At 59.6% G+C, this 57,671-nt stretch carries 50 protein-coding genes (2 of these 50 running past the window's edge); 33 read left to right on the top strand and 17 right to left on the bottom strand.

Translation table 11 applies throughout. The features are described from left to right. Positions 1-2,212, top strand: the 3' portion of a protein-coding gene (locus V5F23_RS16530) for a TonB-dependent receptor (protein WP_212802708.1). 278 nt of this gene lie to the left of the window's left edge; 2,212 of the gene's 2,490 nt are visible here — the last part of the coding sequence; its start codon lies off the left edge, out of view; its stop codon occupies positions 2,210-2,212. 110 nt (positions 2,213-2,322) lie between these two features. Next, entirely contained in the window at positions 2,323-3,300 is a 978-nt protein-coding gene (locus tag V5F23_RS16535; protein ID WP_338495648.1) for an aliphatic sulfonate ABC transporter substrate-binding protein, read from the top strand. Positions 3,301-3,389: 89 nt separating this feature from the next. Here V5F23_RS16535 and V5F23_RS16540 read toward each other — a convergent pair whose 3' ends face one another. Next, positions 3,390-4,070 (bottom strand): TetR/AcrR family transcriptional regulator, encoded by a 681-nt coding sequence (locus tag V5F23_RS16540; protein ID WP_123578889.1) that lies wholly within the window; start codon positions 4,068-4,070, stop codon positions 3,390-3,392. A gap of 146 nt (positions 4,071-4,216) precedes the next feature. Here V5F23_RS16540 and V5F23_RS16545 point away from each other — a divergent pair, with 146 nt between their 5' ends. Further along, complete coding sequence (locus tag V5F23_RS16545; RefSeq protein ID WP_123578888.1) at positions 4,217-5,098, top strand: 2,4-diacetylphloroglucinol hydrolase; 882 nt, start codon at positions 4,217-4,219, stop codon at positions 5,096-5,098. A gap of 36 nt (positions 5,099-5,134) precedes the next feature. Here the strand turns inward: V5F23_RS16545 and V5F23_RS16550 are convergent, their stop codons facing one another. Beyond that, positions 5,135-5,743 (bottom strand): TetR/AcrR family transcriptional regulator, encoded by a 609-nt coding sequence (locus V5F23_RS16550; RefSeq protein ID WP_042728416.1) that lies wholly within the window; start codon positions 5,741-5,743, stop codon positions 5,135-5,137. 434 nt (positions 5,744-6,177) lie between these two features. Here V5F23_RS16550 and V5F23_RS16555 point away from each other — a divergent pair, with 434 nt between their 5' ends. The 6 genes from V5F23_RS16555 to V5F23_RS16580 all read left to right on the top strand — a co-directional run bounded on the left by V5F23_RS16555 (position 6,178) and on the right by V5F23_RS16580 (position 12,450). Continuing rightward, the gene (locus V5F23_RS16555) at positions 6,178-7,242 is read left to right on the top strand and encodes a hydroxymethylglutaryl-CoA synthase (protein ID WP_338495650.1); all 1,065 of its coding nucleotides are present in this window, start codon (positions 6,178-6,180) and stop codon (positions 7,240-7,242) included. Positions 7,243-7,272: 30 nt separating this feature from the next. Beyond that, positions 7,273-8,469, top strand: coding sequence for a thiolase family protein (locus V5F23_RS16560; RefSeq protein ID WP_047738965.1), 1,197 nt, complete (start codon positions 7,273-7,275; stop codon positions 8,467-8,469). 10 nt (positions 8,470-8,479) lie between these two features. Further along, positions 8,480-8,920, top strand: coding sequence for a zinc ribbon domain-containing protein (locus V5F23_RS16565; RefSeq protein WP_042728413.1), 441 nt, complete (start codon positions 8,480-8,482; stop codon positions 8,918-8,920). Positions 8,921-9,078: 158 nt separating this feature from the next. Then, complete coding sequence (locus tag V5F23_RS16570; RefSeq protein WP_042728412.1) at positions 9,079-10,128, top strand: type III polyketide synthase; 1,050 nt, start codon at positions 9,079-9,081, stop codon at positions 10,126-10,128. Positions 10,129-10,255: 127 nt separating this feature from the next. Continuing rightward, the gene (locus V5F23_RS16575; RefSeq protein ID WP_338495654.1) at positions 10,256-11,530 is read left to right on the top strand and encodes an MFS transporter; all 1,275 of its coding nucleotides are present in this window, start codon (positions 10,256-10,258) and stop codon (positions 11,528-11,530) included. After that, entirely contained in the window at positions 11,527-12,450 is a 924-nt protein-coding gene (locus V5F23_RS16580) for a fumarylacetoacetate hydrolase (RefSeq protein WP_212802711.1), read from the top strand. The genes V5F23_RS16575 and V5F23_RS16580 overlap by 4 nt, the downstream gene beginning before the upstream one ends. A gap of 67 nt (positions 12,451-12,517) precedes the next feature. Here V5F23_RS16580 and V5F23_RS16585 read toward each other — a convergent pair whose 3' ends face one another. Beyond that, the gene (locus V5F23_RS16585) at positions 12,518-12,958 is read right to left on the bottom strand and encodes a TspO/MBR family protein (RefSeq protein WP_047738968.1); all 441 of its coding nucleotides are present in this window, start codon (positions 12,956-12,958) and stop codon (positions 12,518-12,520) included. A 267-nt stretch (positions 12,959-13,225) separates the two neighbouring features. On the opposite strand from V5F23_RS16585, the gene V5F23_RS16590 reads away from it, so the two are divergent. The 4 genes from V5F23_RS16590 to V5F23_RS16605 all read left to right on the top strand — a co-directional run bounded on the left by V5F23_RS16590 (position 13,226) and on the right by V5F23_RS16605 (position 17,453). Continuing rightward, the gene (locus V5F23_RS16590; RefSeq protein ID WP_338495656.1) at positions 13,226-14,758 is read left to right on the top strand and encodes a calcium-binding protein; all 1,533 of its coding nucleotides are present in this window, start codon (positions 13,226-13,228) and stop codon (positions 14,756-14,758) included. 89 nt (positions 14,759-14,847) lie between these two features. Next, positions 14,848-15,753 (top strand): transcriptional regulator GcvA, encoded by a 906-nt coding sequence (gene gcvA / locus V5F23_RS16595; protein WP_123578990.1) that lies wholly within the window; start codon positions 14,848-14,850, stop codon positions 15,751-15,753. 76 nt (positions 15,754-15,829) lie between these two features. Next, a complete protein-coding gene (locus V5F23_RS16600; RefSeq protein WP_042728428.1) occupies positions 15,830-16,657 on the top strand; it encodes a DMT family transporter in 828 nt (275 codons plus the stop codon). Between the two features lie 34 nt (positions 16,658-16,691). Continuing rightward, complete coding sequence (locus tag V5F23_RS16605) at positions 16,692-17,453, top strand: SDR family oxidoreductase (RefSeq protein ID WP_042728407.1); 762 nt, start codon at positions 16,692-16,694, stop codon at positions 17,451-17,453. Positions 17,454-17,457: 4 nt separating this feature from the next. On the opposite strand, the gene V5F23_RS16610 is transcribed toward V5F23_RS16605, so the two are convergent. Continuing rightward, positions 17,458-18,642: an aldo/keto reductase gene (locus tag V5F23_RS16610; protein WP_338495659.1), complete on the bottom strand. Its 1,185-nt coding sequence runs from the start codon at positions 18,640-18,642 to the stop codon at positions 17,458-17,460. A gap of 175 nt (positions 18,643-18,817) precedes the next feature. Here V5F23_RS16610 and V5F23_RS16615 point away from each other — a divergent pair, with 175 nt between their 5' ends. From V5F23_RS16615 to V5F23_RS16640, 6 genes are all read left to right on the top strand, one after another. Beyond that, positions 18,818-19,783 (top strand): AraC family transcriptional regulator, encoded by a 966-nt coding sequence (locus tag V5F23_RS16615; protein WP_047738972.1) that lies wholly within the window; start codon positions 18,818-18,820, stop codon positions 19,781-19,783. A 267-nt stretch (positions 19,784-20,050) separates the two neighbouring features. Beyond that, positions 20,051-21,043 (top strand): aliphatic sulfonate ABC transporter substrate-binding protein, encoded by a 993-nt coding sequence (locus tag V5F23_RS16620; RefSeq protein WP_042728404.1) that lies wholly within the window; start codon positions 20,051-20,053, stop codon positions 21,041-21,043. Positions 21,044-21,099: 56 nt separating this feature from the next. After that, on the top strand, positions 21,100-21,942 hold the full coding sequence (locus V5F23_RS16625) for an ABC transporter permease (protein WP_042728403.1): 843 nt from the start codon (positions 21,100-21,102) through the stop codon (positions 21,940-21,942). Positions 21,943-21,945: 3 nt separating this feature from the next. After that, positions 21,946-22,659, top strand: coding sequence for an ABC transporter ATP-binding protein (locus tag V5F23_RS16630; protein WP_338495660.1), 714 nt, complete (start codon positions 21,946-21,948; stop codon positions 22,657-22,659). A 120-nt stretch (positions 22,660-22,779) separates the two neighbouring features. Further along, positions 22,780-22,941, top strand: coding sequence for a hypothetical protein (locus V5F23_RS16635; protein ID WP_185057662.1), 162 nt, complete (start codon positions 22,780-22,782; stop codon positions 22,939-22,941). Between the two features lie 53 nt (positions 22,942-22,994). Beyond that, a complete protein-coding gene (locus V5F23_RS16640; RefSeq protein WP_338498940.1) occupies positions 22,995-23,585 on the top strand; it encodes an XRE family transcriptional regulator in 591 nt (196 codons plus the stop codon). A 58-nt stretch (positions 23,586-23,643) separates the two neighbouring features. On the opposite strand, the gene V5F23_RS16645 is transcribed toward V5F23_RS16640, so the two are convergent. From V5F23_RS16645 to V5F23_RS16665, 5 genes are all read right to left on the bottom strand, one after another. Next, the gene (locus V5F23_RS16645) at positions 23,644-24,144 is read right to left on the bottom strand and encodes a hypothetical protein (RefSeq protein WP_338495661.1); all 501 of its coding nucleotides are present in this window, start codon (positions 24,142-24,144) and stop codon (positions 23,644-23,646) included. 304 nt (positions 24,145-24,448) lie between these two features. After that, positions 24,449-26,824 carry a hypothetical protein gene (locus V5F23_RS16650; protein ID WP_338495662.1) on the bottom strand — a complete coding sequence of 792 codons (2,376 nt, stop codon included), beginning with the start codon at positions 26,822-26,824 and terminating at the stop codon, positions 24,449-24,451. A 60-nt stretch (positions 26,825-26,884) separates the two neighbouring features. Beyond that, entirely contained in the window at positions 26,885-27,634 is a 750-nt protein-coding gene (locus tag V5F23_RS16655) for an ABC transporter permease (protein ID WP_123578882.1), read from the bottom strand. Positions 27,635-27,641: 7 nt separating this feature from the next. Then, complete coding sequence (locus V5F23_RS16660) at positions 27,642-28,643, bottom strand: ABC transporter substrate-binding protein (protein ID WP_338495664.1); 1,002 nt, start codon at positions 28,641-28,643, stop codon at positions 27,642-27,644. Beyond that, the gene (locus V5F23_RS16665) at positions 28,640-29,479 is read right to left on the bottom strand and encodes an ABC transporter ATP-binding protein (RefSeq protein ID WP_338495665.1); all 840 of its coding nucleotides are present in this window, start codon (positions 29,477-29,479) and stop codon (positions 28,640-28,642) included. The genes V5F23_RS16660 and V5F23_RS16665 overlap by 4 nt, the downstream gene beginning before the upstream one ends. Positions 29,480-29,611: 132 nt before the next feature. On the opposite strand from V5F23_RS16665, the gene V5F23_RS16670 reads away from it, so the two are divergent. After that, entirely contained in the window at positions 29,612-30,355 is a 744-nt protein-coding gene (locus V5F23_RS16670; protein ID WP_047738979.1) for a GntR family transcriptional regulator, read from the top strand. Positions 30,356-30,450: 95 nt separating this feature from the next. On the opposite strand, the gene V5F23_RS16675 is transcribed toward V5F23_RS16670, so the two are convergent. Both V5F23_RS16675 and V5F23_RS16680 read right to left on the bottom strand, forming a co-directional pair. Then, positions 30,451-31,269 (bottom strand): helix-turn-helix domain-containing protein, encoded by an 819-nt coding sequence (locus tag V5F23_RS16675; RefSeq protein WP_338495666.1) that lies wholly within the window; start codon positions 31,267-31,269, stop codon positions 30,451-30,453. Between the two features lie 5 nt (positions 31,270-31,274). Then, on the bottom strand, positions 31,275-31,814 hold the full coding sequence (locus V5F23_RS16680; RefSeq protein ID WP_080922128.1) for a kinase inhibitor: 540 nt from the start codon (positions 31,812-31,814) through the stop codon (positions 31,275-31,277). 410 nt (positions 31,815-32,224) lie between these two features. Here V5F23_RS16680 and V5F23_RS16685 point away from each other — a divergent pair, with 410 nt between their 5' ends. The 6 genes from V5F23_RS16685 (at position 32,225) to V5F23_RS16710 (ending at position 43,595) form a co-directional block, all read left to right on the top strand. Continuing rightward, entirely contained in the window at positions 32,225-32,629 is a 405-nt protein-coding gene (locus tag V5F23_RS16685) for a hypothetical protein (RefSeq protein ID WP_042731466.1), read from the top strand. 249 nt (positions 32,630-32,878) lie between these two features. Continuing rightward, the gene (locus tag V5F23_RS16690) at positions 32,879-33,271 is read left to right on the top strand and encodes an ester cyclase (RefSeq protein ID WP_042731470.1); all 393 of its coding nucleotides are present in this window, start codon (positions 32,879-32,881) and stop codon (positions 33,269-33,271) included. 169 nt (positions 33,272-33,440) lie between these two features. Next, entirely contained in the window at positions 33,441-35,273 is a 1,833-nt protein-coding gene (locus V5F23_RS16695; RefSeq protein WP_042731467.1) for an AAA family ATPase, read from the top strand. A gap of 2 nt (positions 35,274-35,275) precedes the next feature. Next, positions 35,276-35,920, top strand: a complete 645-nt coding sequence (locus tag V5F23_RS16700; protein ID WP_042731468.1) for a 4Fe-4S single cluster domain-containing protein — start codon at positions 35,276-35,278, stop codon at positions 35,918-35,920. 11 nt (positions 35,921-35,931) lie between these two features. Next, entirely contained in the window at positions 35,932-42,240 is a 6,309-nt protein-coding gene (locus tag V5F23_RS16705; protein WP_338495668.1) for an AAA domain-containing protein, read from the top strand. Continuing rightward, on the top strand, positions 42,237-43,595 hold the full coding sequence (locus tag V5F23_RS16710; RefSeq protein WP_042727873.1) for a hypothetical protein: 1,359 nt from the start codon (positions 42,237-42,239) through the stop codon (positions 43,593-43,595). Before V5F23_RS16705 ends, V5F23_RS16710 begins: the two co-directional genes overlap by 4 nt. A 125-nt stretch (positions 43,596-43,720) precedes the next feature. Here the strand turns inward: V5F23_RS16710 and V5F23_RS16715 are convergent, their stop codons facing one another. Next, complete coding sequence (locus V5F23_RS16715) at positions 43,721-43,957, bottom strand: YceK/YidQ family lipoprotein (protein ID WP_234407908.1); 237 nt, start codon at positions 43,955-43,957, stop codon at positions 43,721-43,723. Positions 43,958-44,831: 874 nt separating this feature from the next. On the opposite strand from V5F23_RS16715, the gene V5F23_RS16720 reads away from it, so the two are divergent. From V5F23_RS16720 to V5F23_RS16740, 5 genes are all read left to right on the top strand, one after another. Then, a complete protein-coding gene (locus V5F23_RS16720) occupies positions 44,832-45,737 on the top strand; it encodes a LysR family transcriptional regulator (protein WP_338495670.1) in 906 nt (301 codons plus the stop codon). Between the two features lie 110 nt (positions 45,738-45,847). After that, positions 45,848-47,038 carry a CaiB/BaiF CoA-transferase family protein gene (locus tag V5F23_RS16725; protein WP_338495672.1) on the top strand — a complete coding sequence of 397 codons (1,191 nt, stop codon included), beginning with the start codon at positions 45,848-45,850 and terminating at the stop codon, positions 47,036-47,038. Next, positions 47,035-47,973 (top strand): hydroxymethylglutaryl-CoA lyase, encoded by a 939-nt coding sequence (locus V5F23_RS16730; RefSeq protein ID WP_123579867.1) that lies wholly within the window; start codon positions 47,035-47,037, stop codon positions 47,971-47,973. Before V5F23_RS16725 ends, V5F23_RS16730 begins: the two co-directional genes overlap by 4 nt. Before the next feature lie 102 nt (positions 47,974-48,075). Next, positions 48,076-49,407, top strand: a complete 1,332-nt coding sequence (locus V5F23_RS16735; protein ID WP_123579866.1) for an MFS transporter — start codon at positions 48,076-48,078, stop codon at positions 49,405-49,407. Positions 49,408-49,717: 310 nt separating this feature from the next. Beyond that, positions 49,718-50,347, top strand: coding sequence for a PAS domain-containing protein (locus V5F23_RS16740; RefSeq protein WP_123579865.1), 630 nt, complete (start codon positions 49,718-49,720; stop codon positions 50,345-50,347). 206 nt (positions 50,348-50,553) lie between these two features. Here V5F23_RS16740 and V5F23_RS16745 read toward each other — a convergent pair whose 3' ends face one another. From V5F23_RS16745 to V5F23_RS16765, 5 genes are all read right to left on the bottom strand, one after another. Next, entirely contained in the window at positions 50,554-50,943 is a 390-nt protein-coding gene (locus V5F23_RS16745) for a RidA family protein (RefSeq protein WP_123579864.1), read from the bottom strand. 62 nt (positions 50,944-51,005) lie between these two features. After that, on the bottom strand, positions 51,006-52,148 hold the full coding sequence (locus V5F23_RS16750) for an asparaginase (RefSeq protein ID WP_338495679.1): 1,143 nt from the start codon (positions 52,146-52,148) through the stop codon (positions 51,006-51,008). 38 nt (positions 52,149-52,186) lie between these two features. Beyond that, positions 52,187-53,458 (bottom strand): dicarboxylate/amino acid:cation symporter, encoded by a 1,272-nt coding sequence (locus tag V5F23_RS16755; protein WP_053143880.1) that lies wholly within the window; start codon positions 53,456-53,458, stop codon positions 52,187-52,189. 131 nt (positions 53,459-53,589) lie between these two features. Further along, on the bottom strand, positions 53,590-54,555 hold the full coding sequence (locus tag V5F23_RS16760) for a threo-3-hydroxy-L-aspartate ammonia-lyase (RefSeq protein WP_123579863.1): 966 nt from the start codon (positions 54,553-54,555) through the stop codon (positions 53,590-53,592). A 20-nt stretch (positions 54,556-54,575) separates the two neighbouring features. Continuing rightward, positions 54,576-55,547: an ornithine cyclodeaminase family protein gene (locus tag V5F23_RS16765; protein ID WP_338495683.1), complete on the bottom strand. Its 972-nt coding sequence runs from the start codon at positions 55,545-55,547 to the stop codon at positions 54,576-54,578. A gap of 372 nt (positions 55,548-55,919) precedes the next feature. On the opposite strand from V5F23_RS16765, the gene V5F23_RS16770 reads away from it, so the two are divergent. Continuing rightward, complete coding sequence (locus V5F23_RS16770; protein WP_123579861.1) at positions 55,920-56,897, top strand: helix-turn-helix transcriptional regulator; 978 nt, start codon at positions 55,920-55,922, stop codon at positions 56,895-56,897. 139 nt (positions 56,898-57,036) lie between these two features. Beyond that, positions 57,037-57,671, top strand: the 5' portion of a protein-coding gene (locus V5F23_RS16775) for a transporter (RefSeq protein ID WP_338498943.1). The gene runs 241 nt beyond the window's last position; 635 of the gene's 876 nt are visible here — the first part of the coding sequence; the start codon lies at positions 57,037-57,039; its stop codon lies beyond the right edge, outside the window.

Raw genomic sequence — 57,671 nt, forward strand, 5'->3', positions numbered from 1 at the left:
GCCCGACCGCGCCGGCTGGGATGCCAGCGGCGTGGTCCGCTCGGCCACCCTGCGCGGCCTGACGGCGTCCCACGTGTTGGTGCTGGTCAACGGCAAGCGCCGGCACACCAGCGCGACACTGAACATCAACGGTATCAACAGCGGTGCCGCGCCCAGCGACCTGGACCTGATCCCGGTGGCGTCCATCGACCATATCGAAGTGCTTCGCGACGGCGCGGCGGCGCAGTACGGCTCGGATGCCATTTCCGGGGTGATCAATATCATCCTCAAGCAGACCACCGGCGGCAGTTCCGACACCACCCTTGGCCAGGGCTACGACGGCAAGCGCGGGACCGCACAGCAAGCGCTCAACTATGGGTTCCAGGTGGGCGAAGCCGGCGTGCTCAACGTCTCATTCGACACACGCTACCAGGAGCGCGACAACAAGGCCGGCAGCAACGGCTACAGCAACCATTACTACCCGCAAGCCGACGACTCGCCCGACCCACGCGAGGCCGGCGCAAGCCACCACACCTACAAAGGCTACGGATTGCCCCGCAGCCAACTGGCCGATGTCGGCTACAACCTCGACCTGCCGCTGAACGACGACGTGACGCTCTATTCGTTCTCCACCCTGGCCACCCGGGAAAACAACGACGGACAAAACTTTCGCCTGCCCAACGGGCGCAACACCATTACCACCGGGCCCAATGGCTACCCCGGTGGCTACAGCCCCTATTGGCTGGTGAACGAAACCGACTTCCAGTCCGCGTTCGGTGCCAAGGGTGAAAGAGCCGCCGGCTGGGCATGGGACCTGAGCAGCACCTACGGACGCAACTACGCCAAGCAACGCACCTACAACAACCAGAACCCTTCGCTGGGGGAAAACACGCCGAACAAATTCACGTCGGGCATCTACATTGCCGACCAGTTGACCAGCAACCTGGACCTGAAGAACAGTTATGAAATCGGCCTGGCGAAACCGCTGGATGTGGCCTTCGGCTTCGAACACCGACGCGAAAGCTACGAGACACGCGCCGGCTCCGAAGCCTCCTACATCGACGGCGGCTACGTGTTCCCGGCCGGCCATCCACGCGCCGGGGAGCGGCCCGATCCGGGTGCCCAGGTCACCAACGGCATCACGCCCGAGGACGCGCAAAAAGTCAGCCGCAACAGCGTCGCCAGCTACATCGACCTGGGTTTTTATCCCACCGAACAGTGGTACCTGGGGCTTGCCGCACGCTACGAGCACTACAACGAAGGCATCGGCGCGACCCGCAGCGGCAAGCTGAGCACCCGCTACGAGTTCAACCCGGTGTTCTCAGTCCGCGGCACCATCAGTAACGGCTTTCGCGCCCCTTCGCTGGCCAACCAGATCTTCACCGCCCGCTCCACCGGCTTCGACACCATCAATGGCGTCTACCAGCCCTACAACTATGTGATCCTGCCTGTGGATTCGGCGGGTGCCCAGGCGCTGGGAGCCGAGGCGTTGAAACCCGAACGCTCGACCAATTTCAGCCTCGGTTTCGCCCTGACACCCAGCGAAGACCTGAGCCTGACGGTGGACGGCTACGTGATCAACCTGCGCGATCGCCTGGTCCTGAGCGAACGCTTCCAGGGCCCGGGAATCGCCGCCCTGCTCGACGGCATTGGCGTGCCGGCGACCGCGGGCGCGCAGTACTTCACCAACGGTGCCAACACCCGCACGTCCGGGGTCGATGTGGTCGGCAACTACCGACAGAACCTGGAGCGTTATGGCTCGGTGCGCTGGACCGCGGCGCTGAACTACAACCACACGAAGATCCTCAGCGTCGCCGAAACACCTTCGCAACTGACCGCCCTGGGCAGCAATTTCGAATTGATGGGGCGCCAGTCGCGGGCCCTCATCACCAAGACCTCCCCCAGCAGCAAGATGATTTTCTCCGCCGACTGGGCAATCAACGACTTCGATGTCAACTTGCGCCTGACCCGCTACGGCACGTACACCGAGGTCAACAGCTCAAGCGACCCGAGCCTGGACCGCCGCTATAGCGCCAAATGGATCACTGATCTGGACGTGGCTTATGCAATCAACAAGCAACTGACCGTCGCCCTCGGGGCACAGAACCTGTTCGACAAATACCCCGATCATATTGGCGTCAGTAACGCTTCGTTCGGCGACAACTGGGGCAGCTACTCCCCTTTCGGCTTCACCGGCGGCTATTACTACACCCGCCTCCAGTACGCTTTTTGAGGCCCGGCATCGCTGCTTAAGCTAATGCCCAAAAAGTATTTATAAATTAGTTTTTAGAACCATAGGATTCTCCAGCGCTTCTCCTTTTTTCCTTGAATATCGAGCACGCCATGTCAAAACCCCTCAGCAAATGCGCCGTGATACGGCGCCGCACCTCCCTGGCCAGCCTGGTCGTTGCGCTGGCCGTGTCCACTCTCGCGCTACCGGCCCAGGCTCAGGAAACCCTGCGCATCGGCTACCAGAAATCGTCGACCCTGATCACGCTGCTGAAAACCCAGGGCACGCTGGACAAAGCCCTCGCCGAAGCGAATATCGAAGTCAGCTGGCATGAGTTCCCCAGCGGCCTGCCCTTGTTGGAAGCTTTGAATGTCGGCAATGTCGACATCAGCGCTGACGTGGCCGATACCGTGCCTGTATTCGCCCAGGCGGCGCAGGCCAAGCTGACCTATTTTGCGCAGGAAGCCCCTTCGCCTTCGGCCCAGGCCATCGTTGTCGCCAAGGATTCGCCCTTGCAGCAACTGGCGGACCTGAAGGGCAAGAAAGTCGCCGTCACCAAGGCCGCTGGAGCCCACTACCTGTTGATCGCGGCTCTGGACAAGGCAGGCCTGAAATTCTCGGACATCCAACCGGCCTACCTGTCCCCCGCCGACGGTCGGGCAGCCTTCGAGAATCGAAAAGTCGATGCCTGGGTCACCTGGGAACCGTTCCTCAGTGGCGTGCAACGACAGTTGCCCACCCGAACCCTGACCGACGGCAGTGGGCTGGCCAGCTACAAGCGCTACTACCTGACCAGCACCCGCTATGCCCAGGCGCACCCGCAAGTGCTCAAGGTGGTCTACGGGCAATTGCAGGAGGCCGGCAACTGGATCAAGAATCACCCGCGCGACGCAGCGCAGGTCCTGAGCCCGTTGTGGGGCAATCTCGATGTGGAAACGGTCGAAGCGGCCAATGCTCATCGCAGCTATCAGGTTCAACCGGTGAAAGCCGACCAACTGGATGAGCAGCAGAAAATCGCCGATGCTTTTTTTGCCGCAGGGCTGTTGCCCCGATCGGTGGATGCTCGTGATGTGGGGATCTGGGCAGAGTAAGGCTGCGAGCCGATCCCGCATGCCGTAAACCGGTCCTGAAGTCGCGCCCTCAGGGCCTCATCGCCTTGAGGCGCAAGGTTATTTTCCCTTCATTCATTCGGTGCCTCGTGTGCCGTGGCCGCCACGGCCTGAAGCCCCCCGAGCGCATAGCTCACCATGTGCTCGATCAGCCCCTGCGGCTCGATGCTCAACCCTTGCAGCACATGCCGGGTCAAGGGCTGGTGTGCAATCAGCAAGAACAGGCACGGCGCGAAGACGCTGATCGCGCTGCGCAGCGTGGTGGGATGATCGGCCGGCAGGTTCATGATTTGCCCCAGCAGGCTGCGCAGTATGTGCGCCTTGGGAAAGGACTGCTCCCTGAGGACCGCCTCGAACTCGGGGGAAGGCGAAAGCAGTTCGCGCGTCAGCACTTTCAAGGCCCAACCATCCGGATGATTGTGGATGCGCTCGACGAGCAGGGTGATGAGTGCGCGCAACTTGTCCTGTGGCGAACCCGGTTGCTCGCTGAGCGAAACCAGCGTTTGCATCTGCAGGAATCGAGCATGGGCTTCGAGCAATACGGCCCGGTACAAGCCTTCCTTGTTGACGAAGTGATAATTCACGGCCGCGCTGTTGGCCTGCGAATGCTCGCAAATCTGTTTACTGGTGGTGTTGGCCAGGCCCTGTTCGGCGAACAACTCGCCGGCTTTCTCCAGAATCTGCAGCCGCGTTGCCCGCCCGTCGAGTCGCGAAGCGCGGGCGACGGAAGGCTTGCCAGAAGCATTGTCCATGAGCTCATCTCTCGATAGTTCTAATTCAAATTTGACTTTTTATTTTGGCGTACCTATTTTGGTCCTGTCACTGCCCCTTTACAACCCTGCGTGAAGGCCTGCCTGGATGTGCGCAGGCTTTCTCGCCTCATCAAGGAATCACCGTCATGGAAGCGCGCGTAATGACACCTTTCACCTACTTCTCATTGCCCATGCAGAAGCAGTTCCTGGTCAATCAGAAAGCCGTTCAGGGTAAGCCCTACGCCGACTTTTTCCGTTCGCAGATCAACGTACCGCTCAGTGCCGTCGAGAAAATCCAACAAGGCCCGATGCCTTTGTCCGACACGCTGACGCCCAGCATCGAAGACCTCAATCGCATGCTGGCGGCGGACTTTGTCAGCGAGGAGGCTGGATACGCCCTGTTGCCCGGCCCGATGGCCTACGTGCAAAGCCGCAAATTCTTCCCCGGTTGCACGGCGCAGATGCTCAAGTGGTGGTTCATGTGGCACCCGCTCGAAGCCGAGCGCTACACCTTGTGGTTTCCCTATGCGCATGTTGAAAATCCCTGCGTGCATCATGAGCGGCTGGTCGACGACAGCTTGAGCTTCGAAGACAGCCTGTATGGAAACACCTTCTGCGCCTGCGAATATGTCGGCGATCGCCTCATGCACCTGCATATTCATTTCAGAGATCCCTGTGAACTGGGTTTCTGCCCGGACATGTACCGTGAATCGAAAATCGATGGCAGCGTCAGCGCTCTGATGAGCCTGGCGGACCAGCCGCAAGTGCCTGTCTCGCTGATGGTCCACCTGTTCAAGGAATGCCCCGAAGGCCTGTACCTGACCAGCCGTTACTGGGTCGGCAGCCACCCAGCCATGCAACGTTTTCCAGGCGCCGAGCAGGCCGCGCAGTTGCTGAAAAAAAACGGCTTTGGCGAAGCCGAGCTGGAAACGCTGGCTTATGAATTTGCTGTGCATGATTTGTGTGAGTTCAACCACCTGGCCAGCATCCTGCCAAGCCTTCATGCACAGTTCAGTGGCGCCGCGTAACCCACTTCCCTCCCTTGACCAGGCTTCGGCGGCGCCTTAAACCGCCGCCGAAGTGGTCCGCAACACACCGTTCATCAGTAAAGTCGTGAACTCGTTGATATCCCCCTCTACTTCCAACTGCTCGGTCAACAACCTGTACCAGCAGAACCCGAAGATCATGTCCAACAGCAACTCACGGGACGTGTCCTTGGGCAGCTCCCCTTGTTGAATGGCGTTTTCCACCAGCTTGCGAGGCAATTCCCTACGCCGTTCCATGAATTCATCTTTAAGTTTGGGCAGCGTCGTGGGGTCGAGCTGGGCTTCAGCGATGACACATCGAAAGGCTTCCCCGCAAATCGTTTCCCGCCAGACCTTCCAGAGATTGAGCAACAGAAAATTAAGGTTTTCCTTGAAGGAACCTTTATCCGGCTCCTTGCGAATCTGCTCGCTTTCGCTCTCGTAGACCTCGGCTATCAACGCCGCCTTGTTGCCCCACCATCGATAGATTGTCGGCTTGCTCGCTCCGGCGCGCCGAGCCACAGCCTCGATGCTCAACCCTGAATAACCGCACTCCTTGAGGGTTTCTATGGCAGAGATGATGATCGCTTTGTGCGTGTGTGGGCTCCTCAATGAGCCAATGGAGCTCCGAGACGGTTTACGGGCCATAATTCAAAATCTCCAATATGGCGCTTGACAAAAGAAAAGCAGGGTATAGGATTCTCTCGAAAAGCAATGAAACGGATCGTTTCGTTTTGTATGATTATTTGATCTCGACTTCTGCTTAACCGCGCACCTCGGTAGCGGTATGCACCGCATTGTGGAAAGAAAAGGAGAGAATAGTCATAAATTTTTAATGCGACCTTAACGATACGGTACGTTTCGTATCATACATAATAAAAAGGAGATAATAAACCCATCGCTCATCAGTGGAACGCCTGTTTTTTCCACTGAAGCCCTCGGTTTACGGGCATAGGACTGCCAATGACACTTTGCGGGCACCATTAGATAGTTTCTAAATATTTCATGCATCCGTCACGGCCACGCCGCTGGCAGGTGGAGAAAGGAATCTGGAGGAAGTACACGTGAATAGAGTAGGAATTGTGAGCTATGGCGCAGGCATTCCGGTGTGCCGTCTCAAAGTGGAGGATGTGATCCACGTATGGAAGAACACTGACCTGAGCCTGGTCACAAACCAGCTCGGTGTCATTGAAAGAGCCGTCCTTCAACCCGACGAAGATGTCATCACCCTCGGCGTACTCGCCGCTCAACGTGCGCTGGACAAAGCGCCCCCCTCCCCTCTGGAGGCCCTTTACCTCGGCACATGCACCAACCCGTATGACTCTCGCGCATCCGCGTCGGTCATCCTGGAAATGCTCGGCTGCGGCTACGACGCCTTCTGCGCAGACGTACAGTTCGCCGGCAAGTCGGGCACCAGTGCCCTTCAAATCGCCTACGCCCTGGTCGCTTCGGGCATGAGCGGCAACGCCTTGGCCATTGGCGCCGACACGATCAACCGCAACACCGCCCCCGGCGACCTGACAGAGTCCTATGCCGGAGCAGGAGCGGCCGCCTTGCTGCTGGGTACTGAAAACGTGATCGCGCAATTCGACGCCAGCTTTTCCTGCGCGGCGGATATCGCGGACAACATTCGTCCCCAGGGTGATCGTTACATCCGTTCCGGGATGGGATTGGGCTCCGACAAAAACAGCATCGGCCTGGAAGAGCAGACCCACCGCGCCGCATCGGGCCTGATGACCAAGATGAAGCGGCAGGCCGGCGATTTCGACTACGTCGTCTTCCAGCAGAACCTGGTGTCGACGCCCTTCTCCCTCGGCAAGGGCCTGGGCTTCACGACAGCGCAGATCGAGCCGGGCATCTATGCCCAGAGTGTTGGCGATACCGGCGCGGCGAGCCCTTTGCTGGGCCTGGTGAACATACTGGATCGAGCGCGACCCGGTGAGAAGATCCTCATGGTGTCCTACGGATTTGGCGCGGGTAGCGATGCGATTGCCTTGACGGTGACGCCTGCCATCGAAGCCTACCAAAAGACCAACGTCCCGCTGCGCACGCTGCTGGAGGATAAGTATTACGTGGATTACGGGACGTCGATCAAGTACGAATTCAAGTACTTGCGACCTGACTATGCCCTGACTGCCTACCTCTGATTTCTATCTATCCAGCAAGGAGCACCTTCTATGTGCGCACGACGCGTTGCTATCGTTTCGGCTGCCTATACCCCCAAGCCCGGCAGCTCCCGAGTTCGTCAGACCTTTAAAGAGATGATCGTCGAGTCCGCCTACCAGGCACTCAACGCCATCAAGATGCATCCCCGCGAGCTTCAGGCGGTCGCCTATGGCTACCACGGTGAAGGCATTTCCGAGTACGGCGGCCTGGGCCCGACCATCTCCGATGCCCTGGGCATCAGCCCTGCCCCGACGTTCATGAGCACTGCCAACTGCACCAGCAGTTCGGTGTCCTTCCAGATGGCCCACCAGATGGTCGCCTCAGGTGAATACGACATCGTCCTGTGCGGCGGCTTTGAAAAAATGACCGATCACTTCAACTACGCCGAATACATCGGCTCCAGTACGGAGTGTGAGTACGATTACTTCCTGGGGATTTCACACACCGACGCCTTCGCCCTGGCGACGGCCGAATACTTTGAAAAATTCGGCTATGCGGGGCGTGAAGCGGATGTCCTGGCCACGTTTGGTCGGCAGATGCGCATCTATGCCCACAACACCCCCACCGCGACCCGCTTTGGCGTGCCGATTCCGTCCCTGGAAACCCTCAAGAACAGCGAGGCCTGCGGCTCGATGCTGGCCTGGGGCGAGGCCAGTGGTTGCGCGATCCTGGTGGCCGAACACCTGGCGCATCACTACACGAGCCAACCGGTGTTCATCCGTGGCTGCGCCTACACCGGCGTGTCGCATTACTTCGGGACGCGTTATCACAACCCGACCCTAAAACACGCGGGCCTGCCGAAAGACGTGGGCATGGCGGTTTCCGCCAACTCCATTGCCTGTGCCGAAATCGCGTACAAAAAAGCCGGCATCACCGCCAAAGACATTGACGTGGCACAGGTCTACGACTTGCTGGGGGCGGGCCTGATCCAGATGGAATCGATGGGTGTCTGCGGCCCGGGCCAGGCCGGTGACTTTGTCTTGGAAGGCGGTATCGCCCTCGACGGGCAACTGCCGTTGAACACCGATGGCGGCAATATCGGGCGCGGTCACGCTTCCGGTTGCGACGGCATCCTGCACATTACCGAACTGTTCCGACAGCTTCGTGGCGAGTCCAACAACCAGGTCAAGAACGCGCGCATTGGCGTCTCGCAAAACCTGGGCGGTTACGCCGCGCATAACAGCGTCATTGTGCTTTCCAACGATTAAGGAGCCGACCATGTCCCTGTACCCAGAACAAATCCACCGCATGACCACCGCCAGCATGTTGCGCGAATGGCGCGAGCACGGCGGCAAGTACCGTCTCGAAGGCAGCCGTTGCCAGGATTGCGAGGAGATTTTCTTTCCTCGGCGAACCGTATGCGGCGCCTGCAACTCGATGAACGTGCAGCCGTACCGCTGCGCGCGCACCGGCACGATCCAGGTCAGTGCCCATGCTGAAAACCCCATCCTCGCCGCCATGGGCTATGGGGAAACCGTACCGCGTTTCATGGCGATGGTGCGCCTGGATGACGGCCTGGTGATTGCGTCGGAAATCGTCGACGTGGTCGACCCACGACAGGTTGTCAGCGGCGCGCCTGTCCGCATGGTAGTTCGTAAACATGTCCGAGAAAGTAACTTGGCTTGGCAATATGCCTATAAGTTCGTACTGGTGAAATAACAAGCGAGTTGTCCGCCCTATCCCGCGTTATTAATAACAACAGTCGATATTTCCGGCCTATCAGCCCGTTACTTTGATTCTGTTCTTCAGAGTCCTGCTTCGCCATTGCCTTAAACGTGTTACCTAACTCTTTATTGGCTTTAAGCCGAGGACTTGTCATGTCTACACTTTGCAAACCCAGCTTGCTGTTCCCGCCACACAAGATTACCCAGCAACAAATGATCGACCATCTGGAACACTTGCACGATGACCATCCTCGCATGGCCCTTGCAAAACGGATGATCCAGAACACCCAGGTCAATGAGCGCCACCTGGTGCTGCCGATCGATGAACTGGCGGTGCACACCGGCTTCACCCATCGCAGCATCGTCTACGAGCGCGAGGCCCGCCGCATGTCGTCCCTTGCGGCACGGGAGGCCATCGAGAATGCCGGGCTGACCACCGACGACATCCGGATGGTCGCCGTGACTTCGTGCACCGGCTTCATGATGCCCTCGCTGACCGCCCACCTGATCAATGACCTGGGGCTGCGAACGTCGACCGTACAACTGCCGATTGCCCAACTGGGCTGCGTCGCGGGCGCTGCGGCCATTAACCGGGCCAATGACTTTGCCAGTCTGTCACCGCAAAACCATGTGCTCATCGTGTCCCTGGAGTTCTCGTCGCTGTGCTATCAACCCGACGACACCAAGTTGCACGCGTTCATATCCGCCGCCCTGTTTGGCGATGCCGTCTCCGCCTGCGTGATGCGCGCCGACGATAAGGCGCCTGGATTCAAGATTGCCAAGACCGGCTCTTATTTCCTGCCCAACAGCGAGCATTACATCAAGTACGACGTCAAGGACAGTGGCTTCCACTTCACCCTGGACAAGGCCGTCATGAACTCCATCAAAGACGTGGCGCCCATGATGGAGGAGTTGAACTACGAGACCTTCAATCAGCACTGCGCCCAGAATGATTTTTTCATCTTCCATACCGGCGGACGGAAAATCCTCGATGAACTGGTCCTGCAACTGGACCTTGAACCCGGCAGGGTCGCGCAGTCGCGCGACAGTTTGAGCGAAGCCGGGAACATCGCCAGCGTGGTGGTCTTCGACGTGCTCAAACGTCAGTTCGACAGCGGGCCTGATGCGGGTGCGACCGGCATGCTGGCCGCCTTCGGCCCCGGCTTCACGGCCGAAATGGCCGTGGGCAAGTGGGTCGCCTGACACACCGAAACCAGCGCACAAGCACCCAGCCGGGGGCACACCTGCCCCCGGCTACAAGTGTTTGGTCGCAAGCATTCACCTCGTTCAAGAGGGCTTCCAAAGGGCTAAGGATAGAAGGGGAAGGAACATGGAGAGGAAGTATCTGGCCGCCCGACCTTGGGGTAGCTATGAAAGGCGCATGGTCGTCCTTTTGTCATTGAGCTTCGGGCTGGTAGGGCTGGATCGGTTCATCATCATGCCGCTGTTCCCGGTGATCATGCGTGACCTGGCGCTGGACTATCAGGACTTGAGCCTGTTGTCGGCGATCCTGGCATTCGCATGGGGCGGCTCGGCCCTGTTCATGGGCGCGGCCATCCGGCTGTTGGGCACCAAGCAACTGCTGGTGCTGTCGATCACCTTGCTGTCGCTGTTGGCCGGGGCTTCAGCATTGATCACCAGCCTGGTCGGCCTGGTGCTGCTGCGTGCATTGATGGGCGTTTGTGAAGGGGCTTTCACGCCCGTGAGCATCATCGTCACCGATGAAGTGTCCCAGCCCTGCCGACGGGGACTCAACCTGGGAATCCAACAAGCCTTGTTTCCCATCATCGGCCTGTGCCTCGGGCCATTGCTGGCGGGTGTCCTGCTGGAATTTTTCGGATCGTGGCGCGCGGTGTTCGCCATCATCTCGCTGCCGGGGCTGCTCGTGGCCTGGTACCTGTACAGAAGCTATCAACCGGCCCAGGGGCCGCACACTCCCCCCATCGACCGCCCCACCCACAGCCAGTGGCGAACGGCCCTGGCCAGCGGCAACGTGCGGCTCAACATTGCGTTGATGCTCTGCATACTGACGTGCCAGTTCGTTCTGTGTGCCCTGCTCCCCAGCTACCTCACCGACATCTTGCACCTGAGCGATTTCTCCATGGCCATGATCATTTCCGCGATCGGCCTGGGTGGTTTTTTTGGCCAGTTGGTCATTCCCGGGCTGTCCGACCAACTGGGTCGCAAGCCCGTCGTTTCCGTCTGCTTCATGCTCAGTGCACTGCTGGTGGGCCTGCTCATCGTCAGCCCGCCCTTGCCGTGGCTGCTGTTCCTCCAGTTGTTCTTCCTGTCCTTCATCAACTTCAGCCTGATCTGCATCACCGTCGGGCCGCTGACCAGCGAATCGGTGCCACCCAGCTTGCTGGCCACCGCGACGGGCCTGGTGGTGGGGTGCGGAGAAATTCTGGGCGGCGGCGTCGCGCCCGTGGTCGCCGGCTACATCGCGATGAACTGGGGACTGACCGCCATCCTGTTCCTGGCACTGGCCGGCAGCCTGACGGGCGGCTTGTTGTCGTTGCGGCTCAAGGAAGCCAACCCTGCGTTCGCCGGGCGCGACGACTTCAGCCCCCTACCCGCTCACTTGACCCTGGAGGATAAGTCATGACGCATTACGTGATGTTACTGGACGCTCCGGAGCCGCAACGCGGCCTTGGTGTGTTCGATTTCAAATCCGGGCAGAGCCTGGAAGTGCGCCCGTCGCAGGGCAACCTGTACGAAGCGCTGACCCACTGCGCCCAGGGAAACCTGGATTGGGAAACCTACCTCAAGGAGCAGCCTTCGACCCCCTACCCGCTCACGTCCGCCGCGGTGAAATACCGGCCACCGCTCATGCCCGATAACAACCTGGCGGTGCAGCTCAGCGAAGTCACCCTCTGCACCGCCAAGACAGAACAAGCCTGGTACTACAAAGGTAACGGACGCCTGCTCAGGACGGATGGCGATCCCCTGCAGGTGCCTTACCATGCCCAAAGCATCAGCAGCGAGCCGTGCATCGTTTGCCTCTACTGGGTCGACCACTTTGGCGCGCTACGCTTCATGGGCTTCACCCTCGGCAATGACCTCCACGATCACGTGCTGCACGGCCGTGATGCGATTTCTTCGGCACAGGCCCGCCTGCGCACCTGCGCCGTGGCCCCGGCATTGATACTGGGAGAAATGCAGGCCGACCTGGCCATCAACGTGCAGGTGGAACGCGACGGCCAGCCACTGGCAGCCAGTCACCATCGAATGAGCTTGCATGGTTGGCAAAGCCTGCGTCGATACTCGCAGGCGTTCCTGGAGAAGCATGAGCAGTTTCTCGAACCCGGCCTCGTCCACTACGTCTTCCACAGCTTGAGCCACCGCACCACCCAAGTGTCGCTTCAGCACGGTGACTGCCTGAGCATCGACTGCCCTGAGCTGGAATTGACCCTGCGCAATCAGATCGTCGAAGAAGAACTCGCGGCACTGTTTCCCTTGCCCGCGCGGCGCGCACCGCACAGCCCGTGCATCGACCTGCCCTTGTCGGCCCCCAGGAAGTCCTGAGGGTGCAAAGGGGCTGGTCGCGCGCGGGCCGAGCTGAAACCGTTAGGGCCATCCAGCCAATCCGGCCCTAACGGTTATTGCGCCAGATGGAAAAATTCAACGCGGCGGCCACGCACAACCAGGCCAGGTAAGGAAACAGGATCAACCCGGTGATCACGTCCAGGCGCAAGGTCAGGACCACCATGACGGCCACGACCAGCCAGAGCAGTGTGATGATCACCAGGCCGGCGAACATCTGGTGCGCACCAAAAAACACCGGCGTCCAAAGTGTGTTGAGCGCGATCTGCGCCGCCCACAATGCGATCACGGTCTGGCTCCCCGGGATCAGCGCCAAGCGATAACCCGCCCAGGCCAGCAACAGGTAGATCACGGTCCATGCCACTGGGAACAGCCAATTGGGTGGCGTGAAGCCAGGTTTCACGAGGGACGCGTACCAAGGGCCCGGCTTGAAAATGATCCCCGTGCTCGCGGCGGCGGCACAAGCCAATAGAAAGATGAAAAAAGTCATTGTCGATCCTTAGGGCAGGCCCACTGCCTGGGCGAACAGCCAGGGGGCGGCTTCAAGAGTGGGGTACGAAGGTGCATCGCACCCTTCCCAATAAATGACTCGATCATCGGCGCATAAATTCAATGAGGCGTCGCAATCCGGGCAGCGGCACGTCAACCGGCCTGCCGTTACCCGCAGCACTACTCGCGACCACCGGTCCAGAGCCCCTGGCACATCAGGAGGACTGGACTAGAGTCAACGCTTTGCGAAGTTCAAAGGACCGACAACATGACCACGACCTACAGTGCCCCCGGCCTCCTTGTCGTCGACATCGCCGGACGTACAGACAACGCCCAGGACGTCGTCATACAGCCCGACGGTTCAATCCTGATCGCCGGTTTCAGCGACTACGGCAACGCGCTGGATGACGGTAGGGACTTTTCGCTCACCCGCCTCAATCCCGACGGCAGCGTGGACACCGGCTACGGTCACGCCGGGCGACAGGTGATCCATAAACAGATCCCCTTCGAAAAAGACTACAACCTTCAAGTCCAGGCTGACGGCGCGGTGGTGACGACCCACGCAGGCCACGATGACACCGCCATCGTCCAGCGTTGGGGCCCCGACGGCAAAGCCGATGCAGCGTTCAACAGCAACGCCGAGGCCAGCCTGCCCAGCGGCTTCGGCACCAAGTCCATCGTGCAAGCCAATGCCGACGGCAGCGTCCTGGTCAGCGCGGTGCAAGGCAGTCTTTTGAACGTGGCACAGTTGAATGCCGATGGCACGCGGGACACATCGTTCGGCACAGACGGTCTCCTCACGCTGCAAGCGCCCGCACCGTTCATCTTTCTGGAGAGCATTTTCAAAATGGCGGATGGCAGCCTGCTGGTCCACGGCTCACCCGGCGTCCAGAACAGCGTGCTCAAGTACACGGCAGACGGGGAGCTGGACACCCAGTTTGGCGGTGACGGTAGCGTCCCGCTGCCCATCTTCACCACGTTGCGTGGCGACATGGTCGTGCAGGATGACGGCAAGCTATTGATTGCCGGCTCCACCACATACGAGGATTTTGCCGTACTGCGGCTCAACGCCGATGGCAGTCCCGACCTAAGTTTCGGCCAGCAAGGCCTGGTCAGTATCAATCTGCCCGGCGAAGCGGCCTATGGCAGTGAAATTGCCTTGCTCGACGACGGCAAGATTTTGCTCAGCGGGGATACCTACACCAATGGCGGCTCCGATTACGCGGCGGTCCGGCTGAACGCCGATGGCAGCCTGGACACAACCTTCGCCAGCCCGGATGGCAACGCGCGACTGGTGGGTTCCTCCAGCACCGATAAATTGCTGGGCGTCAATACGGACGAGATCCTGCGTGGACTGGCCGGAGACGACCTGCTGCAAGGCAATCTTGGTCGCGACCTGCTCTCCGGCGGCGCAGGCCACGATGTCTTTCGCTATGCCAGTGTGGCCGACAGCTTTCGCACCGCGGACAGCACCGGCAGTGATCGCCTGCTCGACTTCAACCCCAACGAGGATCGCATCGACCTCAGCGCCCTGGGTTTCACCGGCATCGGCAACGGATACGCCGGCACGCTGGCGATCCAGAACAACGCCGACGACACCCGCACCTACCTGAAAAGCTTCGAGGCCAATGCCGATGGCCAGCGTTTCGAACTGGTGATCGATGGCAACGTCACCGCCCAACTCAACGAAAGCAACCTGCTGTTGAGTGCGGCGAACAACGCAGGCGGCTCCCTGCCTGAGCAGGTGGAACTGACGTTGATCGGCACAGCCGGACCGGACCTGCATACCGACGTGATCTGATCAGGTGACCCGTCAGCGCCTAAGGATGCTCTATCATGAGCTTGTGCTCATGACGAGCCTTTCTGATGACCTGCCGGAACCCCCTCTACATGAGAGATCTGCCACCGACCGCCACTTTGCGTGCCTTCGAAGTCGCCACCCGGCACACGACCTTCACCGCTGCCGCGCAGGAGCTGCATGTCACGCAAAGCGCGGTCAGCCACCAACTCAAACACCTCGAGTCGCTGTGGGGATTGCAGCTGTTCGAGCGTGGCAAGTCCCTGAGCCTCACGGCCGCGGGGGCTACGCTGGCGCCCATCGTGCGGGAGTTCTTCATGAGCCTGGAGGCAACCCTCGGCGATCTGCGCGAGCAGAAAGACCGGGTCCGGCTCGAAGTCAGCACCACCTATTCCTTCGCTCTGAAATGGCTACTGCCACGCCTGCCCGGTCTCTCGCGCCTGCATCCTGAACTGCTCGTCTCGCTGGACACCACGGACAAGATCATTCATTTCTCCAACGCCCAGGCCGACGTCGCGATCCGGCTCGGCAAGGGGAGTTACCCCGGCCTGCATTCGGAGTTCCTGTTCGGCGAGCAGGTGTTTCCGGTGGCCAGTCCCGAGTTGCTGCTGCGCTTCGGGACACCGCAGAGCCCTGCCGAACTGTTGCACTACCCGCTGCTGACCCGCGATGGCGCCGAGCTGGTGCCGAAATGGGAAGTCTGGTTCCAGAAGGTCGGGTTGGAGTTCCTCCCGCTCAAGGAAAGCGTCAGGTTCGGCGACACCAACATGACGGTCGAGGCAGCCCTGCTCGGCCAGGGCATCGCCCTGGTGCGCAGCGGGCACGTGGAAAGCGAAATCAGCGATGGGCGTCTGGTGCGGTTGTTCGATGTGCCGTTTCCCTCCCCGCTTGCCTATTACTTTGTCTGTCCGAAAGGCATCGAGTCACAGCCACACATCGTCAACTTTCGCCAGTGGCTATTGAGCGAGGCGCTGAAAGCCCAGCAAGCCTATGGGTGATGCATGAGGTTTTGCTCATGAAACAATGAGGAGACTTCTCTGTAATCCGGGCACGGCGTTGCATACACTGACCCGCATGCCTATCCACATCACACTCCTGGTTCTCTTCGCCGCACTCTTGCATGCCAGCTGGAATGCCCTGCTGCGTGGCGGCGCCGATCGACTCTGGTCCATGACGATCATGTGCGTTGCCGTGGCCATCGCCAGCGCCGTGACCGCCGCGTTCATGGTGACGCCGGCGCCCGCCAGTTGGGGCTATGCGTTGCTTTCAGCGCTGTTGCATGTTGGCTACAACCTGTTTCTGGTACGCAGCTACCGGCTCGGCGACCTGGGGCAGGTCTACCCGATTTCCCGTGGTTCATCACCGGTCCTGATCACCTTGGGCGCCGCGGCCTTTGCCGGGGAAAGCATCTCGCCTGGCACGTTACTCGGCATCGCGCTGGTGTCGGGCGGCATCATTTCGCTGGCCTTGAGCGGACGCAAGCTGTCCACTCCCAGTCTGTCCTATGCGCTGGGAACCGGCTGCTTCATCGCCGCCTACAGCGTCACCGACGGCATCGGCGCCAGGCTCTCCGGCGCGCCACTGGCCTACACCGTGTGGATGTGCACCTTGTGGGGCGTGATGATGCCTATTGTGTACATCGGCCTGCGCGACGCCCGTAGCCTGTTCGCGGTGCGGCCCGGCCTGTTGACCGCCCTTGCCGGCGGGCTGGTCTCCCTGTTGGCCTACGCCATCGTCATCTACGCCATGAACGAAGCGCCCATGGGCGCGGTGTCTGCATTGCGCGAAACCAGCGTGCTGTTCGCGGCGTTGATTGGCGGCCTGTTCCTTGGCGAGGCGCTCACTGTTCGCCGAATCCTGGCCTGCGCAGTGATCGCCAGCGGCATCCTCATCATCGGCTGACACGACTTTTCTCACCGTCGCAGGAGGTAACCCTATGGAAAACGTCTCGCAGGCACCGCTGATCCTGATCACCGGTGGCAGTCGCGGAGTAGGTGCCGCCACCGCGCGCCTGGCGGCCTCGCAAGGCTATGACGTGGCGATCAGCTACGTGGCCAACGAGCCCGCGGCACAAGCTGTCGTGGCAGATGTCGAGGCGCAGGGACGTCGGGCATTGGCGATACGGGCCGACAGCGCAGACCCGGTGCAGGTCGCCGACTTGTTCACGGCCATCGACCGCACCTTCGGGCGCATCGACGTACTGGTGAATAACGCCGGTGTGCTGCAAACCCAGTCCCGCCTGGAAGACCTCGGCTTCGAGCGCATGCAGCGTATCTTCGCGGTCAACGCCATCGGCCCGATGCTTTGCGCCCAGCAGGCGGTGAAGCGCATGTCCCATCGACATAACGGACCGGGCGGCGTGGTGATCAACGTCTCCTCGGCCTCGGCCCGCCTCGGCAGCCCCAATGAATATGTCGACTACGCGGCGTCGAAGGGCGCCCTGGAAACCTTCACCATCGGCCTGGCCAAGGAAGTGGCCCGCGAAGGCATCCGCGTCAACTGCATCCGCCCCGGCCACATCTACACCGACATGCATGCCAGCGGCGGCGAGCCGGGACGGGTCGAGCGCGTCAAGGACTCGATCCCCATGGGGCGCGGCGGCCAACCCGAGGAAGTGGCACGGGCCATCCTGTGGCTGGCCAGCGCGCAAGCCTCCTTCGTCACCGGCACGTTCCTCGACGTGACCGGCGGCAAATGAGGGCTCAGGAAGGTACCGGCGCTTGGGCATCGATCAGTCCGTGACGTTTCAAATCATCCCAGAACGCCGCAGGAATACCGACCTTCATCGCCTGGATATTGGAAACGACCTGCCCCGACGAACGCGCCCCCGGAATGATCGCGGACACTTGCGGATGTGCCGCCGCAAACTGCAAGGCGGCAGTATGGATATCAATACCATGTCGACGGGCTATGGCCATGATTCGCGCGCGCTTTTCCACCGCTCCGGCGGGTAGATCCTGGCTGAAGTTGTATCGATTGCGTCCTCCCAGGAATCCATCGTTCAGGGGGGTTCCAACCACGACGCTGGTGCCCTTGCTTTTCAACGCCGGTAAGGTACTGTGCAAGGCATCGCCGTGGTCAAGAAGGGAATACTGGCAGGCAAGCAGAACGATGTCCGGAACCGGGTCATCACCGGCCAGTGCCCGGACCACGGCGTCCGGGGCATTGACTCCGAAGCCCCAGGCTTTGATGAGTCCCTCGTCACGCATCTTTTCAAGCTCGACCATCGCCCCCGTGCGCGCAATTCGATACGCCGCTTCCCAGCCGCCATCCAGTTCGGTGTTATCGGGTGAGAGATCATGGATAAAGACGATATCGATGCGTGGCAGGCCCAGACGCTGCAGGCTGTCTTCTACGGAGCGACGTGCGCCTGCCGCGGTGTAGTCATAGCGGTAGTTGAAGGGCGCCGGCGATTTCCAGATGGCATGGTCCGCACGCCGGCCACCCGCGGCCGTCAATACGCGGCCGACCTTGGTGGATACCACGTAGTCGTCTGGATCCTTGTCATGCAGGAAGCGCCCCAGGCGATATTCGCTCAAGCCAAACCCATAGAATGGCGAGGTATCGTAAAGACGTACGCCCTCGCCCCACGCAGCCTGCAGAACCGACCTCGCCTGCTCATCGCTGATGGGCGCAAAAATATTACCGATCTGCGTTCCGCCCATACCAAAGCGCTGGGGCGTCATGTACCTCATCGTATGCGAGGACGCATTGACCGGCAGGTCTGTGCGCACGAGTCGCCCTTCTGTACGCATGACGCTTCCGCGCTCTGTCAGCGCGGCGGCCGTGGAGGCGGTAGTCATTGAACTGGCCAGGCTCGAGGCTGGCAGTAGAGCGGCTGCAACAGCACCCGCCGCCGAGTAGGTAAGAAAATCTCGTCTGTCCATCCAACATTCCTTTCGCGACTGGGTTTCACGGGCTGTACACAGGCCAGAAACTAGAGCAACGAAGCGGAACCGGGTGAGCCAAATACGCCATATTTTCTGCACAATCCTGCCGATACCCTTGTGCCAGGCACACACGCTCAGCACACTCGGACACTCCGTGAACAGGACATACGTGATGACTAGCGGTTCTTTCTCGCAGTTCGGTCTGAGCCGCCCCCCGGGCGCAGGCGAACCCGCCCAGCCCAACGAACGCCTCCAGGCACTTGGAAGGCTCATCGAAAAAGTCACGAGCCAGATTGGCTTGAACGAGGTCTGCCCGACATCGATCCCAGGCCTGACTTTTTATCGAATGGCCGAGTTGGGTACGCCCACGTACTGCATTTATGAACCGTGCATGGCCATCATTTTGCAGGGTGCAAAGGAGATCACGTTCGGTGAGCAAGCCTGTGAGTTCGGACAGGGGGCGTTCTTCGTCACGTCAGTCGACATTCCCACACTGGCTCGCGTTACAGCGGCTGACGAACGAACGCCTTATTTATCCGTTGTGTTGAAGCTCGATCTTTCCATGCTCAACGAGGTGATCCAGGCCCTGGAATCCCCCAGGCAGGAAGTGGCATCGGTCGCACGCGGCTTCGCATCCGGAGCGGCGTCAGGCGAGATGCTCGACGCCTTCATTCGCTTGACCACGCTGATCGAACGGCCGCTTGAAGCGGGCGTGATGTCGGATCTTATCAAGCGAGAAATATGCGTACGTCTGTTGCTCAGCGGTGCGGGCCCGTGGTTGCGCAGCGTCGCTCGCGATGGTTACCGGGACAAAGGCACTGTGAGAGCCATTGAGTGGCTGAAACACCACTACGACAAGCCGCTGCACGTGGCCGATCTCGCTCAACGGTCAGGCATGGCCTGCTCCACCCTGCACCACAACTTTCGCAAACTGACGGGCACCAGCCCCGTCCAGTACCAGAAATCGTTACGGCTGCAGGCCGCCCGCAGCCTGATGTTGACCGAGCGGGTGGACGTGAACACCGCCGCGCTGAGAGTCGGCTATGAAAGCGTCGCCCAATTCAGTCGCGAGTACGCTCGACGCTTCGGCTCCCCACCGTCGAAAGACATCAAGCACACACGGGAAAATAGAACGTAGCGCCCTCCCCGATTGATTCGAAATTCCATTGGCGCATAGCTCACCGTTACCTGTCTCCACTGCTCATGGCGCAACAGTGCAGTAACAGACTGTTGGGCCTGCAACATCTTCCGGAGGGGGCTCACCCCGTTGAAGGTCCGGAAAATAGTCCTTTCCCAGCTATGGCACAGAGCCTGCAATCTTCCAGGCAAGCGGGATTTGCTCCTGCCTTCCGATCTTCTGGAAATAAAAAAATCGCCCTCTCGCCGCCTTGCCTGGAGCTGTTCCATGAACCCCGCCTCCCGCGTCTCCCTGGCCCGTGCCAGATTCCTGATCAGTGCCTGCATCCTGGCACTGGGCTTGCCGTCCATGACCCGGGCCGCAGAAAGCCCGCCTGCCGAGGTGCATCTGGATTACGCCTATTACTCGCCGGTCAGTCTGGTGCTCAAGCACTTGGGTTATCTGGAAAAGGCCCTGCCCCAGACCAAGGTGAGTTGGGTCTTGAGCCAGGGCAGCAACCGTTCCCTGGAATACCTCAACAGCGGCGGCGTCGATTTCGCCTCCTCCGCCAGCCTGGCGGCGGTGTTGAGCCGCGCCAACGGCAGCCCGATCAAGTCGGTGTATGTCTACAGCCGCGCCGAATGGACGGCCCTGGTGGTGCGCAAGGATTCGCCGTACCAGACGGTCGCCGACCTGAAGGGCAAGAAGATCGCCGCCACCAAAGGCACCGATCCCTATCTGTTTACCCTGCGCAGCCTGCAACAGGCTGGACTGGACAAAGACGACGTGGAGCTGGTGCACCTGCAACATCCGGACGGTCGCACCGCCCTGGAAAAAGGTGACGTCGACGCCTGGGCAGGCCTCGACCCGCACATGGCCGCCAGCGAAGTCCAGGCCGGCTCGCGCCTGCTGTATCGCAACCCCGCTTTCAACAGCTACGGCGTGGTCAGCGTCACGGAGAAATATGCCCAGGAGCACCCGCAGACCATCAAGACCGTGCTGGCCGCCTACGAACAAGCGCGTGAGTGGGCGGTCGGTCATCCGCAGGAGCTGGCCAAGTTGCTGGCCGACGAATCCGGGCTGCCGCTGGAAGTGGCCAGATTGCAGTTGTCGCGCACTGACCTGGGTAACCCACAACTGAGCGCCGAGGATGTGCTGGCCTCCAAGGCTGCCGCGCCGATTCTGGTCTCCGAGGAACTGGTCCGTCGCGGGGTGAATGTGGACCAGGTGATCGACCAACTGCTCGACACCGGTCGCCAGCAGGCCGTGGCCCGTCAATAACCCAGGCAATAACCGATCCGCGCCTGGCGCGGATTCGCCATTGCCGGAGAACCACCATGAGCAGTCATAGCAAAGACCTTTCCAGCCCACGCCTGGCCCTGTCACTGGCGAGCAAAGCGCCCCCGTTCAACCCCGACTGGCGCCTGCGGCTCAAGGGGTTGGCGCTGCCGGTGCTGATCATCTTGATTTTGGAAATCATCGTGCGCATCGGTTGGCTGCCCTCCTACCAGATGCCCGCCCCCAGCGAGATCGCCCTTACGCTGGGCGATCTTGCCGAAGGTGCGCTGTGGAAACACATCGGCGCCAGCCTGCTGCGGGTATTGCTGGGCTTCGCCATTGGCGCCAGCCTGGCATTGATCTTCGCCGCCTGGGTTGGCTTGAGCCGGGAAGCCGAAGCCTACCTGGAACCCACCTTCGCCGGCCTGCGTTCGATCCCCAGCCTGGCCTGGGTGCCGTTGCTCCTGCTGTGGCTGGGCATCGACGAAACCTCGAAGGTGGTGCTGATCGCCATCGGCGCGTTCTTTCCCGTCTACCTCAATGGCGTGGCAGCGATTCGCAACATCGACCGCAAGCTGGTGGAGGTCGGCCATATGTACGGTTTCAATCGCCGCCGCCTGGTGCGCCGGATTCTCCTGCCCGCCGCCCTGCCTGGCCTGTTCACCGGATTGCGCAGCGGCATGAGCCTGGCCTGGATGTTCCTGGTCGCCGCCGAACTGATCGCCGCCACCAAGGGCTTGGGCTACCTGTTGAGCGACGGCCGCGAAACCTCGCGCCCGGATATCGTACTGGCGGCGATCATCGTGCTCGCCGTGCTGGGCAAACTCAGCGACGGCATGCTTGCCGGCCTGGAAAAACGTTTCCTGGCCTGGCGCGACACCTTTACCGGCACCGAGGAATGAGCCATGACCCAAGCCCTGCTGGATATCCATGTCGAGCGCAAGACCTTCGCCACCACCACGGTGCTCAGTAACATCCACCTTCAACTGCAACCTCGGGAAACCGTGAGCCTGCTGGGTCCCAGTGGCTGCGGCAAAAGCACCTTGCTGCGCATCGTCGCCGGCCTGGAAAAAGACTTCGAAGGACATCTGCTCAGCGACACCGAACAACTGGCCTTCGTGTTCCAGGAGGCGCGATTGATGCCCTGGCTGACGGTGCAGCAGAACATCGGCTTCAGCGATGACAACGATTACGACGAAGCCTGGGTTGCGCAGTTGATCGACGAAGTCGGCCTCACAGGCTTCGCCGACGCCTTGCCCAAGGCATTGTCCGGCGGCATGGCACAACGTGTGGCGATTGCCCGCGGCCTGTATTCGCGACCACGGGTGCTGTTGCTGGACGAACCCTTCAGCGCCGTGGACGCCTTCACCCGGATGAAATTGCAGGACCTGCTACTACAACTGGCCGAGCGACACGACATTGCTTTGTTGCTGGTGACGCACGATGTGGACGAGGCGCTGTACCTGAGCGACCGGGTACTGATGATGGACACTCGCCCCAGCAGCATTCGCCAAGAGCTGACGGTGCAACTGGAGCACCCGCGGGACCGGCGCGACCCGTTGTTGGCGCGGCTCAAGGCATTGGCCCTCGGCGAATTGCGCAACGCCCATGTCATCTGATCAGCCGCCCCAGAAAACAACCAAAAGGAATTAATAAATAAAAAATCAATATTTATGGTTATAAAAATAACCACGTAATCTCAACTCATTCCGCCACCGTCCACGACAGTGAAGTGCCTTATGAAACCGACTGACAACGTTATCGACTTCGTCCAATTCCGCAAACGCAAGCAGGCCCAACAACGGGCCCACGCCATGTGGGAAATGTACGCGCGTAATGCCGGTTACCCGACGTTCCAGTGGCTTCAAGCCTCTCAGCCCACCCGGACGTACCAGGCGTGAGCGCCCTGGAACCTTCGCGTTTTCTGGCGAGTTCCGACGACCCTGAAGTGGAACTGAATAACCTGCAAGCGCTGGACGAGGACCCTATCTGCGAACGGGTTGCGCAGAACCTGCAACGCCTGCGGGGCAAGCGACACCTCTCCCTCGACGCCCTCGCCCGCCAGTGCGGTGTCAGCCGGGCCATGCTCGCGCAGATCGAATCCGGGCGCAGCGTGCCCTCGATCAAAGTGCTGTGCAAAATCGCCAAGGGTTTGAAAGTTTCCGTGGCTGCATTTCTTGAGCACCGGGCTTTCGAGGGCGTGACGGTGCTCGCGGCCAGCCAGAGCAAACGTTTGGTCAGCGCCAATGGCGCCTTGGTCAGCCGCACGCTGTTCCCTTTCGACGTCGCACGTCAGTCGGAATTCTACGAGCTGCGCCTGAGCCCGTTGGGCGAGGAACAATCCGCTGGACACGGCCCCGGCGTCCAGGAAAACCTGGTGGTATCCCAAGGCGTGCTGGAAATCAGCGTCAACGACGAACGCTACCTGCTCTCCACGGGCGACTCGATTCTGTTTTATGCCGACCAGGCGCACCGTTACCGCAACCCGGCCGACAGCGAAGCAGTGGCGTACCTGGTCGTGACCTACCCGGAACGCCTGGACTGAAGCAGGTGAACCTGCGGCGAGAGAGCTTGCTCCCTCGCCACATGGGTCCTGGTAACACTCAGCAGGTGCAGCACATCATCGGCATGCCATTGCAGCTCATCATCATCGGCATGCCGCAGTCGTTCATCATCTTCATCATCAGGTTGCAGCAGTTTTTCATCAGGTCCATGTTCATGCCGGCCATCGGCATGACTTTGCACATCATGCAGTCAGCCATGACCGTGCATTCCATCACGCATTTCATCGATGGCATCGGCATGCCCATCATCGGCATAGGCATCATCATGTTCGCCATCGGCATGGCCATGCTCGCCTGGGACATGCACATCATGCTCATGTTGCCGCAGTGCATCATCATCGGCATGCCGCAGTTCATCATCATCTGCATCATTTCGGCGCTGTTCTTGAACATCGCCATGTCCATGCCGGCTGCCGGCATCATTTTGCACATCATGCCGTCATCCATCATCTCGCAGGTCATGGTAGCCATCATCATCGGCATTCCAATCATCGGCATGTTGGCGTTCATCGGCATTTGCATCTGCATGGCGTTCATCATGGTGTGTTCCTTCAAGGATCGAGAGTGGACAAGACTGATGGCGCGGATTCTAAGCCTTGAGTCGAGCCCAACAAGATGGCGATCCAACAGCGCGAATGCATGCTCGAGCAGCCCTGGCGAAGCCAGGAACGCCAGCTCATCCGTCATTGCACATATTTCGATTTCATTGCAGAAACCTTGTCAGTGATCGAATCGATTGAGCGGTTATGGATATGCAATCAATGCCTATGGAAATAACCGTAAGAAATAATCGTTCTAGACAAGGTCTCGAATGACGCAAGAGCGATCTGCTCCGGGAGCAACCTCAGGCAGGCAAGGTCAAAAACAACGCCGATGTCCAGACCCGTGACTGATCCCGTTGCCGGGCGCAAATGAACAGAGGGTGTTCACGACCCCGCTCCAGATTCAACCCGGCAAGGTCGATCGCCCCTTGCAACTCGCGAGGCAGCGGCGCAGCCGTGACCCTCTCCAGGGACACCTTCAGTTCCGCACCTGGCAGCTCTTCAACCACCTCCGATAGCGCCAGCAATTGCTCGCCGGGCACTTCCATCCGCACCGTGGGCGCATGCACGTATGGCTGCGGTTGCGATGGATCGCCGACCTTGATGTAGTTGTCGATACGGCTATGGATCTGCAACGTGGCGCCGGCCAGTTGCGAGAGCTCGATCTCGATGCTGTCGGTATCGCCATTGGTGTCGGTCCGGAAGGCCAGGACCGTTGCATCCTGGCGCCAGACTGTTTGCTCGGGGTGATCCAGGCCCAACGCTTGAAAGCCCTTGATGACGGCGCCGGTGATGCGAATCTCGCCGCTCCAGTAGGCCCCGCGATAACGGTCCTTGATCCGCGCACCGCCCAGGCGAAGACGGATGCGTTGCGCGGAAAACCCCAGCTCCTGATGCAGGTTGCGCGACCAGATCAACTGCTCGCCGTCGAACAGGTCGACCTGTTCCCAGCCGGCCTCTCCCAACAGTCGATAGTCCAGCGTGGCGGTCGAGTCGGCGGTGAAGACCTCGCCCATGAAATGTTCGCCCTGGCGCAGACTGGCGAACGAACGCTCGCCGGTCGTGGCGAAGGTGCGTCGGGCGCGAAGCGCCTTGCCGACACTGGCCCGGTCAAAGCCATCGGCCAACACGCCGGTCAACCCGCCACGGGAGCCAAACACCGCCGTGGCCGGGACACCACCGCCGCAACGTCCCTGGTGTTCGTCGCTATTGGCCGCGGCTCCCACCCGATAACCACGGGCCAGCGCCTCGGCGTAGACCCAATGGAACTGCCCCCAGGCCGAACCGACTTCGATCAGTCGCTCAAGCTGCGGGTGGTGCCAGTCAAGATTGCAACGGCGTCCGCCCACGTGGGGCATCATCAGATGGCCTTCGGGATCCTTGGCATAAGCGGCATACAACTCATCCACCGGCCAGGCGCCCGGCTTGAGGGTGCCGGCGGTGAACTCGTTCCATTCGAAGGAGCGCACCAGGCGCCCTTGATTATCGAAGGGAAACTCGGGCTTGCGGTCATGCAGGAACACCACATTGCGATCCCCGCCCGCACAGGAGTTACCGCACCATTCGGTCCCGGGGTAGCAGACGAACCGGCCCGGCTCGTTGAGTTCATGGATCAGCTTGACCGCCTGGTCCCAGCGTTGCTCGGTGATATTGAAATCGTTGGCGGTGTAGCCCAGCACATCGAGCCCGGCAACGTCGCGGCCGTAGCTGAGGTTGTACAAGGTGTCGTTGGTGCCCACGGTGTCATCGGAATGCACATGCAGGTCTGCGTAGAGAGGGCGCAATGCTGTTCCCGCTGGATCGACCGTGACAAACGCCTGGGCCCCACGCACGGACCGCGCCTTCACCTCGGCCCGCAAGCGCCACTCGCCCGACGTGCCGAGGTCAACGGCCGCAATCCGGGCAATGGCCCAGCCATCAGTCGCCAGGGTGAACGGCCGCTGGCGCTCCACGCCTTCAGGATCAACCAACGTCAGGGTGCCGTTGAGCGGCAACTGGCGGCAGGTGTTGCCCCAGGCATCATCGGCCCTGAGCAGCACATCGAACGCCTCTCCCGCGCTGACCAGCCGTGGCACGATCAACTGCAGGCCGTGGGCAGGCCCCGGCACGATGTCGAGCAACGGATCACCCGGCACCTCGGCAAATTTCGAGCTGCCCAACGGGTCGATGAACAGCCGGAAGCGGAAGTCTTTTTCCACGAAACTCTGCACCCGCGTGCCCGCCCCGCCCTGACGGCGATCACCCAGGCGAATGATGACCTTGTCGCCTGGATTCAGATAGCCGTCGACGATATCGATGATGATCGCCTTCTGGAACGGCCGCTCATGGCCCTTCTGGTCGAAGCGCACCTTGAGGTGCTGCACGGTGGCCTGGCTCTGGCCCGGAACGAGCTCGCCGGCCTGGTACTCCGCGCTGACATAGTTGGGGCCGGCCGGGTTCGAGGTCTGGAACAGGGCCCAATCGGAGTAGAACTTGAAGGCCAGCTTGAGCCAGGCGCCGTCGGCCAGACCACTGCCACCGACCTCGTAGATCAGAGTGATTTCATCCCATTGACCGGCGACCAGCGTGTCACGGTCGCAGTGAATACTGCCCAGGAACGGCCGTTGCTTGTTGCGCTCGTACAGGCCCTGGGGGGCGATGTAATGCCCGGCGTCGCGGGGATCGAAAACGTTACTCACATGACACCTCGTGCAATGGTCCACTGAAGATTTGAAGGGGGGTCAGGACAATGGCGATGCTTATTGCACTCGCCATTTCTGGTAATGACGCTCGATGCGCCGGAACACAAAACTCTCCATCAGCCAGGCGATCAGGCCGATCACGACGATGCCCAGCAGCACCTGGCTGCTGTTGCCAATCTGCCCACCGGTGGACACCATCCAACCGATACCCTGGGAGGCGCCGATCATTTCCGCCGCGACCAACGCCCGCCAGCCCTGGCTGAAGCCGATGCGCAACGCGGCGGTCACGAAGGGCAACGAAGCCGGCAGGTAGACGTGGGCCAGCAGTTGCCAGGCGTTGGCGCCCAGGGTGCGCGCCGCGCGGACTTCTCCGCCACGGATGCTTTGCACGCCTTCCTGGATGGTCACCGCCATGGGAAACATCGCCGCGATGAAGATCACCAGGACGATGGAGACATAACCCAGGCCGAAAATGATCATGATCAGCGGCGCCCAGGCGATCGGCGGGATGGCCATGAACAGGCTGTTGAGCGGCGAGCTGAAATCGCGAAAACGCGACGACAGTCCACCCGCCGTACCCAGCACGACAGCGAAGACGACCGCCGCGCAGAAACCACCCAGCTCTTCCAGGACACTGGCCCGCAGGTGTTGCCACAGCGAGCTGTCGCCTAGCCAGCGAACAGCCTCGCGGGCCACATCCCAGGGCTGCGGCAGGATGTAGGTGGGAAAGCGGCTGGCCAAGGCCACCCAGATCAACAACAGGAACGGCAGCGAAGCCCATCCCCAGTTCGGTTTTGGTAGGGACATGACGGACTCAGTGCGAGGCTTTTTCCAAGTAAGCGGTATCCACGATCTGTTCGGTCTTGAGCGTGGTATCGATAAAACCCAGGTCGTGGGAGTAATCCATCAGGCGCTGGATGAACTGGATATCCGAGGCCTGCAAATCCGCCGACCAGCCCAGCCGCGTACGTGCCTGGGCAACAATGGCCTCTGGGGCAATGGTCTTGCCATCCAGGCCTTGCACCGCTTCTAGCTTGAATGCCTCGGCGATGAGCCGGTTCGATTCGGCCGGATGCTCGTTGAGAAAGGCGATGGCCTTGCGATGGGCGCGCAGCAGCTTGACCACGTCATCGGGTCGCTCCTGCAAGGTTTTCGGCAAGGCGATCACCACGTACCAGGGATACTGTGGCAGCGCCTGGTTGACATCCAGCAGGATCCGGCTCGAGCCGCGCAGCACTGACTGGCTGACAAAAGGCTCCCAGGAAAACGCCGCGTCGACGATGCCGCGTTCCAGGGCAGCGTTCATATTGCCAGGCGGCATGTCGATGATGTCCAGGTCCTTGTCAGGATTGAGGCCGGCTTTTTCCTTGAGCACATAACCCCGCAGCAGCACATCCATGCCACTGCCCTTCTTGACCCCGGCCAGCTTCTTGCCCTTGAGCGCTTGCAGGTCGGTGATCGGGCTTTTGCTATCGACAATCACGGCGGCCTGCCCGTAATTGACTTTTGCCAGGATCCGGCTTTGCAACCCTCGGGAAAACCACTGGTACACGGGCGGCGTGCCGACGTAGGCCACATCCAGCTCCCCGGCAGCCAAGGCCTGCTGGATCACTGGGCCATCGCCCAACGCCTTGAGGTCGACGTCCAGGCCCTCCTCGCGGTAGAAGCCCTGCTTGTCGGCGATCAACGCCGGCGCGTTGGCCATGGCGAAGACGTAGCCGATACGCAAGGGTCTATCCTCGCCAGCCACGGCAAAAGCGCTGCCTGCCAACGTGGCAACAGACAAGGAAAAGGCAAGCAGCGAACGTTTGATCATGCTGTCATCTCAAGTCGGGGGGTGGGAAAAGCCGTAGCCTGGGACGGGTCCATGACCTGGGAAATGCGTTCCATCAGCTCGTTGCGGTAATCGAGGAAGGCCGGCAAGCGGCGGGTTTGCAGGTTGGAACGGGGACGCGGCAGACGAATCTCCAGTTCGCTGTGAATACCGCCTGGGGCGATGTTCAACACGATGACCCGGTCGGCCAGGAACACCGCTTCGTCGATATCGTGGGTAATGAACAACACCGTCTGGCCGAGTTCGGCCCAGATACGCAACGTCTCTTCGTTCATGCTGTTGCGACTGATGGCGTCCAGCGCGGCGAAGGGTTCGTCCATCAGCAGTACGCTGGGTTCGAGTGCCAGGGTCCTGGCCAGGGAGACGCGCTGTTGCATACCGCCGGACAGTTGATGCGGCAACCGATGCGCCGCTTGCTCCAGACCGACCAGGCGCAGGTATTGCAACGCCTTCTGGCGCTGCTGCGCTTCGCTGGTCCGGGCACTCATTCGCAAGCCAAAACGGACGTTTTCCAGGGCACTCAACCAAGGAAACAATTGCGGCGCCTGGAACACGTACCCCAACTCCGAACGCTCTGGCCGCACCGCGGTCTGGTTGATGGTGATATGCCCGCCTTGCGGTTGCACGAACCCCGATAGCAGGTTCAGCAACGTGGTTTTCCCACAGCCGGAGGGCCCGAGGATCGCGACGAATTCACCGGGCCTGGCATTCAGGTTGAATGAGGAAAACACCCGATGCCCATTGGGGTAACTGAAGCTGATCTCAGCGACGGTCAGGGCATCGGCTTGCAGGTGTCGGCGCGGTAGGGTTTTGAGCATGGCAAGTGTCGTCGGGTCGTTTACAATGGCAATGCCCGACATAATACGTATTAATACAAGTACGCCCAATAACCTATTTTTATAACCTTAGAAGTGACGGCCCTGCCCCACTCAAAGCCCTGGAAGCTGACCGTGTCTACGTCCATTCTTCGCGACAGCACCACCTCGCTCTACGAACAGATCGCCCACCGGTTGCTGGAGGAAATTCAACGCGGCGACTATGAACCCAGCGGCAAGCTGCCGTCCGAGGCGCAGTTGGGCGAGCGGTTCGGGGTAAGTCGCGTCACGGTTCGCCTGGCGGTCGGCAAGCTCAGCGACGACGGCGTGGTGGAGCGCAAACAAGGCAAGGGTACGTTCGTCGCGGCCAAGCAGGTGCGCCACGGCCTGGACGCGTTGCGCAGCTTCCATGAGGCGTTGTTGCTGCAAGGACTTCAGCCCACCATGCAGGTGATCAGCCATGCCTTGCAGGCCGTTCCAGAAGCATTGCGGGAATTATTTGAAGACGCCGGGGATTGCCTGCTACTGGAACGGCTGCACTCTGTCGATGGCGAACCCATCGCCCTGGGCCGCAGCCATTTACCTGCCGAGCTGGCCGAGGTGGCCTGGGCCGAAGTCGAACATCAGCCGATTTACTCCATTCTCGAATCCATCATCGGCCTGCCGGTCATTCGCGCCGACCTGGCAATCCGTGCGCAGGAGGCCGACAAAAAGCTGGCCGACGCGCTGCAGATCAAACGCGGCGCAGCCCTGCTGGTCATGGAGCGCACGTCCTATTTCGCCGACGGCCGCTGCTGCGACCGCACGACGTTTTACATCCGACCGGAACGCTATGCCTTTGTCCTTAGTGGTGTTTTCAAATCCAGTTCGGGTAGTTGATGACCCACGCCTGATCAATACCGGCTGTGCAATTGCATCGGCCTCTGGCGGGTGCCTGCAAAGGAATGCCCAAATCGTAGCGCAACGTTTCAGGCTTAAATCGCTGCCCGCAATTCACGTGGCGACAGCCCATAGTGTGAGCGAAAGCGCACCGCAAAACGTGAGGCCGAGGCGTAACCACTGGCCGCGGCAATTTCCCCGATAGGGCGAGAAGTTGTTTGCAACCCTTGCAACGCCGTGGCCAGTCGAACGCCCTCCAGAATGTTCCGGAAACTGTCCCCCTCATTCGCCAGCTGGCGACGCAACGTCGACTCACCCAGATTCAGGCGTTGTGCAATGGTCGCAACCGTCCAGTCTTTCTCCGGGCTGCCCATTACGATCTGCTGCACACGTTCACGAACGGGATCGTTGCGCCCCATCAGCAGAGGTCCGATCTGGCCACCAAGGCACAGACTCAGAAGAACCGCTTCCCCGTAGAGCGCGCGTAATGCGTCCGGGGAGTTCGCATGGATAGAGGCCAACAATTGATCCCATGCCTGTGTGGTGTGCCTGTCCAGAGGGACGCATAGATCGGTCTTCAGTACACCCTGACGGCTCATGATCTGCTGGCTATATCGGGCGCTGAAGTTACGCAATGCCGAGATGGGAAAGGTCACCGCATCGGCGATGTAGTGACCGTGAAGTCCGGGGAAGTTCGAGATACCCAGCTCGCGTCCGGCCGGCATCAGGATCAGATGTTGCGGCCCGGCACTCATCTCCCGATCATCCCATTGCAACAGCTTTTCCCCTTGCCGCACTCGACACAAGGTGGTCACGAACACCGGCACCCTTGGCAAGGTCAATGGCTGTCGCGCCCGTATGACACACGCATCGATAATGTTTTCCCGGTGCTGTATGCCGTCACAAGGGCGCATCGTTCTTAACGTCCGTAAGTTGAAGTAATGGTCGCTTTGGCAAGGGCGTTGGCATTGAGCATGTACCCTACCAAGGCACCGCTGGCCTCACTGTCGAGTGGTAGCTTATCTACTTTCAACGCCCATACGGTGAATTGATATCGATGGGGTTTATCCCCTACAGGTGGGCAAGCCCCGCCAAATCCCGGCTGGCCAAAATCGGTTCGCCCTTGTACTGCACCGGCAGGCAGGTTCGCTCCCACTCCTCTCGGCAAGCTATTGGTGGAAGTCGGCAGGTTAACCACCGTCCAATGCCACCAACCGCTACCGGTCGGTGCATCGGGATCATAGACCGTGATCGCATAGCTTTTAGTACCTGCGGGAGCGTTTGCCCAGGAAAGCTCGGGAGAAGTGTTGCCACCTTCGCAACCGAAGCCTTGGAACACTTCGCGCTTGGTCAGCGGACGTTTGTCAGCAATATCCTGGCTGGTCAGTGAGAAGTCGGCGGCATATCCACTGAATGCTACAGCCATGGTAAGTGCAGGCAGGACTGATCTGATGTTCATCGCGGCTCCATCTGAGTCTTAGAGTGAAGCTCGAGTCTAGGTTGAACAAAGCGTGGCTACTGTGCCGAAATGCTCGATAAGCGTGCCGAAATGCTCTTTTTTGTTTGGGAAGCGATCCCCTGGCTTCCGTGGGCGATTTCGCCTCTAACCCACAGTTGTGCTCAACCTCAACACTACCCGTTTCGCGCCGCGCAAACGCCAGTCGCCCTCGCCGCAGTGAGTTCCGCCCAGATACCACGGCCATCGGTCGAAACGGCGTGTGTAAGTGGTACTACTCCCCTCCGCGCTTTTGGTAGCAGGCGCTTTTGGACAATTGACGCTTCTGGTCAGCCCTCGCAACACTTCACGCCGCTCACAATAATAATTACTGCCGGGCGCCTAGGCGTGCGGATGAGACAAGGAGTTCTTAAATGCTTGGTTACTATGCGCAATACAGCAAGGAATACATCACAACCCTGATGGTGGTGACCACCCTCTTCTTTGCCTTGCCCATCTTTTTCGCCCCGCTCCAATGGGCCCGGCTTATGCGCTGGACCGTCCCCGAACACGAACATCTGGCTATCTATTTCGGCCGTTGCCTCGGTGCATTCATCCTTGTCGTTGAAGTAGCGATGTTGCGTTCAGCCACCACCGGCACCAGTTTCAGTTATGCCTTCGATATTCTTTTCGTGGTCTTCACGCTGATGTTCTTCGTGCATGTCTACGGCGCAATCAAACAGATCCAGCCTATTACCGAAACGCTCGAAATCGGTTTCTGGATGATCCTCTTCGTACTCAATATTCTGTTCTACCCAGCCGCCAGTATCACGCTGTAAAACCTTCACTGGCCCGCGACCGGAAGTTCGCAGGCCGCCGTTCAACCCTATTGAAAGTCAGCATTGCCTGGCGCCATCGCGTCGGCGTCCCCGTGTCCGCCGGACGCTCCGCCATGGTCGTTCAGCAACGCGATGACCACTGTCACCTACACCGCTGACTTTCTACTCTGCTCACTGCCTTGATGAGACATCACAATCGGACCTAGGATCGCAAAGGCAAGAACAGACATGAAGAGGAGAATCAGCCCCATGAGCCCGAACCTTGCCGATCTTTATAGCGACTACATCGCCTGCCTGAATGCACAGGACTGGGAAAACCTGGGCCATTTTGTGCACCCGGATGTGGTTCACAACGCAAAACCATTAGGGTTGCACGGCTATCGAAGCATGCTGGAAGCAGATTATCGGGCTATCCCCGACTTGCGCTTTGCGATTGCATTCCTGGTGATCGACCCACCTAAGTTGGCAGCTCGCCTGGCCTTCAATTGCGCACCGGTTGGGGAATTCCTGGGCCTGGCGGTGAATGGGACACGCATCTCGTTCGCCGAAAACGTCTTCTACGCGTTCGAGGACGGCAGGATCCGCGAGGTCTGGTCGGTCATCGATAAGGGAGCGATCGAAGCTCAGCTCCGATCAGCGTAGCGGATGCCTCAAGGCTGCAGATTATCCGCGGCCTACGTGCCGCAGGATAAAAGAAACGAGCGCCCCCTAAGAAGCGCTCTCTCAACACAACTTTCCGTAGCAGCGCACTGGCAAATGGGCGCATTGAGCAATACCCTGCCCATACCGACCCAACGTTACGAGCTGAAACATGTCAGGGATTGCGATATTTGAAAGCCCACGTTGGCTGCGAGATCTTCTGCGCTTCTTGCCTCTGAAGAGCCAATTCGTCCTGTCAGGCAACATCCGGGACCTACAGGCCAGTGAGGTGGCGCCCGGTACGGTGACCGCCCAGAGCTTCAACCAAACCCTTTGTAATGCCCTGCTCGATGCTGGCTACGCCCAAGTCATTGCCTGGGATCCGGTATCCGGTTTCCGGGCTGTCGGCAAACCTGGTTCCGACCCAGAGGCCGGCCTGACGGTGCTTCAGGAACTTGGCCTGACCCCGGTGAACGGCGTCGCACCGGCAGGTATCGACCTGCTGGGCGCCACCCTGTCACGGCTGGTGAGTCGTGCTGGTGAACCGGTCGCATTGATCATCGATTTCGCCTCGCGCCTGGCGGTCCGCAACGACGCCCTCAGCGCGGCTGAACATCATCTCTTTACCCAGGCCCTGGTGCAATCCCATCAGGCTCGCAGCCGTCCAGCCACAGAACTGCGCAAACCTTTCTTCAATACCTTGCTGTGGCTGGTGGAAAAAGAAGGTGATCTACCCGACTGGCTGCTGGTCGACAACCCGCGCTTGCGCCACATTCCCGTATCCAAGCCCGATCAACTGGCCCGTCGCGCACTGGCACCGGCGCTGCTCAAGGGGCTCAGTGGCAGCCAGGGCGCCAGCGAAGAGATCATGCATCAAGCTGTGGATGCCTTCGTACAGAATACCGAAGGCTTGCTGCTGCTCGATCTCAGTGCCATTGCTCAACTGGCGCGCGTCGAGGGTGTACCCATGCCGCAGATTGCCGACGCAGTGCGCCGCTACAAGATCGGCGTCACCGAGGATCCGTGGCTGAAGATCGACCGTCAGCGCATCCGGCAGGCGGATGCCCTCGTCCACCAGCGGGTCAAAGGCCAGGAGCATGCAGTGACGCACATGCTCGATATCGTCAAACGGGCGATGACGGGCGTCGGCGCCAGTCGCAAGGGCAATCGTCCACGGGGGGTAGCCTTTCTCGCGGGGCCGACCGGCGTAGGCAAGACTGAACTCGCCAAAACCATCACCAGCCTGCTGTTCGGCGACGAAAGTGCATACATCCGCTTCGACATGTCCGAATTCAGCGCCGAGCATGCCGACCAACGCCTGATCGGCGCACCGCCCGGCTACGTCGGCTATGACGTCGGCGGTGAGCTGACCAATGCCATCCGCGAGAAGCCGTTCAGCGTGGTGTTATTCGATGAAATCGAAAAAGCCCATCCGCGGATCCTCGATAAATTCCTGCAGATTCTCGACGATGGCGTGCTGACTTCAGGCCGTGGTGACCGTGTGTACTTTTCGGAGGCGCTGATTGTGTTCACCTCCAACCTCGGGATCTATCGCCAGGGCGACAATGGCGAACGCGTCGCGAACGTCCTGCCGGGCGAAGCCTTCGAGCAGGTCCAGGACAAGGTGCATAGCGAGATCGACCGGTATTTCAAGCTGGTGCTCAACCGACCGGAAATCCTCAATCGAATCGGCGAGAACATCATTGTCTTCGACTTCATTCGTGAAGACGTTGCAGTGCAGATCTTTGAACAGATGGTCAACGCCACTTTTAGCGATCTGCAGGGACAGAACCTGTTTATCGAATTAGCCCCCCAGGCACGCCAGGCACTGCACGGCCTCTGTCTGCAGGATCTGTCCAACGGTGGCCGAGGCATCCGCAACCAATTGGAGGCACGCCTGCTCAATCCCCTGTCGCGGGCGCTGTTTGATCAGGATGCTCAACCAGGCGAGCACTTCACCATCACCGAGTTGGACATCGCTGGGCTGAAGATGGAACGTCGCTGAACATGGACCTCAGTCTGTCGCGCGTACACTTTCCGGTCACCACCCTCGGCCCGGGACGGCGCCTTGGTATCTGGTTCCAGGGCTGCAGCATCCGCTGTCCTGGCTGCATCTCTGCCGATACATGGGGGCCAGGACACCGGCGCTTGTCGCTGGAGCAACTGCTAGAACAGATCACCCCCTGGCTGCACGAGGCAGACGGGATCACGATTTCCGGCGGAGAGCCGTTCGACCAGTTCGACGCCCTGCGGTCGCTGCTCGAAAGCCTGCGTCAACGCAGCGATCTCGACATCCTGGTCTATAGCGGCTACTCCCTGGAGCAACTCGATGAGCCGTTGTTTCAAGCCAATGGCCTGATAGACGCCTTGATCAGCGACCCCTATATCGAAGCACTCAGCCAGACCATGGCCTTGCGCGGCAGTGATAATCAACGCCTGAGCCTGCTTACGCCCCTGGGGCAGGCACGCCTGGGCCGTTACGAACGCCTGCTGGAACCCGCCGACAAGGCGCTTGACCTGATGTTTGACGAAAGCGGCAGCGTCTGGATGGCCGGCATCCCACGACGTGGCGACTTATTGCGCTTACGCGACCTGCTGCATGAACAAGGCCATCATTTACAGATCAGCGCACACGCGTCGCGACGCCGCTGAGTGGAGCCCCCATGATACGTTTCTGCCCCAACTGCAAAACCGAGCGCGCTCTGCAGGAGATATTCTGCGAAGGGCTCATTCAGGAACAACCCTGCGGCTGGGACCTCGCCGGCGAACCCATTCGTGCCGCCGGTTGGCGGCCGCAAGCCGTCGTTACCGAAGAACCCCTCCCACCGGTCAGCCCCGCCCAGGAACAGACCCCGGTCTTGCTCTGCGAAAATGGTCATCCAATGGCCGATGGCGACCTGATGTGCCTTGAATGTGGCAGCTCACTTGCGCAAGCAACGCCCTCCGGCGCGCTGCCGGACACCAGCGAACCGGAAGGCATCACCCAGACCCTGATCGATGGCTGGCGCCTGATCCGCCAGATCAGCAGTACCGACGGCGTGCGTGAGCGATACGTCGCCGAGCACAATGAAACCGCGCAACGAGCAGTCCTGACCTTATATCGACCCGGTGCCGAACCGGACCCGGCGATCTACGATGTGATTCGCCGACTGCCCCGCGAGCATGTGCCTGAAATCATCGCCACCGGCCGCTGGGATGACCGTGCCTACGAGGTCATTGAAGAACTGACCGGCGGAACCCTGGCAGAACTCGGCAGCGTGATCCGCGACAGCGACAGCGTGCACCATGTCGTCAAGGAACTGGGGCAGGCGCTGCATGCTTTCAACGAAGCAGGCCTACGCCATCGGGACCTGCGCCCAACCAGCCTGCTGGTACGTTCCCGCGCCCCCCTGGACCTGGTCATCAGCGGTTTCGGTTCGGCACGCCTGTCCGAGTTCGACCTGGACATCGTCTCGCCTCTGGAAACCAGTCGCTACATGGCGCCAGAAGCTATCGCAGGTGGCGTTGCGGCCGCCTCGGACTGGTGGAGCCTGGGCATGATTCTGCTCGAACAACTGACCCAGGGCGCCTGCTTCGACGGCACCAATGCCAACGCTTTTCTTATTCACGTGCTGGCCAATGGAGTGCCGATCCCCGACGACCTCGACCCGCGTCTGAACCTGCTGCTGCGGGGTCTGCTGGCACGCGACCGTCATCAGCGCTGGCAATGGCAACAGGTCCGGGACTGGCTCAGTGGCATTGCGGTCGAGGCGCCGGCCTCCTCCGTCCAGCAAACGGACGAAGGTGAAGGCGCCACCCTACGGCTGGGAGAGCGTCGCTTCCACAAGCCCGGCGTATTCGCCCTGGCGGCGGCCCAGGCGGATAACTGGCAACAGGCCCTGGATCACTTGCTGCGCGGTGTGATCGTGACATGGGCCGAGCAAGTCGGTCTCGCCCCTTCCCTGGTCGCCGGCTTACGACAGGTCGTCCAGCACGAAGGGATCGAGGACGACTTCCGTCTCATGCTGGCGTTGAGAATCCTCAACCCGGAAATCCCGTTGATCCATCATGGCGACATCGTCACGCCAGGATGGCTGCTGGAGCATCCGCTGGAAGGCTATCGCTTGATCAGTGGGTCGGTCCCGGACCTGCTTGAGCAATTGCAGACCGACAACTGGCTATCGCGTCTCAAAACCCGCGCCGAAAACGTACGTCAGCGTGCTCTGCACCAACACATCGAGTTGGTCGAAGAGCAACTGCGGATATTCCTGCTATCGACCTCACGCGCCAAGCTGGCCACGCAGTGGCAGGAACGCCAACGCCTGTTCCCCGACACCGACCATCCGGGGTTGGCCTCACTGTCGGAACGCCGGGTGATCGCCGAAGAAGATCTGATTGTGCTGCTCAGCGCCGCGATCGGCCAGTTTCGTTCAGCGCCCTCGATCGTGGAGAGCGCCGCCGAGCTGGCCAGGAACGCCGATGTCGGCTGGTTCGACGCCGAAGCGGCAACCCAGCTGCTGTTGCACTCTCGACTTGAGCTGTACCGGAGTGTCGATGAGCGTATCCAGGGCTTTGCCCGTTGTGGCGTGCCAGTCGTGGACGAGTGGGCCGAGCAGTTCCGCCTGGAACGACGTATGCCGTTGGCCCAGACACTGGTGCTGCTGGCCATCCCGTCCAGTCAATGGCTGGAACCACAGAAACAGCAGTACGTTTCACAGATCCTCGATTTCTTCGAGAAGAAGGTTGTGACCGCCGTGATGCGCGGGCCGCTGGTACGCATGAGCATCGGCAAGACCACCGCACGGGTAGATCTCAACGAACTCAACAGCGAGCGCAGTCCGGCCGCGGCGCTGCTCGATCACCTGTTGCAACGTAATGCCCGGGCCGTGAATCTCGACCCGGAGAGTTTTCAGCTCAACGGCCAGCTGGAATCACGCCTGCATACCCTGTACCGGCAAAGCGCACTCTACAAACGCGACACCGGCATCGATGGCCTGTACCTGGGCTTCCCTTTCCTGCTCAACCGTGACCCTCGCGGCACCACGCGCACGCGAATCATCCCGCTGCTGCTGTGGCCAGTGAAGCTGCTGCTGGAGTTGGGTTCGCGTGGGCACGCCGCCTTGGCGTTCGACAGTGAACGTGAGGAAGTGCGGCTCAACCCCGCACTGGAAAGCGTACTCGGTGCCGAAACCTGCAAGCGCTGGCGCAAGACCGCCGATGAGCTGCTGGGTCGTTCTTCCATTCGCGCGGCGGATGTCATGGACGCCTTCGGAATGCTTGCCACCATTCGCTCGCGTGCCCTTGGCAATCTACCCGCCAGCAACGTGGAAATCGCGCCCTACCAGGATGAACTGGACTGCGCGGCCGTGCTGTTTCACGTGACCTTCATGGGGCAAGCCATCGGTGAAGACCTGCGCCAACTGAAGACGCTTTCGCCTGTCGGCACCGGCCTGGAAACGGCGTTGCGCCTCAAGGCCGCCGACGAATCCGAACGCGAGGCGCCGCCAGGCGAGCTGCAACGCTACTTCACCGTGGCCAGTGATCCTTCACAGGAAGCCGCCGTGATCCAGGCCCGGCAGAGCCCGGGACTGCTGGTCGAGGGGCCGCCCGGAACCGGCAAGAGCCAGACCATCGTCAACATGGTCGCCGATGCTATCGGCCGCCAGCGCAGCTTGCTTATCGTCTGTCAGAAGCATGCAGCGCTGGAAGTGGTATACAAACGTCTGGTCGCCGAAGGCCTCGGTCAACGCATTGTCATGCTCAATGACGTCAACCGTGACCGCGAGCCCGTCATCCGCAGCATTCGTGAGCAGTTGGAAAGCCTGTTCACGGACGGCAGCCAGGCGCAGGGCTGGCAACGCCAGCGCGAACAGATCGCAGCTCGCATCGAAGCCCTGGAGGGCGAGCTCGACCGCTTCCACCAGAGCCTGCATCGCGTTGATGACAATACCGGCCTCAGCTATCGCAGGCTGCTTGGTGAATTGATCGAACTGGAGTCCGGCGCAGCGCCGCTCGAGTTTCCGGCCTTGCGCCAACGCCTGGCATCCCTGGACCTCGCCAGCCTGACCCGCCTGGAAGAAAGCTGCGCGCCGCTGGTACGCCTGTGGTTGCCCGCACGCTACGAAGGCAGCCCACTGGCCCAACTACAGTCATTTGCCGCCGACCGAGCGACCTTGCAGGCCTTCACCGAAAATCTGCACAGTTTCATTCAGGCCGAAAACAACCGTCAGGCTACGTTGCAGGCACACCCCGCCAGCTTCGAAATCGACGACCCCGCGCCATACCGCGACTGGATGACGACCCATGTCGCGACCCTCCTCGGTCTGAAGCAAGAGCAACGTCTGCGTCTTGCGCGCTGGCTGCCGCTATTCCGCAGCCGCGAAGAGGGCCAACTCCCACGGGGCGAGTCGATTCTCGCCGAACTGCAGCAACTGGATCAGCAACTCGGCCAACTGGATCAGGACCACTACGTCCCCGCCTTGTCTCCGGCACTCTGTCTGCTCGAAAACAAAGCCCTCAGGCATCTGGATCAGGACTGTACCAAGGTCATCGCCGCCCGGTCCTGGTTGGCGAACATCAACCCGCTGCATCTGCTGCGGCGCAAGCGACTGCGCAACTTTCTTCAAGAGCAAGGGGAAAGTCTTGTTGTTGAAGCGCTGCCCACGCTGCAGACAGCCATTCGCCTGGAAAGCCAGTGGCGACCTTTGCGCGCCGAGCTGAGTACCCTGCATCAGGCGTTAGAGCTGGAAACGGTGAACAGGCAAGCCTGCCTGGAATTGTCCAGCCTCGTGAAGAGCGACATTCGCCACCTGCTGGAAATCCAGGCACTGGCGCTGGCCCTGGCGCAATCGCCTCGTGCCCGACAGGCGGATGAAGCCGCCCTCGCCGGCGACAAACAGCACCTCGAGGCGCTGCTCAGCGATCTGGACGCGTCGCTGATACGCCATGGCGTTCGCCATTCCAGCCTCGAACAACTCAAGATACTCGGCGACTGGCTGGGTGATGAGCTGGTGCGACAACTGCAGCATGCCGTCGAACACAACCTGAGCAATCAACTGAGTCTTGATCGCCTGCATGAGGCGCTGCCCTTCCTGGCCGCCTACCAGACATTCCGCGGGCGCGCCGGTCAGTTGACGACAGCCGACCTCGAGTTGCTCGCCCTGCTGCGCCAACGCCAGGAACAGTTGGACAACATTGCACCCGAGCAACTGGAAGCCGAAGTGCGACGCCTGCTCAACCGCGAAGCCCGACTGGGTTGGAAACATCGCGTCGAGCAAGCCAATCCTGAACTGCTGTTCAGCCAGGACGAAGCCCGCGCCAAAGTCGCCAGCCTCGCGCAAGCCGACGCACAGATGCGACTGCTCAATCGTGAGCTGCTGGCCAAAGGCATCAACCTCGACCGCCTGGGCAATCGCAAGCAATGGGAGGATGTCACCCGCCTAACGGGCAAACGCTCGCGGCGTCTGCGCGAATTCATTGAACTGGGCAGTAATCTCGGCTTGATGAGCCTGCGTCCGGTATGGCTGATGAACCCGGACGTCGCCAGTCGTGTACTACCACTCAAGGCCAGCCTGTTCGATACGGTCATCTACGACGAAGCCTCGCAGATGCCGGTCGAGTTCGCCCTGCCGACCTTATTCCGCGGCCAAGTCACTGTTGTCAGTGGTGATGAGAAGCAAATGCCGCCGACGGCATTCTTTTCCAGTCGCATCGAAAGCGACGAAGCCGAAGTGTTCGACGGCGACGAGCCTGACGAGGACGCGGATGAGGAACAGCGCGAAGCGTTCGAAGACACCTGGAACCGACGTGAGATCAAGGACTGCCCTGACCTGCTGCAACTGGCGCGCAACGCCCTGCCCAGCACCACTTTGCAGATTCACTACCGTTCGGCCTACCGTGAACTGATCGGCTTTTCCAACGCCTCGTTCTATGGCAATCGCCTGAACGTTCCGGTCCGTCATCCACAGGCAAGCATCCAACGGATCAAACCGCTGGAACTGATCCAGGTCGGTGGGCTGTACCAGAACCAGAGCAATGCCCAAGAAGCCGAGCGGGTCGTCGAGTACCTCAACGAGTTGTGGCAAAAACCTTACGACCAGCGCCCCTCGGTGGGTGTCGTCACCTTCAACCGCAAGCAGGCCGACCTCATCGAGGAGCATCTGGAGCAGCGTGCCGAGCAGGATGAGCTGTTCCGCACAGCCTACGCCCAAGAACGCGAGCGCAGCGAAGACGGCGAGGACATGTCGGTGTTCGTCAAGAACGTGGAAAACGTGCAGGGCGATGAACGCGACATCATCGTCTTCTCCTCCACCTTCGGCCGCAACAGCCAAGGTACCTTCCGCCGTAGCTTCGGCGTGCTCGGGCAGACCGGTGGCGAACGGCGCCTGAACGTGGCGGTGACCCGTGCGCGACACAAGGTGGTGATGATCACATCGATGCCGATCGCCGATATCTCCGACATGCTCAACACGCACCGTGCCCCCGCCAGCCCGCGTGACTATCTGCAAGGCTATCTGGAATATGCCCGCGCCCTCTCCTCTGGCGAGTTCAGCAGCAGCGGCAAGTTGCTGGAGCGCCTGCAGACCGACCGCAGCAGCGTGCACCGCGAACAAGGTCAGCAACGTGATGGTTTTGTCAGGCTGGTCGGCGAATTCATTCAATCTCTGGGATGGCAAGCCGCTCCCGCCAGTGAAGGCGATGCTTTCGGCCTCGACTTCGCCATCGAGCATCCAGATACGGGTCTGTACGCCATTGGCATCGAGTGCGATGCGCCTTGCCACACTCTGCTCGAACGCGCCCGCGCCCGGGAGATCTGGCGCCCGTCCGTGCTGCATCGCGCCATCCCGCATATCCATCGCGTGTCATCGCAAGCCTGGTATCACAACGGCGACAGCGAGCGATCACGGCTGCGTGAAGCAATCGAACACGCCATGAAGGTCGAGCAGCCACTGCAACCCAATCCTGTTCCAGTTGATACGGAAATCTGCCCATGAGTGGTCCCAAGGTCGTTCGCATTGTCACTCGCGAAGAAATCATCGCCATCTGTGAAGGCCACCTGCAACGCCTGGAGCGCGCCGTGGAGCGTTGGCAGACACAAGCCACAAGGCTTGGCGAACTCAGTGAGCAGGAGCGCATCGCCGCCACGGCGCGACACGCTCGCCTGCGCGCTCTGCTGGCAGAAGATCGATTGGCCGAATTGCAGAAGGCCGTGCCCGTGGAGATTGAGCACCTGCGCCGAGATCTGGAGGACCGCGAAGAACGCGCGATCATTCGTGCCGCCGAGCGACGCCAACGCGACCGCCGCGTCCAGGAAAACGCCGCGACATTGCTTGACGCCTTGCACGCCAATCCCCAAAGCGCCGATCAAACCTTGCTGCAGTCCCTCTCACAATTGGCGAGCGGTGCCAATCGGGAAGATGCCGAACGTCTGCTGGCCGAAGGTTTCACCCACTTGACCAAGGCCACCGAGAAGCCGGTGCTGAGCGATACCCAACGCGCCCTGGCGCAGCAGCTCAAGGTTGCCGAACCCGAGCTTTCCCTGCGCGATTGGATAACGGCACGGGAACCGGAAGCCACGCGAGACATACGTCTGCTGCGCATCGACCGCCACATCGTGGAACTGCAACTGCTGCAAGGCGCAGAGCGTGCCGCACCGTTCCTTCTAGCACTGGAAAGAGCTGAAACGGAAGTCGACGCCAAACGGCGCAATCTGTTGCTCGACAGCTTGGTACTCGACCTCGGCACGTCCACTCGAAACTTCCAACGCCAGCGTGAGTGCCTCGAACAGCTGCAGGACCTGGCCAGCGAAATCGAAACCTGCATGGGCACCGAACACGCAACCTTACTGAGTCAGATTGGCGCCTGCACGACCGATAGCGAGTTCTCGGTAATGGCTGGGCTGATCGAGCAGTGTAAAACGCATATCGCAACCCACTTGCAGACTCAAGCCGCCCTTGCCCGCCGCGAAGCCGTGCTCGGCGGCTTGGCCAGCCTCGGCTACGAGGTACGCGAAGGCATGGCAACCGCCTGGGCAGAAACCGGCAAGGTCGTGCTGCGCAAAGCCGCGACGCCCGGTTATGGCGTTGAAGTGGGTGGCAAAGCCGACAATGGCCGCCTGCAAGTTCGCGCGGTCGCTCTCAGCAGCGATCGCGACAAGACGCGGGATCGCGACGTTGAAACCATCTGGTGCGGCGAATTCCAGCGGTTACAAGCCTTATTGCAAGATAAGGGCTGCGAGTTGCTGATCGAGCGGGCACTTTCCGTGGGTGAAGTACCGCTTAAAGAAACGAGCGTTTCCGCACCAGGTGTAGAGGCAATCGCTGCTCAGCAAAAGACTCTTCATCAATGAACCGCTAACGACCCCGCCGCAAACCAAGCGATCATTCCCTGGTCCGTCATTGAGCGCTCGATCGCAATGCACAGCCTTGAACACACCGCCAGGGTGATCGTCCTGACGATCGCGATCAGCCAGCGCTACTCGTCGGCACTCTTCATATGAAAAATCGTGTACGGCAGGATCAGCGTATCGGCGACGAAACTGAACGGCAGGTCAATGACTGCAAACGGAGTCAGGGCACTCATGGCCCCAGCATTGTCGTGGCCTTTGATAATCTCGAGATCGACAGTAACGCCGCAGTAAGGATGGAGGCCACACATGTGCCCGTAGCTGGAGCTTTCGTTGACAGTCGCGCACCCTGTCAGCAGCGCCATGGTAAAAACCGTTAGCATGAGCCGCATGATGTACCCTCACCCTGGAAGGGCGAGACTGTAGCACTGAAACCGGCCCAACCCTCACTATTGTTACGGAAGGTTTTGCAGCGCGTCTTCTACAGCGCAGGACGTTGCGACTTGTCCCACTCCTCGCCGTGGCCGTCCTCTGCGAATGGGTAATCACTCCAGCATGGATCAACCGAGGACCAACCGAGATCGCCACCCACAAAGGCCTGCAGACTTGCTAAACAGATGAATATCGTTGATGGCGAGAACGATTGATCAAAAACCCGAGGGCCCACGTTTCATCCTACAAATCTCAGGCATAAAAAAAAGCCACTCATCTGAGTGGCTTTTTTCTGAATCCTGGAGCGGGAAACGAGACTCGCATCCAGCGTCCGACCCATTGAAATTCAAGGGTTTCTTTTGTTGCTGAAGCAAGAAAAGACTCAGTTCTGGACTTGTTTTCAGGGTGCTACAAGAGCGAAAACAGCGGCAAATCCATGCAAAGTTTTTGGATGCTGCCCAAAGCCAATAGGATGAACGATCATCAAGCTGGCATTGTAATTTCCATAGGATCAACGGGGCATGAACTCCCCGAATAGTTGTCAGCCGACCGATCAACCTTGCACCACCTTTCGAATCTGATGCGGAGATCCCATGTCCTTCGTTCCCGCCTTTACCGATTTTCTACTGACTCATCTGCAGCAGGAAGAACGCAAACGTATCCTCAACACTTGAGGGTTAGCCTAGGTCCGCCACCCATCCATCTATACGCGTAATCTGTAGTTAGCCGGTAAGACTCCAGGACAAAAGGGTCAGCAGAAGTGTAACCTCGGCTTCCTAAACTGTTGTACAGCTTGAGCTTACCCCGATGCTCCAGAAACATCTCATCCGCCGGCTCGACCTCATCACCCTCCAGCTGTTCGTCAGCGTTCATCAAGAGGGTACGCTGACCCGGGCAGCAGAGTTGGAGATGATCGCGCTTTCGGCGGCAAGCAAGCGTATGAATGACATGGAGCAAGCGCTTGGAATAGAGCTGTTCGAGCGCAACGCCAAGGGCATGGAGCTGACGGCCGCAGGCGAAACCCTGCTTTATTACGCCAAGCGGATTCTGACCGATGTCGAGAAGATCAGTATCGATGTGGGCGAGCACCTGCACGGGGTGCGTGGCTATGTCCGTATGCTCGCCAATATCTCCGCCATCATCGAATTCCTGCCGGAGGACTTGCAGGCGTTCATTGCCGATCACGGGCAAGTGAAGATCAATCTGCAAGAGCGCCCCAGTGCCGGGGTGGTGAAGGGTATTCTGGATGGGGTGGCCGATATCGGGATCTGCTCCGCGGACACAGAAATCAAAGGGCTTCACACGGTGCCGTACCGCCAGGATGAGTTGGTCGTGGTCATGCGCCCGGAACACCGTTTGGCAGTAAAAGAACGGATCGCCTTTGCCGAGACGCTCGACTTCGATCACGTCGGCCTGCACGCCGACAGTTTCATCAATCTGCGCACCCATGCGGCCGCGCGCAGTTGCGCAAAAGCGCTGCGGCTTCGCATCCAAGTGCCGGGGTTCGACGCAGTGTGCCGGATGGTGCAGGCTGACCTGGGCATCGGGGTGCTGCCGCGAAAGGCTTTCGAGCTTATTGGCCGGTCTCTGGGCCTGAAGGCGGTGGCGCTGGAAGATGACTGGGCCATTCGCAGCATGCTGCTGGTGATCCGGAACGAGGACGCACTTTCGCCGGTCAGCAAGCTGTTGTACAGGCATCTTCAAGGGCTCTGAACGGCGGTCTTCGTCTTTCACGAAGACCCGTTCCAAATTTACGGTTGGTAGCGAGTGGTTGGCCTCTCTTAGGCTTGGATCAAATTCCAAGAACACGAGGCTACATCCCCATGACTGCCCTTAACGGCCTTCGCGTCATTGAAATCGGTACCTTAATCGCCGCGCCGTTTGCAGCACGCCTACTCGGTGAGTTTGGTGCGGAGGTGATCAAGATCGAGTCGATGGGTCATGGTGACCCCCTGCGCAAATGGCGAAAGATGCACGAAGGCACGTCGCTGTGGTGGTACTTGCAATCGCGAAACAAGAAGTCCCTTGCGCTCAATCTGAAAGCCCCTGAGGGCATCGACATCGTCAAGCAATTGGTCGAAAGCGCCGATGTACTCATCGAAAACCTTCGTCCCGGGGCGCTGGAAAAGCTGGGCTTGGGCTGGGATGTACTGCATGCGTTGAACCCCAGGCTCACGCTGGTCCGCATTTCCGGTTATGGCCAAACGGGCCCCTACCGCGACCGTCCGGGCTTCGGTGCCATTGGCGAGGCGATGGGAGGTATTCGCTACACCACCGGTACCCCTGGCATCCCTCCGGCGCGGGTCGGGGTGAGCCTCGGTGATTCGCTCGCTTCGTTGCACGCGGTGATCGGGGCGCTGATGTCGGTGCTTCGGGTCAAGACCGGCCAGGGTGACGGACAGGTGGTCGACGTGTCGCTGGTCGAAAGTGTGTTCAACGTCATGGAAAGCCTGGTACCGGAGTACGCCATGATGGGGCACGTTCGCGAGCGTACGGGCGGTTCCTTGCCGGGCATCGCGCCCTCCAATACCTACCCAACCGCCGACAATGCCTACGTGGTGATCGCCGGCAACAGCGACCCGATTTTCAAGCGTTTGATGATGGCTATCGGTCGGGCTGACCTTGCCGCACGTGACGACTTGGCCCAGAACGATGGCCGCGCGCTGCAAAGTGAGATGCTGGATGCGGCGATCGCGGCTTGGACCATGAGCCACCCGATCGAGCACGTGCTGGGGGCTCTTGAACAGGCTGAAGTCCCTGCTGGCCGCATCTACTCGGCGGCGGACATCGTTGCCGATCCCCATTACCAAGCCCGCGACATGATTCTCGATGCCACCTTGCCCGACGGTGCCGAAGTGATGATGCCCGGCATTGTGCCGAAGCTCTCACACACGCCTGGCCAGGTGAACTGGCAAGGTCCTGCGCTCGGACAGCACACCGAGGGCGTTCTCGGCGAACTGGGCTTCAGCGATTCGCAGATCCAGCGCTTCAAGGCTGAAGGAGTCGTGCAGTGATCACTGACTATTCACAGCGTCTTGTCGTGCAGGAAGTGTCCCCTCGCGATGGCCTTCAGATCGAGCCGGTGTGGGTCGAGACGGCGAACAAGATTGCCCTGATTGACGCGTTATCGCTGGCCGGCTTCTCGCGTATCGAAGCGGGCTCGTTCGTGTCGCCCAAGGCCATTCCCGCCCTGCGAGACGGCGAAGCGGTCTTCTCCGGCATCCAGCGACAGCCGGGAGTCATCTATACCGCTCTGGTGCCGAATCTCAAGGGTGCCCAGCGAGCAGTCCAGGCGGGAGCTGATGAGATCAACATGGTGATGTCCGCCAGTCAGACACATAACCGCGCCAACATGCGCATGAGCTGTGAGCAGTCGCTTGCCGCCTTCGTCGACATTGTGCAATCGGCCCAAGGAACGTCCCTCCTGCTTAACGCGACCGTCGCCACGGCCTTTGGCTGCCCGTTCGAGGGGGGCATCGACGAAGACCGGGTCTTGGCCATCGTCGAGACATACATGGACCTTGGCGTTACCGGCATCACCCTCGCGGACACCACGGGCATGGCCAATCCGCGTCAAGTCCATCGGATTGTCCGGCGCGTGCTCACTCGGGTGGCTCCATCTGCGCTGACCCTGCACTTTCACAACACTCGCGGGCTGGGGCTTTGCAATGTCCTGGCGGCTTATGAGGCCGGTGCCCGCCGTTTCGATGCCTCGTTGGGTGGTCTGGGCGGCTGTCCCTTTGCCCCCGGAGCGTCCGGCAACATTTGCACCGAAGACCTGGTCAACCTGTGTCATGAGATGGGTATCGAGACGGGCATCGATTTGCCCCTCTTGCTGGACCAGTCGCGCAGGCTTGCCGCGCTGCTCGGGCATGAGTTGCCTGGCCAATTGGTAAAGGCCGGTCGCAACTGCGATCTCCATCCGACGCCTGCCGGATTGACCCTCTGACGATTCGCCAGCGCAAGCGATGGGCTTGCGCGAAGTTCCTGGTCGTTGTCCAGACTACAAAAACAATCGGGCTCCAAAACGGAAGCCTATCTGGAGATTGAAATGAGTGTATCCGCAACCTCTGCCGGCAGCCTCGGCGACGATGTCAATGCTGAAAAATCGGTCGTGCGCAAAGTCGCCTGGCGGATCATGCCCCTGATCATGATCTGCTACCTGTTCGCTTTTTTTGATCGTATCAACATCAGCTTCGCCAAGTTTCAACTGCAGGCCGACCTGTCCTTGAGCGACACGGCTTACGGCTTGGGTGCCGGGCTGTTTGTGGTGGGTTATGTGCTGTTCGAAGTGCCGAGCAACATGATGCTCTACAAGGTCGGTGCACGACGCTGGATCGCACGGATCATGATGTCCTGGGGCGTTGCCACCGCCTTGATGGTCTTCGTTACGTCCGAATGGCAGTTCTATGTCTTGCGATTCGTGATTGGCGCCATGGAAGCAGGATTCGCGCCTGGCGTGCTTTACTACCTTACTCTGTGGTTCCCCCAGAGCTACCGTGGGCGCATCACCTCCACGCTCTTCCTGGCCTCTGCCTTCGCGGGCCTGATCGGTGCTCCGGTGTCCGGTCTGGTGCTCGGACATATGGATGGTGTCCTCGCCTTACGTGGCTGGCATTGGCTGTTCCTGCTGGGAGGCGTTCCCTGTGTCCTATTGGGCTTGATCGTGCTGCGCACGCTCAAGGACCGTGTGCAGGATGCGGCGTGGCTGACGACTGAAGAAAAGGCGTTGCTGGCTCGGCATATTTCCAGCCATGAGGCCAACAAGCATGGTTCGCTGTTGGCGGCGATCAAGCTTCCCGGCTTCCTCATGCTCGGCATGATCTACTTTTTGATCCAGGTGGCGTCCTATGGACTGAACTTCTGGGCGCCTCAACTGATTCGCAGTGCCGGCACCCAAAGTCCTGTCATCATCGGTTTGTTGACCGCTGTGCCCTACATCTGCGGTGCGATCAGCATGGTGGTCATCGGTCGACTTTCCGATGCCAGTGGGGAGCGACGCAAGTTCGTGTGCGGCTTGGTCGTGCTGGGTGCGGTTGGCTTCTTCAGCGCCGGCATCTTCGCACAACACACGATCTTTTTAATCGGTGCCCTGGCGCTGCTGGGCGCAGGCATTATCGCTTCGATCCCGGCCTTCTGGGCGTTGCCGCCCAAATTGTTGGCAGGGGCCGGGGCCGGCGCGGCAGGTGGGATCGCCCTGATCAATACCATGGGCCAGTTCGGTGGCATTGTCAGCCCAGTCATGGTGGGGCACATCAAGGATCTAACCGGTAGCACCACCCCGGCACTCTACGTGATTGGCTTCACCAGTCTACTAGCAGCAGCCCTGCTGTATTGGGCCTTACCGGAACGCCTGAGAACCAGGGATCAGACTCGGCAGTGAAATACTGGTTTGCCAGGGTCGCCCATGTTGTGCGCGACCCTGAGCTGTTTCTGAATGGGCTCCGCTGGACAAGCTTTCCCTGAAAGCAACCAATACTCTTCCCTTTCTCCTCAACCTCTCAGCAGTCCTTGGGCGCATAAACAGCCTATGGTCGAGCTCGTTCGCCAGACAAAAAGCAGACCTCGTAAACCACAGGTTCTTGCTCCGTTCTCGTGCGATCCTTCAGAACGAAAAGCACTGAAAAAAGCCGCCCCATAGGTGTTATTGTGCCCTCACTGAACCCTTTTTACTTTCGCTGGATATCTTCGTTATGAAGAAAAAAACCACACCTGAACAACAGGCGCTGATCAGTCAACTGGAGCAAATTGCGGAAGGCTTGAGCCAGACCTTCAGCCCATTTTGCGAAGTCGTATTGCACGACCTGCGGGATCCCGAACACGCAATATTGGCCATTCATAATAATCTTTCTGGCCGTGAGACCGGACATCCCGCTACGGAGCTGGGACTTGCCCGGATTGCTGACCCAGCTTATCCCCAGATCATTGCCAACTATCCCAATCAATTTAAAGATGGTCGCCAGGCCAAAAGCACCTCGATTGGAATCAAGGATTCCACCGGACGGTATGTGGCCGCGCTCTGCATGAACATTGATCTCACCCTGTTCAAGGGGTTGCAGGGCATGCTGGATCAGTTCGGATCTTTCAGTGGCGATCGTCCCCATGAGTCGCTCGAATCGAGCGGTGCAGAAGCCATTCGAGCGCGCATTGATCAGTTTGCTACACGGCTATCCACCTCTCCCCGTGCCCTGAAAGCCCGCGATCGGAGAGTACTGCTTCAGGAGTTGAAGGAGTGTGGCCTCCTGGATATCAGAAAGGCCATGGAGACGGTCGCCTCACACCTCGGCGTATCCCGCGCAACGGTGTACAGCGATACGAGGTGACCACCACCTCATATCATCTCGGCTATACGGGACAGCTTTTAGCTCTGAGCATCAAATCAAACCGGTCAGGGTCGAGCCTATCTTCTTCAATCCCGGTGAGGACAGACGCTTCTCGATCCAGCAACTGACGGCAGCTTTCATAAACTCTGGAAAGCTGATCCGGAGCGATGGCAACTACGCCATCAGAATCGCCCACCTTCAGCGCTTCAAGCTGCGTTGGTCACAGCACGTGCGACAGCCTCGATTTCTACCAAGTACCCATGATGCAACTCCGGAACCGGTACGACAGCGCGAGCTGGGCGATGACCGCCCAACATTTCGGAGTAGACCCGATCGAAGGCCGGCCAGTGTTTTACGCCTGCTACGTATACAGTGACTTTGACCAAGTCTGAGGCTTCGCAGCCCGCGGCATGCAGAATGGCCAGTAGGTTACTGAGTGCAATTTGGGCCTGTTCGGTGAACGGCGCGTCGATGTTGTGAGTGCCGTCCGGACTAACAGGAAGTTGCCCGGAGATGTAGAGCGAGCATTGGTGAACAACCGCTTGCGAGTAATGACCAGCCGGTTGCGAAGCCGCATCGGTGCTAATAATTTTCATAGGTAACCTTGTATGGGGGAGCCGACACTGCAGACAAGTCCACAGCGTCGGCTCTAGGTGTATCAATGAGCGTTTGTAAAAGCTGCCTGAACCTTGCCAGGCTCGGTGATGCCGCTGGCAATCAGCAGTTGGGCGAGAATCCGCGACTTCTGTGGGTTTAGATCCATGGAAGCCACAAAGCCGCTTTTGGTGTCATCCACTTCGATGTTGCGGTTGACATAGCCTTTGCTCACGCGAGTCGAGCGGACAACCACAATTCCCTGTGCGGCTGCTTTTTCGAGGGCTGCGAGGGCCTGCTTCGAAGTGTTGCCATCGCCCTTGCCTGCCAAGATGATGCCCTTGGCGTTATCTTCAATAGCATGCTCAATTTGCTTGGCATCCATGTTCGCATGGCTGTAGATGATGTCGACACGTGGCAATGCCGGGCCTTTAGGCAGAGCCAGCGGCAGGGTATGACGCATATCAAGCGGCTGAACATAGCGCACCTGCCCCATGTCCACGTAGCCCAGAGAGCCCAGGTTGGGAGACTGCATCGTTTGAACGCTGGTGCTGTTGGTTTTGGTGACGCCGCGCGCTCCATCAATCTGGTCGTTCATTACAACCAGGACGCCGCGGCCTCTCGACTGTGCGTCCGTTGCCACCTGAACCGCTTCATAGATATTGGCCGGGCCATCAGCACTCAAACCCGTGGCAGGCCGCATCGAGCCGACCAAAACGACGGGCTTGTCAGTTTTCAGCACTAGATCCAGGAAGAAGGCTGTCTCCTCCATAGTGTCCGTCCCATGGGTAATCACCACGGCGTCCGCTTCGTTCTTGTCGAAGGCCTGCTGAATGCGGTTAGCAAGCTTGAACCAGACTTCATCGTTCATGTCCTGCGAGCCGATTGAGGCGATCTGTTCGGCAGAGATTGAGGCCAAATCTCCAAGTCCCGAAACGGCGGCCACCAACTGTTGAGGGCCAATAGCCCCGGCGTTGTAGGCTCCGGTGCCGCGATTATCGGCGGAGCCCGCGATAGTTCCCCCCGTTGCAAGTAACAGGACGCGTGGCAATGGCACTTGTTGATGATTCGAACTCATGGTTTTTTCCTGGGCGAGCGCAGACGGAACACCAACGGTTAAGCCTGCCAGAATCGAGAGCATGAACCCCGCAAAAAAATTGCGACTGAAGGTATGGCTGCTATTGAATTTCATGGATTGGATAGTCATTTTCCGCATCTCTTATTGTTGTTAGGTTTATGTTCTTATTAAACGACTTGAGGACGCTTTTCAGCATCGATTGCTGTTTCAATTTCTTCAATCGCGTTACCGTGTCGTCCTATGACAGCTGTTGCGACACCGCATCCGAAAACGTTGGTGGCCGTGCGTCCCATGTCCAGGATGGGGTCAACTGCGAGGATGAGAAGTAGGCCCGCTTCCGGAAGACCTATCATCGGCAGTCCCGCGGCCAGAACGACCAGAGAACCTCGCGCAACACCTGCAGTACCTTTGCTGATAACCAGCAGGGTCAACAGCACCATGATCTGGTGGGAGAATGTCATTTCGATGTTGTACGCCTGGGCGATGAACATCACGATGAAGGCTTGGTACATCATCGAGCCGTCCAGGTTGAATGAGTAACCTAACGGCAGGACGAAGCTGCTTACGCGCTTGTTGGCACCAAACTTGTCCATGGCGGCAATGGTTTTCGGATACGCGGCTTCGCTGCTCGCCGTGGAGAAGGCGATCAGAATCGGCTCACGCATATGCTTGAAAAGGTCTTTGATGCGAGGGCCGAGGGCCAGGTAGCCGGCAAGCGTGATCAATGACCAAAGCAGTGCCAGGCCCAGGAAATACTGCCCCACCATCTTGCCAAAGGTCACGACCATTTCCAGACCATGCACGGTGATAGTAGCGGCGATGGCTGCAAATACAGCCAGTGGAGCCACATACATCACGTAGTCGGTGACCCTGAACATGACATTGGCCAGTTCTTCGAGCATGTCCACGATGATGGATCTGCTTTTGCCCTTGACGAACGCCAGTGCGGAACCGAAGAACAGTGAGAACACAACGATCTGCAGCACTTCGTTCGTGCCCATGGCCTCAATAATGCTTCGAGGGAATACATGGGTGAGAAAGATCGGCAGACTAAAGCCGGAAGTGTTCAAGCCCGTGTTCACGGCTTCACCGCTCACAGTCAGATTCAGACCGACACCTGGCTGGAAAATATTGGCGAGTAGCAAACCGATGGACAGCGAGGCTAGAGAGGCGATCAGAAACCAAGTGATGGCTTTAAAACCGACGCGCCCCATCGAACCGTTCCCTGACATGCTGGCAACGCCGGTAACCAAGGTGGCAAGTACCAAGGGAGCAATAACCATTTTGATCAGACGTAAAAATACATCAGTGACCAGATTCAGGTATCCGGAAATCTCTTTTGCAGCCGCAGCATCCAGCTGACTGTGGAGCGTGCCTCCAAGGACTACGCCGAAAATCATCGCGATTACTATCGCTTTAACGAGAAGGCGGCTTTTCATGTGCACCTCTTTTTATAGCGGCCTAATTCGGGCCATATTGTCTGGGCTAATGGATGTTCATTGGATTTCGGCAAGACGCTGCCGTCAGGCGCCGTAGAGCGCCTGCTTTTCAGTAACCAAGTTAGACCTCGTTAGATCTGGAGAAACTTACCAAGCTTGTCGATATCAATATTACCGCCTGTAATAATGATGCCGACCCGTTTACCTTGGAGCTCCTCCTTGAGCTTTCTTACTGCAGCAAGGCCCAGGCAGCCAGTGGGCTCGACCACAATCTTCATACGCTGAACAAAGAACTTCATTGCAGAAATCAGCTCTTCGTCAGTGACCGTTACAATTCGATTCACACCGTTCAAAATAATTGGAAAAGTGTAATTACCCAGATGCTGGGTTTGAGCACCATCAGCGATGGTGTCCGGAGTGTCGATGTGAACAATCTCGCCTGAATTGAAAGATTGTTGTCCATCGTTACCGGCTTCAGGCTCAACGCCAATAAGAGTGCATTCAGGTGCCAGTGCACGGGTCGCCAAGGTGGTTCCCGACAGCATGCCACCGCCACCGAGGCCTACGAACAAGACATCCAGTTGACCGACGCTTTCAAACAGTTCCTTGGCGGCGGTACCTTGGCCGGACAGAACATCTGGATGATCGTAGGACGGGATTAGCGTCATGCCGTGCTTGGCGGCCAGGGCTCGCCCGATAGCCTCGCGGTCTTCGGTATAACGGTCGTAAAATACAACCTCGGCGCCATAGCCTTTGGTAGCCGCGACCTTGGCTGCAGGAGCATCGGTTGGCATAACAATGGTGGCCGGGATCTTCAACAATTTGGCCGCCAAAGCGATGCCTTGTGCGTGGTTCCCCGACGAGAACGCTACAACGCCACCTCGACGTTGCTCTTCGCTGAACTTAGCGAGCGAGTTGTATGCCCCCCGAAATTTGAAAGAGCCGGTACGTTGGTAGTTTTCACATTTGAAAAATACCTTCGCACCGACTTCCTCATCGATCGTACGAGAGGTCAGAACAGGCGTGACGTTGGCTGCTCCCTCAAGTCGCGTAGCCGCGTCGACTACGTCTTGATAAGTTGGCAGAGTGATTTGCATAGCAAAATGTCCTCAAATATTTACCACGGCCAAGAAATATCGTGGCCAATACCTTCGATATTGGCTTGCTTGAACAGCAGCTGGGCAACTGTCAGGTCTTGCAGCGCCAATCCCGTCATGTCGAAGAGGGTGATGTCATTGGCACCACGGATGAATTCGACTTTCCCTGTCAACAGGTCACCGATTTCCATTACTGGCGAAGACGGCACCCATTGCGTTTCGCCAAGCTGACGAGCTTGGGCTATATCGTCGACAAAGATTTTAGCCTTGGGCAGAAGACCATCCGGCGCTTCCCTTTTGCCCTTGGTGTCCGCCCCCACGCAGTTGAAATGCGTACCAGGTTGAACGGCTTCCAGGTCAAACAGTACTTTTCCACCGGGCGTTGCTGTGATGACTACATCACTCTGTGATACGGCATCGTTTGCCGATACGCTGTGGCGCACGGAGACACGTTCGGAAAACCGCGATTCAAATTGCGCACTTGGCATGCCATCCGCCGTCAGGTAGGTGACATGCTTGATGCCGGACATCACGCGAAGCGCATAATCAACTTGAATGCTTGCCTGTACGCCAGTGCCGAAAACGCAGAGTTGCAAGCTGTCTTGACGAGCAAACATCTCCAGACCCAACGCCCCGGCAGCACCTGTTCGGAGTGTCGTAATGGCGTTGCCATCAATGACACACAGAGGCCGGCCAGTCGCAGGATCGATCAGCAGGATAGTCGCTTGATGAGGCTCACCTTGCAGGGTGCGGTTGGTGGGCCAGAAACCGGCCGCTTTGAACCCGAGCACGCCCTGATTGGCGATCCCGCCGGATTTGATTCCAAAGATGCCACCCGTGCCAAGCGCTTCGCGAACCACAGGGAAGACTTGACCCTCTCCCATGCTATGCAGGTAGAAGGCTTCGCGTACGGCGAAGAGGATCTGCTCAGGTACAACCAGGGCATTGACACTATCCCTATCCAGCATTTTTAGCATTTCGATCTTGGACATTTTACGCACCTGGCCAGATAGCTATTTCAGACACAATATCCAGAATTAGACATTCTGTAAATATCAGGCGCTACCATTTGTCATGAACAGTCGGAGACATCGGCAGACCTGTTTCGCCACGCCACTGCGCAAAAGGCGTCCATGGCAGGCGGTCCCTCTGAGATTCGGTTGATGTAGCGCAGCCGCTCCTCATCGTGCCAATGCCATCCACAAAAACCCATGCCTTGAGCGCTATCGTGCATATGTAGGATGGTGATCGGCTTTCAACCCGTCGATACTTGTGCACAGGCCCTGCCCACGTCCAAACGACGTTCCGGCCCTTAATGACTTCGTGACGAAAACAATAAAAAGGTCGCACAGAGGTACATACGAATGAGCCGTCATGATCATGGTCACGCCAGCCTCCTGGAGGCGTTCAGCGCGATGACACTGGAGCTTCAACGCCTGGCGCAGGACAAAGACATAGAACACTTCCACGAAGCGGCGCTGAGCTGCATCAGCCAGCTGCTGCCCTTCGACAGCGCTTGGTGGGGCCGGGCTGCGCTGATTGACGGCCTGCCGGAAGAACACAGCTCCTACCTCTACAACCTGCCCCGCAGCTACCTGGCCGATTGGCAATCGATTCGCCATATCGATGTGACCATCGCCAGGGTCCACGATGAGCCGGGGCAAGCGGTCATCGTCGACATGCGCGACCCTGTCAACGGCCCTGGGCTCAACTGGCTCGGCACGTGCTACGCCATTGGTGAGTTATTGTGCGTCGTGTACGTAGACCCGCAAACGCACCTCAGCGATCACCTCGCACTTTACCGTGCGCCCAATACCGCACGTTTTACCGATCAGGACTGCCTGCTGCTTAACAACATCATGCGGCATCTGGTGACTGCGGTTTCGGCCAACCAGATTCGTACCCTGGTAGCCACGCGCGAAGCCCTCACCCACCCACGCAATCTCGCGCTTGCCGTGTGCGACCAACGCGGCACCCTGCAATGTGCGGAACGTGGCTTCGTCGACTTGCTGCTGAGCGAATGGCCGGACTGGACCGGGCCTTGCTTGCCGGTAACGATGGACGCCGGAGGCTATGACGGCAAGCACCTGCAGGTCGAGGCCTCAACCGTCGGTGACCTGCTGCTGCTTGCCGCGCGCAGCCGCACGGTGCTGATGCAACTGAGCCCTCGAGAGAATGCGGTGGCCCAGGGTTTCGGCGAAGGCAAGACCTACAAGGAAGTCGCTCGCGACCTGGGCATGTCGCCCAACACCGTGCGCCATCACATCCGCGCCATCTACAGCAAACTCGGAGTCAAGGACAAAGCCCGAATCGCCCACCTGCTGCACGCCCCGCCTGACTGATCTGCACCTCTGACCCGCGCTGACTTTTTCGCTGTCGTTTTGACGGCCACGGGACACCTTTGCGTTTTTTTTGCCTCCCTCTGCCATCCACGGGCGAGCCATTCGCCACACAACAACTCAAAGAAGAGATGCCATGCCCATGATCCACACCTTCACCCGCACCACCACACTGGCCCTGCTCGGCGGCCTGTCGAGCCTGCAAGCCAGTGCGGCCGACCTCAATGCCCGGGACTTTTTCGGCGCCCCCTCGGGCACCAGCCTGGGCGTGTTGTACTTACCGGCAAGCCGCGCCAGTGACTTCCACGGCCCGGCCGACAGCACCGGCAAGGCCGACCTGAAGGTCAACGCCGTGGCGTACCGCCAAGTGTTCTTCAGCGACATCTGCGGCACACTCTGCACCCCACAGTTCATCGTGCCGTTCGCCGACATCAACGCCCGCCTGCCGGGTGCAAGCCAGCACAGCGCAGAGAGCGGTTTCGGTGATCCCCAGGTCGGCGGTACCGTATTTTTCATCAACGACCCCGCCTCGCGCACTTACAGCGGCCTACTGACCCTGATCACCCTGCCTGTCGGCGAATACCACGGCAACAATCCTGATGTATCGCCCGGCGCCAATCGCTGGGGTACCACCTTCGTTTACAACTACACCCAAGGCATCGGTGAAAAATGGGTGCTGGAAGCCAACCTTGAAGTCCAACTCTATGGCAAGAACGACGACTACTTCGGCAGCGACCTGAAACAGGACCCGCTGTATCGCCTGCAAGCCTTTGCGTC

Source organism: Pseudomonas sp. WP18 (assembly GCF_036689585.1).
GTDB classification, from domain to species: Bacteria; Pseudomonadota; Gammaproteobacteria; order Pseudomonadales; family Pseudomonadaceae; genus Aquipseudomonas; species Aquipseudomonas chlororaphis_E.

Bases quoted from the DNA above. Each gene is read 5' to 3' on its own strand.
- V5F23_RS16535 (WP_338495648.1), top strand. From the start codon at position 2,323: ATGTCAAAACCCCTCAGCAAATGCGCCGTGATACGGCGCCGCACCTCC.
- V5F23_RS16540 (WP_123578889.1), bottom strand. From the start codon at position 4,070: ATGGACAATGCTTCTGGCAAGCCTTCCGTCGCCCGCGCTTCGCGACTC.
- V5F23_RS16545 (WP_123578888.1), top strand. From the start codon at position 4,217: ATGGAAGCGCGCGTAATGACACCTTTCACCTACTTCTCATTGCCCATG.
- V5F23_RS16550 (WP_042728416.1), bottom strand. From the start codon at position 5,743: ATGGCCCGTAAACCGTCTCGGAGCTCCATTGGCTCATTGAGGAGCCCA.
- V5F23_RS16560 (WP_047738965.1), top strand. From the start codon at position 7,273: ATGTGCGCACGACGCGTTGCTATCGTTTCGGCTGCCTATACCCCCAAG.
- V5F23_RS16565 (WP_042728413.1), top strand. From the start codon at position 8,480: ATGTCCCTGTACCCAGAACAAATCCACCGCATGACCACCGCCAGCATG.
- V5F23_RS16570 (WP_042728412.1), top strand. From the start codon at position 9,079: ATGTCTACACTTTGCAAACCCAGCTTGCTGTTCCCGCCACACAAGATT.
- V5F23_RS16575 (WP_338495654.1), top strand. From the start codon at position 10,256: ATGGAGAGGAAGTATCTGGCCGCCCGACCTTGGGGTAGCTATGAAAGG.
- V5F23_RS16580 (WP_212802711.1), top strand. From the start codon at position 11,527: ATGACGCATTACGTGATGTTACTGGACGCTCCGGAGCCGCAACGCGGC.
- V5F23_RS16585 (WP_047738968.1), bottom strand. From the start codon at position 12,958: ATGACTTTTTTCATCTTTCTATTGGCTTGTGCCGCCGCCGCGAGCACG.
- V5F23_RS16590 (WP_338495656.1), top strand. From the start codon at position 13,226: ATGACCACGACCTACAGTGCCCCCGGCCTCCTTGTCGTCGACATCGCC.
- gcvA (WP_123578990.1), top strand. From the start codon at position 14,848: ATGAGAGATCTGCCACCGACCGCCACTTTGCGTGCCTTCGAAGTCGCC.
- V5F23_RS16600 (WP_042728428.1), top strand. From the start codon at position 15,830: ATGCCTATCCACATCACACTCCTGGTTCTCTTCGCCGCACTCTTGCAT.
- V5F23_RS16605 (WP_042728407.1), top strand. From the start codon at position 16,692: ATGGAAAACGTCTCGCAGGCACCGCTGATCCTGATCACCGGTGGCAGT.
- V5F23_RS16610 (WP_338495659.1), bottom strand. From the start codon at position 18,642: ATGGACAGACGAGATTTTCTTACCTACTCGGCGGCGGGTGCTGTTGCA.
- V5F23_RS16615 (WP_047738972.1), top strand. From the start codon at position 18,818: ATGACTAGCGGTTCTTTCTCGCAGTTCGGTCTGAGCCGCCCCCCGGGC.
- V5F23_RS16620 (WP_042728404.1), top strand. From the start codon at position 20,051: ATGAACCCCGCCTCCCGCGTCTCCCTGGCCCGTGCCAGATTCCTGATC.
- V5F23_RS16625 (WP_042728403.1), top strand. From the start codon at position 21,100: ATGAGCAGTCATAGCAAAGACCTTTCCAGCCCACGCCTGGCCCTGTCA.
- V5F23_RS16630 (WP_338495660.1), top strand. From the start codon at position 21,946: ATGACCCAAGCCCTGCTGGATATCCATGTCGAGCGCAAGACCTTCGCC.
- V5F23_RS16635 (WP_185057662.1), top strand. From the start codon at position 22,780: ATGAAACCGACTGACAACGTTATCGACTTCGTCCAATTCCGCAAACGC.
- V5F23_RS16645 (WP_338495661.1), bottom strand. From the start codon at position 24,144: ATGATGAACGCCATGCAGATGCAAATGCCGATGAACGCCAACATGCCG.
- V5F23_RS16655 (WP_123578882.1), bottom strand. From the start codon at position 27,634: ATGTCCCTACCAAAACCGAACTGGGGATGGGCTTCGCTGCCGTTCCTG.
- V5F23_RS16660 (WP_338495664.1), bottom strand. From the start codon at position 28,643: ATGATCAAACGTTCGCTGCTTGCCTTTTCCTTGTCTGTTGCCACGTTG.
- V5F23_RS16665 (WP_338495665.1), bottom strand. From the start codon at position 29,479: ATGCTCAAAACCCTACCGCGCCGACACCTGCAAGCCGATGCCCTGACC.
- V5F23_RS16675 (WP_338495666.1), bottom strand. From the start codon at position 31,269: ATGCGCCCTTGTGACGGCATACAGCACCGGGAAAACATTATCGATGCG.
- V5F23_RS16680 (WP_080922128.1), bottom strand. From the start codon at position 31,814: ATGAACATCAGATCAGTCCTGCCTGCACTTACCATGGCTGTAGCATTC.
- V5F23_RS16685 (WP_042731466.1), top strand. From the start codon at position 32,225: ATGCTTGGTTACTATGCGCAATACAGCAAGGAATACATCACAACCCTG.
- V5F23_RS16690 (WP_042731470.1), top strand. From the start codon at position 32,879: ATGAGCCCGAACCTTGCCGATCTTTATAGCGACTACATCGCCTGCCTG.
- V5F23_RS16695 (WP_042731467.1), top strand. From the start codon at position 33,441: ATGTCAGGGATTGCGATATTTGAAAGCCCACGTTGGCTGCGAGATCTT.
- V5F23_RS16700 (WP_042731468.1), top strand. From the start codon at position 35,276: ATGGACCTCAGTCTGTCGCGCGTACACTTTCCGGTCACCACCCTCGGC.
- V5F23_RS16705 (WP_338495668.1), top strand. From the start codon at position 35,932: ATGATACGTTTCTGCCCCAACTGCAAAACCGAGCGCGCTCTGCAGGAG.
- V5F23_RS16710 (WP_042727873.1), top strand. From the start codon at position 42,237: ATGAGTGGTCCCAAGGTCGTTCGCATTGTCACTCGCGAAGAAATCATC.
- V5F23_RS16715 (WP_234407908.1), bottom strand. From the start codon at position 43,957: ATGGCGCTGCTGACAGGGTGCGCGACTGTCAACGAAAGCTCCAGCTAC.
- V5F23_RS16720 (WP_338495670.1), top strand. From the start codon at position 44,832: ATGCTCCAGAAACATCTCATCCGCCGGCTCGACCTCATCACCCTCCAG.
- V5F23_RS16725 (WP_338495672.1), top strand. From the start codon at position 45,848: ATGACTGCCCTTAACGGCCTTCGCGTCATTGAAATCGGTACCTTAATC.
- V5F23_RS16735 (WP_123579866.1), top strand. From the start codon at position 48,076: ATGAGTGTATCCGCAACCTCTGCCGGCAGCCTCGGCGACGATGTCAAT.
- V5F23_RS16740 (WP_123579865.1), top strand. From the start codon at position 49,718: ATGAAGAAAAAAACCACACCTGAACAACAGGCGCTGATCAGTCAACTG.
- V5F23_RS16745 (WP_123579864.1), bottom strand. From the start codon at position 50,943: ATGAAAATTATTAGCACCGATGCGGCTTCGCAACCGGCTGGTCATTAC.
- V5F23_RS16750 (WP_338495679.1), bottom strand. From the start codon at position 52,148: ATGACTATCCAATCCATGAAATTCAATAGCAGCCATACCTTCAGTCGC.
- V5F23_RS16755 (WP_053143880.1), bottom strand. From the start codon at position 53,458: ATGAAAAGCCGCCTTCTCGTTAAAGCGATAGTAATCGCGATGATTTTC.
- V5F23_RS16760 (WP_123579863.1), bottom strand. From the start codon at position 54,555: ATGCAAATCACTCTGCCAACTTATCAAGACGTAGTCGACGCGGCTACG.
- V5F23_RS16765 (WP_338495683.1), bottom strand. From the start codon at position 55,547: ATGTCCAAGATCGAAATGCTAAAAATGCTGGATAGGGATAGTGTCAAT.
- V5F23_RS16770 (WP_123579861.1), top strand. From the start codon at position 55,920: ATGAGCCGTCATGATCATGGTCACGCCAGCCTCCTGGAGGCGTTCAGC.